This window comes from Arthrobacter sp. 05L421, assembly GCF_056397785.1.
The window spans coordinates 1-57671 of the sequence record NZ_JBFTOC010000012.1 but is presented as its reverse complement, the minus strand read 5'-3'; the positions used below and the strand labels follow the sequence as shown (position 1 = coordinate 57671).

Annotated in this window: 47 protein-coding genes and 1 pseudogene (1 of these 48 running past the window's edge); 34 read left to right on the top strand and 14 right to left on the bottom strand. The window is 67.3% G+C overall.

Annotated elements, in window-relative coordinates; translation table 11 throughout:
- From AC1DKQ_RS14585 to glyA, 4 genes are all read right to left on the bottom strand, one after another.
- Positions 1–848, bottom strand: partial view of an ABC transporter permease gene (locus AC1DKQ_RS14585; RefSeq protein WP_476919385.1) — the 5' portion only. The gene continues 25 nt to the left of window position 1, outside the view; only the first 848 of its 873 coding nucleotides appear in the window; it begins with the start codon at positions 846–848; the stop codon falls past the left edge of the window.
- A gap of 10 nt (positions 849–858) precedes the next feature.
- Positions 859–1806, bottom strand: a complete 948-nt coding sequence (locus AC1DKQ_RS14580; protein ID WP_476883791.1) for an ABC transporter ATP-binding protein — start codon at positions 1804–1806, stop codon at positions 859–861.
- A 196-nt stretch (positions 1807–2002) separates the two neighbouring features.
- Positions 2003–2926 (bottom strand): bifunctional methylenetetrahydrofolate dehydrogenase/methenyltetrahydrofolate cyclohydrolase, encoded by a 924-nt coding sequence (locus tag AC1DKQ_RS14575; protein ID WP_476883792.1) that lies wholly within the window; start codon positions 2924–2926, stop codon positions 2003–2005.
- Between the two features lie 3 nt (positions 2927–2929).
- The gene (gene glyA / locus AC1DKQ_RS14570) at positions 2930–4228 is read right to left on the bottom strand and encodes a serine hydroxymethyltransferase (RefSeq protein ID WP_476919384.1); all 1299 of its coding nucleotides are present in this window, start codon (positions 4226–4228) and stop codon (positions 2930–2932) included.
- 325 nt (positions 4229–4553) lie between these two features.
- Between glyA and purU the strand changes: the two genes are divergently transcribed.
- The 3 genes from purU (at position 4554) to AC1DKQ_RS14555 (ending at position 6462) form a co-directional block, all read left to right on the top strand.
- Positions 4554–5414: a formyltetrahydrofolate deformylase gene (gene purU, locus AC1DKQ_RS14565; RefSeq protein WP_476883794.1), complete on the top strand. Its 861-nt coding sequence runs from the start codon at positions 4554–4556 to the stop codon at positions 5412–5414.
- A 21-nt stretch (positions 5415–5435) separates the two neighbouring features.
- Complete coding sequence (locus tag AC1DKQ_RS14560) at positions 5436–5849, top strand: class I SAM-dependent methyltransferase (RefSeq protein ID WP_476919383.1); 414 nt, start codon at positions 5436–5438, stop codon at positions 5847–5849.
- A 91-nt stretch (positions 5850–5940) separates the two neighbouring features.
- Entirely contained in the window at positions 5941–6462 is a 522-nt protein-coding gene (locus AC1DKQ_RS14555; RefSeq protein ID WP_476883796.1) for a gamma carbonic anhydrase family protein, read from the top strand.
- Between the two features lie 52 nt (positions 6463–6514).
- Here AC1DKQ_RS14555 and AC1DKQ_RS14550 read toward each other — a convergent pair whose 3' ends face one another.
- On the bottom strand, positions 6515–8212 hold the full coding sequence (locus tag AC1DKQ_RS14550) for a flavin monoamine oxidase family protein (RefSeq protein WP_476919382.1): 1698 nt from the start codon (positions 8210–8212) through the stop codon (positions 6515–6517).
- Positions 8209–9741, bottom strand: a complete 1533-nt coding sequence (locus AC1DKQ_RS14545) for an amino acid permease (protein ID WP_476919381.1) — start codon at positions 9739–9741, stop codon at positions 8209–8211. Before AC1DKQ_RS14545 ends, AC1DKQ_RS14550 begins: the two co-directional genes overlap by 4 nt.
- 111 nt (positions 9742–9852) lie before the next feature.
- On the opposite strand from AC1DKQ_RS14545, the gene AC1DKQ_RS14540 reads away from it, so the two are divergent.
- Positions 9853–11646, top strand: coding sequence for a PucR family transcriptional regulator (locus tag AC1DKQ_RS14540; protein WP_476919380.1), 1794 nt, complete (start codon positions 9853–9855; stop codon positions 11644–11646).
- Here the strand turns inward: AC1DKQ_RS14540 and AC1DKQ_RS14535 are convergent.
- Positions 11625–12440 carry a nitrilase-related carbon-nitrogen hydrolase gene (locus AC1DKQ_RS14535; RefSeq protein ID WP_476919379.1) on the bottom strand — a complete coding sequence of 272 codons (816 nt, stop codon included), beginning with the start codon at positions 12438–12440 and terminating at the stop codon, positions 11625–11627. The two genes, AC1DKQ_RS14540 and AC1DKQ_RS14535, sit on opposite strands and share 22 nt — an antisense overlap.
- A 244-nt stretch (positions 12441–12684) precedes the next feature.
- On the opposite strand from AC1DKQ_RS14535, the gene AC1DKQ_RS14530 reads away from it, so the two are divergent.
- From AC1DKQ_RS14530 to AC1DKQ_RS14480, 11 genes and pseudogenes are all read left to right on the top strand, one after another.
- Positions 12685–13875 carry an ROK family transcriptional regulator gene (locus tag AC1DKQ_RS14530; protein WP_476883800.1) on the top strand — a complete coding sequence of 397 codons (1191 nt, stop codon included), beginning with the start codon at positions 12685–12687 and terminating at the stop codon, positions 13873–13875.
- A 130-nt stretch (positions 13876–14005) separates the two neighbouring features.
- Positions 14006–15562, top strand: coding sequence for a multiple monosaccharide ABC transporter ATP-binding protein (mmsA, locus tag AC1DKQ_RS14525; RefSeq protein ID WP_476883801.1), 1557 nt, complete (start codon positions 14006–14008; stop codon positions 15560–15562).
- 54 nt (positions 15563–15616) lie between these two features.
- Positions 15617–16885 (top strand): multiple monosaccharide ABC transporter permease, encoded by a 1269-nt coding sequence (gene mmsB / locus AC1DKQ_RS14520; RefSeq protein ID WP_476883802.1) that lies wholly within the window; start codon positions 15617–15619, stop codon positions 16883–16885.
- A gap of 65 nt (positions 16886–16950) precedes the next feature.
- A complete protein-coding gene (locus AC1DKQ_RS14515; protein WP_476883803.1) occupies positions 16951–18054 on the top strand; it encodes a substrate-binding domain-containing protein in 1104 nt (367 codons plus the stop codon).
- A 315-nt stretch (positions 18055–18369) separates the two neighbouring features.
- Positions 18370–19817, top strand: a pseudogene (locus AC1DKQ_RS14510) (ABC transporter permease).
- Positions 19818–19819: 2 nt separating this feature from the next.
- Positions 19820–20527 (top strand): ABC transporter ATP-binding protein, encoded by a 708-nt coding sequence (locus AC1DKQ_RS14505; RefSeq protein ID WP_476883805.1) that lies wholly within the window; start codon positions 19820–19822, stop codon positions 20525–20527.
- 248 nt (positions 20528–20775) lie between these two features.
- On the top strand, positions 20776–21846 hold the full coding sequence (locus tag AC1DKQ_RS14500; protein ID WP_476919378.1) for a Gfo/Idh/MocA family protein: 1071 nt from the start codon (positions 20776–20778) through the stop codon (positions 21844–21846).
- Positions 21847–21986: 140 nt separating this feature from the next.
- Positions 21987–23348: a hypothetical protein gene (locus tag AC1DKQ_RS14495; RefSeq protein WP_476919377.1), complete on the top strand. Its 1362-nt coding sequence runs from the start codon at positions 21987–21989 to the stop codon at positions 23346–23348.
- A 597-nt stretch (positions 23349–23945) separates the two neighbouring features.
- Positions 23946–25202: a serine/threonine-protein kinase gene (locus tag AC1DKQ_RS14490; RefSeq protein ID WP_476919441.1), complete on the top strand. Its 1257-nt coding sequence runs from the start codon at positions 23946–23948 to the stop codon at positions 25200–25202.
- A 47-nt stretch (positions 25203–25249) separates the two neighbouring features.
- On the top strand, positions 25250–25747 hold the full coding sequence (locus tag AC1DKQ_RS14485; protein ID WP_476919376.1) for a mucin-associated surface protein: 498 nt from the start codon (positions 25250–25252) through the stop codon (positions 25745–25747).
- 212 nt (positions 25748–25959) lie between these two features.
- Positions 25960–26544 carry an SRPBCC family protein gene (locus AC1DKQ_RS14480; RefSeq protein WP_476919375.1) on the top strand — a complete coding sequence of 195 codons (585 nt, stop codon included), beginning with the start codon at positions 25960–25962 and terminating at the stop codon, positions 26542–26544.
- A gap of 173 nt (positions 26545–26717) precedes the next feature.
- Here the strand turns inward: AC1DKQ_RS14480 and AC1DKQ_RS14475 are convergent, their stop codons facing one another.
- Complete coding sequence (locus AC1DKQ_RS14475; protein WP_476919374.1) at positions 26718–28940, bottom strand: NADP-dependent isocitrate dehydrogenase; 2223 nt, start codon at positions 28938–28940, stop codon at positions 26718–26720.
- Between the two features lie 245 nt (positions 28941–29185).
- Between AC1DKQ_RS14475 and AC1DKQ_RS14470 the strand changes: the two genes are divergently transcribed.
- Positions 29186–30190 carry a trypsin-like serine peptidase gene (locus AC1DKQ_RS14470; RefSeq protein WP_476919373.1) on the top strand — a complete coding sequence of 335 codons (1005 nt, stop codon included), beginning with the start codon at positions 29186–29188 and terminating at the stop codon, positions 30188–30190.
- A gap of 1112 nt (positions 30191–31302) precedes the next feature.
- Here AC1DKQ_RS14470 and purH read toward each other — a convergent pair.
- A complete protein-coding gene (gene purH, locus AC1DKQ_RS14465; RefSeq protein ID WP_476919372.1) occupies positions 31303–32988 on the bottom strand; it encodes a bifunctional phosphoribosylaminoimidazolecarboxamide formyltransferase/IMP cyclohydrolase in 1686 nt (561 codons plus the stop codon).
- Between the two features lie 149 nt (positions 32989–33137).
- Between purH and AC1DKQ_RS14460 the strand changes: the two genes are divergently transcribed.
- Both AC1DKQ_RS14460 and AC1DKQ_RS14455 read left to right on the top strand, forming a co-directional pair.
- Complete coding sequence (locus tag AC1DKQ_RS14460; protein ID WP_476919371.1) at positions 33138–34490, top strand: MFS transporter; 1353 nt, start codon at positions 33138–33140, stop codon at positions 34488–34490.
- Between the two features lie 12 nt (positions 34491–34502).
- Positions 34503–35174: a hypothetical protein gene (locus AC1DKQ_RS14455; RefSeq protein WP_476919370.1), complete on the top strand. Its 672-nt coding sequence runs from the start codon at positions 34503–34505 to the stop codon at positions 35172–35174.
- A 408-nt stretch (positions 35175–35582) separates the two neighbouring features.
- Here the strand turns inward: AC1DKQ_RS14455 and purN are convergent, their stop codons facing one another.
- Positions 35583–36161 (bottom strand): phosphoribosylglycinamide formyltransferase, encoded by a 579-nt coding sequence (gene purN, locus AC1DKQ_RS14450; protein WP_476919369.1) that lies wholly within the window; start codon positions 36159–36161, stop codon positions 35583–35585.
- A 39-nt stretch (positions 36162–36200) separates the two neighbouring features.
- Here purN and AC1DKQ_RS14445 point away from each other — a divergent pair, with 39 nt between their 5' ends.
- Positions 36201–36632, top strand: a complete 432-nt coding sequence (locus AC1DKQ_RS14445) for a hypothetical protein (protein WP_476919368.1) — start codon at positions 36201–36203, stop codon at positions 36630–36632.
- 58 nt (positions 36633–36690) lie between these two features.
- Here AC1DKQ_RS14445 and AC1DKQ_RS14440 read toward each other — a convergent pair whose 3' ends face one another.
- On the bottom strand, positions 36691–38010 hold the full coding sequence (locus AC1DKQ_RS14440; protein WP_476919367.1) for a cell division protein PerM: 1320 nt from the start codon (positions 38008–38010) through the stop codon (positions 36691–36693).
- Positions 38011–38230: 220 nt separating this feature from the next.
- Between AC1DKQ_RS14440 and AC1DKQ_RS14435 the strand changes: the two genes are divergently transcribed.
- Positions 38231–38650, top strand: a complete 420-nt coding sequence (locus AC1DKQ_RS14435) for a DUF4383 domain-containing protein (protein WP_476919366.1) — start codon at positions 38231–38233, stop codon at positions 38648–38650.
- Positions 38651–38896: 246 nt separating this feature from the next.
- Here the strand turns inward: AC1DKQ_RS14435 and AC1DKQ_RS14430 are convergent, their stop codons facing one another.
- On the bottom strand, positions 38897–39352 hold the full coding sequence (locus AC1DKQ_RS14430; RefSeq protein WP_476919365.1) for a cytidine/deoxycytidylate deaminase family protein: 456 nt from the start codon (positions 39350–39352) through the stop codon (positions 38897–38899).
- A gap of 144 nt (positions 39353–39496) precedes the next feature.
- A complete protein-coding gene (locus AC1DKQ_RS14425) occupies positions 39497–40801 on the bottom strand; it encodes an MFS transporter (RefSeq protein ID WP_476883819.1) in 1305 nt (434 codons plus the stop codon).
- Between the two features lie 692 nt (positions 40802–41493).
- Here AC1DKQ_RS14425 and AC1DKQ_RS14420 point away from each other — a divergent pair.
- From AC1DKQ_RS14420 to AC1DKQ_RS14375, 10 genes are all read left to right on the top strand, one after another.
- Positions 41494–42102, top strand: coding sequence for a helix-turn-helix domain-containing protein (locus AC1DKQ_RS14420; protein ID WP_476883820.1), 609 nt, complete (start codon positions 41494–41496; stop codon positions 42100–42102).
- A gap of 215 nt (positions 42103–42317) precedes the next feature.
- Positions 42318–43700, top strand: a complete 1383-nt coding sequence (locus AC1DKQ_RS14415) for an FAD-dependent oxidoreductase (RefSeq protein WP_476883821.1) — start codon at positions 42318–42320, stop codon at positions 43698–43700.
- On the top strand, positions 43697–44968 hold the full coding sequence (locus tag AC1DKQ_RS14410) for a CaiB/BaiF CoA transferase family protein (RefSeq protein WP_476919364.1): 1272 nt from the start codon (positions 43697–43699) through the stop codon (positions 44966–44968). Before AC1DKQ_RS14415 ends, AC1DKQ_RS14410 begins: the two co-directional genes overlap by 4 nt.
- Positions 44965–45783: an enoyl-CoA hydratase-related protein gene (locus AC1DKQ_RS14405; RefSeq protein WP_476919363.1), complete on the top strand. Its 819-nt coding sequence runs from the start codon at positions 44965–44967 to the stop codon at positions 45781–45783. Before AC1DKQ_RS14410 ends, AC1DKQ_RS14405 begins: the two co-directional genes overlap by 4 nt.
- A 74-nt stretch (positions 45784–45857) precedes the next feature.
- Positions 45858–46790, top strand: coding sequence for a dihydrodipicolinate synthase family protein (locus AC1DKQ_RS14400; RefSeq protein WP_476919362.1), 933 nt, complete (start codon positions 45858–45860; stop codon positions 46788–46790).
- Positions 46790–47578: an SDR family oxidoreductase gene (locus AC1DKQ_RS14395; protein ID WP_476883825.1), complete on the top strand. Its 789-nt coding sequence runs from the start codon at positions 46790–46792 to the stop codon at positions 47576–47578. The genes AC1DKQ_RS14400 and AC1DKQ_RS14395 overlap by 1 nt, the downstream gene beginning before the upstream one ends.
- Before the next feature lie 56 nt (positions 47579–47634).
- Complete coding sequence (locus AC1DKQ_RS14390; RefSeq protein WP_476883826.1) at positions 47635–49128, top strand: aldehyde dehydrogenase family protein; 1494 nt, start codon at positions 47635–47637, stop codon at positions 49126–49128.
- Positions 49129–49134: 6 nt separating this feature from the next.
- On the top strand, positions 49135–49464 hold the full coding sequence (gene fdxA / locus AC1DKQ_RS14385) for a ferredoxin (RefSeq protein ID WP_476883827.1): 330 nt from the start codon (positions 49135–49137) through the stop codon (positions 49462–49464).
- A gap of 124 nt (positions 49465–49588) precedes the next feature.
- Positions 49589–50800, top strand: a complete 1212-nt coding sequence (locus AC1DKQ_RS14380) for a serine hydrolase domain-containing protein (protein WP_476883828.1) — start codon at positions 49589–49591, stop codon at positions 50798–50800.
- A 41-nt stretch (positions 50801–50841) separates the two neighbouring features.
- Complete coding sequence (locus AC1DKQ_RS14375; RefSeq protein ID WP_476883829.1) at positions 50842–51828, top strand: HNH endonuclease; 987 nt, start codon at positions 50842–50844, stop codon at positions 51826–51828.
- A 16-nt stretch (positions 51829–51844) separates the two neighbouring features.
- On the opposite strand, the gene AC1DKQ_RS14370 is transcribed toward AC1DKQ_RS14375, so the two are convergent.
- A complete protein-coding gene (locus tag AC1DKQ_RS14370) occupies positions 51845–53332 on the bottom strand; it encodes a phenylacetate--CoA ligase family protein (RefSeq protein WP_476919361.1) in 1488 nt (495 codons plus the stop codon).
- Positions 53333–53635: 303 nt separating this feature from the next.
- Here AC1DKQ_RS14370 and AC1DKQ_RS14365 point away from each other — a divergent pair, with 303 nt between their 5' ends.
- From AC1DKQ_RS14365 to AC1DKQ_RS14350, 4 genes are all read left to right on the top strand, one after another.
- Positions 53636–55072 carry a flotillin family protein gene (locus AC1DKQ_RS14365; RefSeq protein WP_476883831.1) on the top strand — a complete coding sequence of 479 codons (1437 nt, stop codon included), beginning with the start codon at positions 53636–53638 and terminating at the stop codon, positions 55070–55072.
- Between the two features lie 67 nt (positions 55073–55139).
- Positions 55140–55379: a hypothetical protein gene (locus AC1DKQ_RS14360; RefSeq protein ID WP_476919360.1), complete on the top strand. Its 240-nt coding sequence runs from the start codon at positions 55140–55142 to the stop codon at positions 55377–55379.
- Positions 55380–55784: 405 nt separating this feature from the next.
- Entirely contained in the window at positions 55785–56957 is a 1173-nt protein-coding gene (locus tag AC1DKQ_RS14355) for a glycosyltransferase family 4 protein (protein ID WP_476919359.1), read from the top strand.
- A 155-nt stretch (positions 56958–57112) separates the two neighbouring features.
- Positions 57113–57493: a nuclear transport factor 2 family protein gene (locus AC1DKQ_RS14350; protein WP_377988472.1), complete on the top strand. Its 381-nt coding sequence runs from the start codon at positions 57113–57115 to the stop codon at positions 57491–57493.
- Positions 57494–57671: the final 178 nt, after the last annotated feature.

The window sequence follows — 57671 nt, the reverse complement described above, 5'->3', positions numbered from 1 at the left end:
TGGCGTTTGGTCAGGACCCAGCCGGCAGCCGCCAGGACCAACAGGAAGACGAGGTGGACGATGGTGAGCCACGGCTCTTCCTCATACCCGTAGCTGACCACCCGGCCAAGTTCCGTTCCGTGCCAGATCGGTGAGATCCAGCCGATCCAGCGGACGCCGAGCGGGAGCGTGTCCAGCGGGAAGAACGTTCCAGAGAACAGAAACAGCGGCATGACGATAAACCGCATGACCATGGCGAACTGGCCACGGTCCTCCTTGATGGTGGCGGCGTAGGCCATGAGCGGCAGGCCGAAGGACAGGCCGGCGAGCGTGGCGACCAGGATCGATACCCAGCCCCATTCCCCGGGTGCGGCGCCGAACAGAGCGACGACGGCGAAGTAGATGGCCGACTGCAGCAGGAACCGCAGGGTCACAGCGATGATGTGGCCGCCGGCGATCTGTTCCGGGGTCAAGGGCGAGGCGTGGGGGCCGTAGTAGACGCGCCGCCATTTGAAACCGTCCATGACGGGAAAAGTGAACTCGTTGGCGGCCGTCATGACGGCCGCGGAGATCAGCAGGGCCGGCGCGATGAACGTCAGGTAGCTGACCCCGCCGAACACGCCGGCACCGTTGGCCTGGACCAGCGTGGCCAGGCCAACGCCCATCGCGAACAGGTAGGCCACGGGCTGGCCCACGCCATACATGACGATGGTCCAGCCGTAGCCCTTCATGACGCGCAGTACCTGCTCGGCGTAGAAGAAGGCGCCCCAGCGGCGGGCGCGGGCGGCCGAGACTTCCGGCGAGTGCGCGCGCAAGGCCGGTGCCGCCGTCGTACCCGCCTGTACTGTCAGCGGCTCGCTCTTAGTCAACTCCGCTTTCTTAATCAACGAGGCTCCTGCCGGTCAGGCGCAGGAAGACGTCTTCGAGCGAGGAACGCCGGACCAGCGAGGTGACGGGCCGCAGGCCGCGGGCGGTGACCTGCTCCAGGGCGGCCTCGCCGTCGTGGGCGTAGATGAGCACCCGGTCCGGCAGGGTCTCGAGGCGTTCGCCGATGCCTTCGAGCTCCGCGCCGACGCTTGCATTGCGCTCCGAGCCGAAGCGCAGTTCCAGGACCTCCCGGGTGGAGTATTCCCGGATCAGGCTGGCCGGCGATCCTTCGGCCATGATCTTGCCTTTGTCCACCACGATCAGGCGGTCGCACAGTTGCTCCGCCTCGTCCATGTAGTGCGTCGTGAGGATCAGGGTGACGCCCTGTTCCTTGAGCCGGAACAGCCGGTCCCAGAGGATGTGCCGCGCCTGCGGGTCCAGACCCGTCGTCGGCTCGTCCAGCAGCAGGATCCGGGGCTCGTTGATGAGCGAGCGGGCGATCGTCAGGCGGCGCTTCATGCCGCCGGAGAGGGCGTCCACTTTGGACTTGGCCTTGTCGGTGAGCTGGGCGAATTCAAGCAGCTCGTCGGCCTTGGGTTTGAGGTAGCTCATGGGCAGGCCGAAGTAGCGCCCGTATACCAGCAGGTTGTCCCGGACCTTCAGTTCCTCGTCCAGGTTGTCCTGCTGCGGGACCACGCCCAGGTGGGCGCGGACTTCCGGCCCGTGCTGTTCGGGGTCCAGGCCCATGATGTTCAGACTGCCGGACGTGCGCTGCGAAACCCCGCCGATCATCTTCATCGTGGTGGACTTGCCGGCGCCGTTGGGGCCCAGCAGGCCGAAGGCTTCCCCGGCGGGAACACGGAAGGTGATGCCGTCGACGGCGGTGACGTCGCCGTAGCGTTTGGTGAGGTTTTCGGCGGTGATGACGTACTGCGGAGCGGCGTCGGAGGGGCTGGTCACGGGCGATTCTTTAGCGGCAAGTTCGGACACCCGCACTACGGTAGTGGATCCCCGCAAACTATGAAAGAGTCTTTTCGTAAAAACGCCGGACGTATCCGATCCGTTATGCCCGGCGGCAAAGAAACGTGCCGAACCCTGCGGTGGTTGAGCCTGCATACAAGGCTCAACCACCGCGCGGGACACTTTATTCGGCCCCTCAGGCGACTCCGGAGTCGCCGCCCTCTGCCAAGTGGCGTTCAGCGGTTTCCACCACGTTGGCGAGGAGCATGGCGCGGGTCATGGGGCCCACTCCCCCGGGGTTCGGCGAGAGCCAGGCGGCGACGTCGGCCGCGGCGGGGTCAACGTCTCCGGTGACCACGGCCTTGCCGCTGCCGTCGTCCACCCGGCTGACCCCGACGTCGAGCACGATCGCGCCGGGCTTCAGGTCCCCGGCCTTGATCATGTGCGGCTGCCCGGCGGCGGCGATCACGACGTCGGCCTGCCGCAGTTCTGCCGGCAGGTCCACCGTTCCGGTGTGCGCCAGGATGACCGTGGCGTTGACGTCCTTGCGGGTCAGCAGCAGCCCCACCGGGCGGCCGATGGTGACGCCGCGGCCCACCACGAGGACGCGCTTGCCCTTGAGGTCGATCCCGTGCCGGGTCAGCAGTTCCACGCAGCCCTTGGGCGTGCAGGGCAGCGGGGACTTCATGGGTCCGCTGACGTTGGCCACCAGCCGGCCCAGGTTCATCGGGTGCAGGCCGTCGGCGTCCTTCTCAGGGTCCATGGCCTCCAGGATGACGTCCTGGTCGATGTGCTTGGGCAGGGGCAGTTGGACGATGTAGCCGGTGCACTCCGGGTTCTCGTTGAGTTCCCGGACCACGGCCAGCAGTTCTTCCTGTGTTGACTCTTCCGGCAGGTCGCGGCGGATGGACGTGATGCCCACCTCGGCGCAGTCCTTGTGCTTGCCGCCGACGTACCAGGTACTGCCGGGATCGGAGCCCACCAGGATGGTGCCCAGTCCGGGAGTGATGCCCTTGGCCTTGAGTGCGGCCACGCGCCCGGTCAGCTCGGCCTTGATGGCGGCGGCGGTAGCCTTGCCGTCAAGGATCTGCGCTGTTCTTGCAGTCTTAGCAGAAGTCATGGCCTACCACTGCTCGTGCTGCGGGTACAGCGGGAAGTCGACGGCGAGCTTGTCCACGCGGGCCTGCAGGGCCTCGATTTCCGTGGCGGCTCCGGACTTGAGCGCCGTGGCGATGATGTCCGCGACCTCGGTGAACTCCCCGGCGCCGAAGCCGCGGGTGGCCAGGGCCGGGGTGCCGATGCGCAGGCCGGAGGTGACCATCGGCGGGCGGGGGTCGAACGGTACCGCGTTGCGGTTCACGGTGATGCCCACCGAGTGCAAGAGGTCCTCGGCCTGCTGGCCGTCCAGCTGGGAGTTGCGCAGGTCCACCAGGACCAGGTGCACGTCGGTGCCGCCGGTCAGGACCGAGACGCCGGCCTCGGCGACGTCGGCCTGGCCGAGGCGCTCGGCGATGATTTTGGCACCTTCAAGCACGCGTTCCTGGCGCTCCTTGAATTCCTCGGTGCCGGCGATCTTGAAGGCCACGGCCTTCGCGGCGATCACGTGCATGAGCGGGCCTCCCTGCTGGCCGGGGAACACCGCGGAATTAAGCTTCTTGGCCCATTCCTGCTTGGCCAGGATCACGCCGGAGCGCGGGCCGGACAGCGTCTTGTGCACCGTGGAGGTGACGACGTCGGAGTACGGGACCGGGCTCGGGTGCAGTCCGGCGGCGACGAGGCCGGCAAAGTGCGCCATGTCGGTCCAGAGCAGGGCGCCGACCTCGTCGGCGATCGAGCGGAACGCCTCGAAATCGAGGTGCCGCGGGTAGGCGGACCAGCCGGCGATGATCACCTGGGGTTTTTCGGCGATGGCCTGCTCGCGCAGCTTGTCCATGTCGATCCGGAAGTCGCCTTCCTCGACCTGGTAGGCGGCCACGTTGTAGAGCTTGCCGGAGAAGTTCAGCTTCATGCCGTGGGTGAGGTGCCCGCCGTGGGCCAGGGAGAGGCCCAGGATCTTGTCGCCCGGGGTGATCATGGCGGCGAGTGCGGCGGCGTTGGCCTGCGCACCGGAGTGCGGCTGCACGTTGGCGTATTCGGCGCCGAAGAGTTCCTTGACCCGGTCGATCGCCAGCTGCTCGGCGACGTCGACATATTCGCAGCCGCCATAGTAGCGGCGTCCCGGGTAGCCCTCGGCGTACTTGTTGGTCAGGACGGAGCCCTGCGCTTCCATCACGGCGCGCGGAGCGAAGTTCTCGGAAGCGATCATTTCCAGGGTGCCGCGCTGGCGGCCCAGTTCCTGGGCCAGTACGGCGGCGATTTCCGGATCGAGTTCGGCCAGCGGCTGGTTGCTCACGGCGGCTGAGGTGGCGGTAGTAGTAGTCACGAGGAACTCCTGGTAGGCAACGGGTACGGCTATTGGTCAGGCTACCGGCTGGCCCGTTGCACCGCCTATGATTACGCGCTCCTTGCCAGCAGAACTGGCAGCGGACCGCGACAGCGGCAGTTGACACCCCGCGCGGGCGCCAGCAACGGTACGGCAGCGGTGATTGCTGCCGACCGGTAAGACATGACCCTCGGCCCAGGCGTACGATCCGTGGTCTTCGTGAGTGCCGCTCCCTGATGGTTAGCCATCCAACGCCAGTTGCGACGGGTTAACACTACCAAAACCCTTTCAGAACTGCCCCTGAAGCGCAGGTAGGCTGGTCCTCGTGACTGACGTAAACCTGACTGCCTCCTACATCCTGACCCTGTCCTGCCCGGACCGGCCCGGCATCGTGCACGCCGTCGCCGGAGCCCTGCTGGTGGCGGGCTGCAATATTACAGACTCCCAGCAGTACGGCAGCCAGGGCACCGGCACGTTCTTCATGCGGGTGGAGGCGACGACGGCGGCCGCCCAGGCGGAGCTGCAGGCGGCGCTCGAGCCCGTGGCGCAGGCCTTCGGGATGCAGTGGAGCCTCAACCCCGCCGGCCGGAAGGTCCGCACCCTGCTGATGGCGAGCACCTCGGCACACTGCCTGAACGATCTGCTGTTCCTGCAGCGCTCCGGCACCCTGCCGATCGAGATTCCGGCCATCGTGTCCAACCACCGCGACCTCGAGGGGTTGGCGGAGTTCTACGGCATCCCGTTCCACCACATCCCGGTCACCCCGGACACCAAGATCCAGGCCGAAGACGCCCTCCGCGTGCTGATGAAGGAGCACGACATCGAACTCACAGTCCTGGCCCGGTATATGCAGATCATCTCTGACGAGCTCTGCAACGACCTCACGGGCAAGGCCATCAACATCCACCACTCGTTCCTGCCCTCCTTCAAGGGGGCCAAGCCCTACCACCAGGCGCACGCCCGCGGGGTGAAGCTCATCGGCGCCACGGCGCACTACGTCACGGCCGCCCTGGATGAGGGACCGATCATCGAGCAGGAAGTGATCCGGGTGGACCACCGGCGCACCGCCGAGCAGTTCGTCCAGATGGGCCGCGACGTGGAGGGCCGTACCCTTGCCCAGGCCGTGCAGTGGCATGCTGAACACCGCGTCCTGCTCGACGGCAACCGGACGGTTGTCTTTAACTGAAACCGGTTCTTCACTAGAGCTATGGACTCCACCCGCAGGGACCGGCTCGAATCGTTCGTGGCGATGCTGAAGAACGAGGGCCGGCACGCAGTACTGGGGCTGGATTGCGGACAGGGCGCCGACGGGCTGCACTTTGTGCAGTCCGGCATCCATTTCATCGGCGTCGACCGGTCCGAGGAAAACATCCACATAGCCCGGGCTCACGGGCTGGAGGCCTCCGTGGCGGGCCCGGCATCGCTGCCGTTCGCCGACGCCGCGTTTTCCTCGGTGTGGGCGATGGACGCACTGTCAGGCCTGCCCCCCGAGGATTGGGACGACGTCGTCCGCGAACTTGGCCGGGTGGCCGAACCCGGCGCGCCAATCGCCGTCGTATTCCCCGTCCCCGACCCGCGCAGCCGCGGCGAGGGCTTCACGGTCCTCCGCTCCCCCGCCTGACCCAACTAGCTCGCAGCAGGGGCCGTTTTGGGCGCTCAAAACGGCCCCTGCTGCGAGCTAGTTGGGCCGGGAGGTGTCCTAGGCTGGGGGCATGGCTCCCCTCTACGCATTCGCCGGCACCGCCCCGGCCGTCCATGACTCCGCCTTCATCGCGCCCACGGCATCCGTGATCGGCAATGCCACCCTGGCCGAGAACTCGAGCGCCTTCTACGGCGTTTCCGTCCGCGCCGACACCGCCGCCATCAGTGTGGGCGCCGGCAGCAATCTGCAGGACAACGTGGTGCTGCACGCGGACCCCGGCTTCCCCTGCACGGTCGGCGCGCGGGTCAGCGTGGGCCACAGCGCCGTGGTCCACGGCTGCACGGTTGAGGATGACTGCCTGATCGGCATGAGCGCAACCATCCTCAACGGAGCCGTGATCGGCGCCGGATCCCTCATCGCCGCCGGTGCTGTGGTGCTGGAAGGCACTGTCATCCCGCCCCGCTCCCTCGTCGCCGGAGTTCCGGCCAAGGTCCGGCGCGAGCTCAGCGACGAGGAGTTCGCGGGCGTCCAGCACAACGCCGCCCACTACCAGGAACTGGCGCGCGCGCACCGCGAACTCCACAACGCCTGAGGAGCGCCCGCAAGAGCGCGACTGGCTCCTCCGGACTGACCGTTCGCGCCGCTCAGTCCAGGGCGATCGGACCCAGCTCGGCCAGCAGTTCGCCCGGTCCGGGGTTCCCGGTCAGGGTCCGGCCGCCGAGGTGGTTGACCACACCCCAGACCGCGTTCAGGCCGGTGGTGACGGCGCCTTCGGCCCAGCCCGCGGTGAAGGAGACGTCGTCCCCGGCGAGGAAGATCCCGCGCTGTTCGGCCGGCAGCCCGTCCTGCTTGAAGTGGGTGAAGAGCCGCTGCTGGTACCGGTAATGTCCTGGCAGGTTGGCCTTGAAGGCGCCCATGAAGTTGGGGTCGGCCTCCCAGGAGACCGTGATCGGCTGGCCCACGATGTGGCTGGCAATGTCGACGCCGGGGTAGATCTGCTCCAGCGAGTGCAGCATGAGTTCCGCCCGCTCGTCCGCGTCGAGTGACAGCCACTTCAGCGCGTCGTCGTTCCAGGTATAGGACAGCAGGATCACGGCCGGCTGGTCCGGACCGTTGTCCAGCAGGTACGTGGCCCGGTTCAGTCTGTCGGTCAGCGTCATGGACAGGACCTCGCGGCCGGTTTCCGGGTCGATGTCCTTCCAGAACGGCCGGTCCACCATGACGAAGGTCTTGGAGGACTGCATGTAGTGGGAGCGTTCGATCGCCGTCCACAGTTCCGCGGGGAACAGGGATTCGTCGGTGTGGATCCGCGTCGAGAGCAGCCACGACTGGCACGTGGTCACCACCGCCGGGTACGCGGATTCCCGTCCCCAGCGTTCGCGGATCCGGAAGTCGCCGCTGCCGTCTCGGGCGATGCGTTCCACCGCGCCCCGCGGGGCACCGGCGTGCAGGGATGCCAGGGACGTGCCGTCCGGCCAGTGGGCCATGCCCGACGGCGCATGCTCCCACAGCGCCTCCGGGAGCCGCTGCGCGCCGCCGGCGATGAGCCGGTGCTGGTCATCGGCGTCGGTGTAGACAACCCGGAGGATTTCAAGGATGGAGTTGGGGAAGTCAGTGTCCCAGCCGCCGGTGCCGAAGCCCACCTGCCCAAACGCCTCGCGATGGGCGAAGCCGGCTGCCTTGAAGGAGTCGCTGCCGGCGATGAAGCCGTAGAAGGTCTGCTCGTCCAGCTCCGGGAGCAGAGCGTTCCATAGTTCCTTGATCCGGCTGGTGTCCCGGGCCCGGATCGCTTCCTGCATTTCGGCGAACCGGGCGCCGTCGTTCACGGCCGCCTTCCACGCGTCCGCCACCTCGAGGAAGAACGGCGGAAGATCCGCGGCCGTCTCGGCGTAGTGCTTCTGGCCGGCGAGCTCGATCACCGTGCTGGAGGTGGCAGCCGCCAGCGGATTGGGGAACTCCTGGGTCTGAAGCCCGAGCAGGTCCACATAGTGGTAGAAGGCCTTGCCGGAGACTGGGAACCGCATGCCGCCGAGGTCGGCCACGATGCCCGGCGCGGACGGGAAGCTGGCGGTCCTCAGCCGGCCGCCGATCCTGTCGGCTTCATAGACCACCGGCCGCAGGCCCAGCTTCATGAGTTCATAGGCGGTGACCAGCCCGGACAGGCCGGCACCGACGACGGCGACCTCCGTCCCGTACAGTTCGGGCGGCACCGAGCCCAGGCCGTCGGGGTGGGCGAGGTAGTGGTCGTAGCTGAACGGGAAATCCGGATTCAGCATGGTGATGGGCGCCTCGGCCGGGATGGAAGCCGGTTTGGGGGCCGGCAGTTCGGTGGCGGTGGTCATGAGGTCTCTGCCTTCAGTTCCTGGGTGGTGTTGGCGGGTTGGTGGGTTGAAAGTTCACGGTATTCCTCGTGGCTCAGGGCCGCCACCCTGGAGTTCTTCCGTCCGTAGCCGAAGTACGCGGCCAGGCCCACGAGCATCCAGACACCGAAGACCGCCCAGGTCTCGGCGCCGAGGTTGGCCATGAGGTAGGCGCACATGAGGGCACCGAGAATCGGTGTCAGCGGGAAGAGCGGGACGCGGAAGCTGCGCGTGAGCTCGGGCCGGGTCCGCCGCAGGTGGATGACCGCCACGTTGACCAGGGCAAACGCGAACAGCGTGCCGATGCTGGTGGCGTCCGCGAGGGCGCCCAGCGGCACCAGGCCGGCAGTCAGTGCGACGGCGGTGCCCACGATCAGGGTTCCGGCAACCGGTGTGCCGGTGCGCGCCGAAACCCGGCCGAACACCCTGGGAACCAAGCCGTCGCGCGACATCGAGAGCAGGATCCGGGTCTGCCCGTAGAGGACGGTCAGCACGATGCTGGCGATGGCGAGCACGGCGCCGACGGCGAACACCAGGCCAACCCACGGCTGGCCGGTGATTTCCTCGAGGATTTTCACGAGGGCAGCCTCGGTGCCGTCGAACCAGCCCCACGGGCGGGCGCCGATGGCTGCGACGGCCACGAGGACATAGATGCTGGTGACGATCAGCATGGAGAGCAGGATGGCCCGCGGGAGGTCGCGCTTGGGGTTGCGGGCTTCCTCGCCGGCCGTGGAGGCGGCGTCGAAGCCGATGTAGGAGAAGAAAACCCGGGAGGCAGCGGCCGAGACGCCAGCGGCGCCCATCGGCATGAGGGGTTCAAAGTGTCCGCCGTTGAAGGCGGTGAAGGCCACTGCGCAGAAGAACAGCAGGATGCCGATCTTGACCAGGACGATCGCCGTGTTGATCCAGGCGCTCTCCTTGGCACCGCGGACCAGCAGCACCATGGCCAGGACCACAATGACGATTGCCGGCACATTCAGCAACCCGCCGGCTCCCGGCGGCTGGGACATGGCGTCCGGAAGGGCCAGGCCAAAGACAGCCAGGGCCTCGTTGACGTACTGGCCCGCGCCGACCGCGACGGCGGCCACGGAGACGGCGTATTCCAGCACCAGGCACCAGCCGCAGATCCAGGCCATGCCCTCGCCCATGGTGGCGTAGGTGTAGGAGTAGCTGGACCCGGCGGCCGGGACCAGTCCGGCCATCTCCGCATAGGACACGGCAGAGAGCAATGCAGCGAGCCCGGCAATGGCAAAGGAGATCCAGATGGCCGGGCCCGCGAGTGGCACCGATTCGCCCAGGACCACCAGGATGCCGGTGCCGAGCGTGGCGCCGACGCTGATCATGGTCAGCTGGAGCACACCGAAGCTGCGGACCAGCCGCGTGCCGCCGTGCCCGTCTTCGGCCTCGCTGACCAGCTGCCCGATCGGCTTGCGGCGCATCAGCTGGGCGGCGAGCCCGGGACGGCCGGCGGCGGCCCGCGGGCGTTCCCCGATCAGAGTTGGCACAGTCATCGTTGACGTCCTTAGCTTCAGTAATGGTCGGTTTCCCCTGACCACCCTAGGCGTGTGAGCCACCTCTCACGGTTGTGCAAAATGACCTGTATTCTTCAGTCATGAGACTTAATGCACCGTCAGACCGTCGGCCAGCCGGGCTGGACAGGGGCAGCAGCCGTGGTTGCTGAGGACTCCGAGCGGTTTGGCTTCGTCACGCTGGCGCAGTTCCTGCGCCAGCTGCCGGAGCTCGGCGTCCTGCACGACGGCGGCAACGGGGATGAGCGCCTGCGCTGGGTAGAGCCAAGCGAGCTGGACGACCCGACTCCGTACCTGCTCGACGGCGAGTTCCTGCTCACCGCCGGGCTGCCGTTCGCGGGGGACGGGGGCGGCGAGGAATCGGTGGATGCCTACGTGCGGCGCCTGGTCGAGGCCCGGGTCGGCGCCCTCGGATTTGGCCTGGAACCGTACTTCGAGGCCGTGCCGGATACCGTGGTCCGGGCCTGCCGCCGGCACGACCTCACCTTGGTGTCCATTCCGGGGTCCATCCCGTTTGCCGCGCTGGGTCTCGAATTCTCCCGGCTCCTTGAGTCAGACAACGCAAAGACCTTTCGCCAGCTGGCCGATACCAACCGGCAGCTCATGCGGGCGGTCTTGTCGGCACGCCCGGAGCACGAGCTCCTCGCGGCCCTGGTCCAGCGCGTCCCGGTCTGGGCCGTGTTAGTCGGGGCCGACGGGCGGGCGCGGGCCCGGGGTGCGGGCAACTCCCCCGGCCCGCACGCCGCAGGCGGCATTGCCGGCGCCGTGCCAGGAGTTGATTCCGCCGCCTTGCAGCCGTTGCTTGCCCGGCTGCTCGCCGGCAGCGGACCCCGGGTGGAGATGGATTCATTCGACGCCGCCGGCTCATTGCTGGTCTTCGGATATCCGCTGCGCAGCACCCGGGACGCCAACCTCGGCGCGCTTGTCCTGGGCACGGACGCCCCGCTAACCCCGGCCCAGAACAGCGTGGTCTCCACCGCCGTCGGGCTGCTGGAACTGCTGGTGCGGCAGCGCACAAGCGGTTCCCTGGCCCCCAGCCAGCTTGCCACGGCGCTGCTGTTGCATCCGGAAAGTGTGGCCTCGGGAACGGCACGGCAGGTCAACGGCCTGAAGGACCTGCTGGCCCAAAGCATTTCCTCCACCCGGTCCGGGCAGCTGCGGGTGGTGCAGGGCGTCCGGGTGGACGCCGCCGCGGGCAGCGACCGGACGGCCGCCGGACCGCGCCACGCGGGCGAGGGCCCGGTGCGGGAGCTGCTGGAATGGCGCAGGCTGTTCGACACCAAACTCGTGGAGCACACCGACTACGGCTTTGCCGCCATCACCCGGCTGAAGGTTGACGACGCCCTGCTCGCCGAGGTGGAGCGGCTCGGCTGGCGCCTTGTGATCGGCAGCGGCAGCGAATTCGCGGGCCTGGCGGACGCCTACCAACTCGCGTCCTCGCTGCGCAACCGGGTCCTGACCAGCCGCCGGAGCGTCCGGGCGGATGAGGTCACCTGGTCGGTGACGGGCCTGCTGGGCTCCGAGGCCGGCACCATGCTGGCGGACCGTCTGCTGGCCCCCGTGCTCGCGCTCGAGCCGGAGCGCCGCGACGCACTGCTGGGCATTCTGCGGGCCTGGCTTGGTGAAAACGGCAGCTGGGACGCCACGGCGAAGTCCACGGGGCTGCATCGCAACAGCGTCCGCCGGCAGATCGGCGTCATCGCCGAACTGCTGGACCTGGATCTCAATCAGGCCCAGGCCCGCGCGGAGCTGTGGATTGCCCTCCAGTACATCGCCCACCAGGACCAGCGCGGGTCCGGGTTGCCCGACGCCGCGGCCGCCGTCGCTGCAGCTGCCGCCTCACCCGCCCGCGGTCATCCCGCCGGTCAGATGCCCCAGGAACGGTAAATGTCGGGGCGGCGGTCGCGCAGATAGGCCACGGCGTCGTCTTCATCTTCTGCCCTGCCCGCGGCGGCGCTCACAGCGCCTCCCAGCTCGGCAAACAGCAGTTCCGTCCCGGGGCCGGCCGCGGCAAGGACCGTGCCGTCCGCGCCCGCCACGATGCTGCCGCCGCGGAAGTCGCAGCCCGCCTCCTCGCCGGTGTGGTTGGCGTACGCCACCGTCATCTGGTTCTCCAGCGCCCTGGCCCGGACCAGCACCTGCGGCACGGCCTCGAATCCGCCGGACAGTGCCGTCGGCACCAGCAGCAGCTCGGCGCCGCGCACGGCGGCGGCCCGCGCGGACTCGGGAAACTCGATGTCGTAGCAAATGGCCAGGGCCGTTTTAAGTCCATGAAAATCCACCACCCCGGGGGCTGCGGCGGCCGGGGCAAACGCTGCGCGCTCCTCGGGCCCGAAGAGGTGCACCTTGTCATAGCTGAGGAGCTCGTCGCCGGATTCGTCAACCAGAGTGGCGGAGATGTGCCATTCTCCCGCGGGCGTCACGGCGGGGAGACTGTAAACCAAGGCGATGCTGTTGCGCCGGGCAATGCCCGCCAGCTCCTCCCGGAGCCCCGGCAGCATGCCGGGATCGAAGGACGCCCGCAGCCTGCGCGGCGCATAGCCCACGGGAAAAAGTTCCGGCGTGAGCAGCAGCTGCGCGCCAGCGGCGGACGCCGCGCGCGCCGCCTCCTGCACCGCCGCACAGTTCGCCTTCATGTCCAGCACGGCAGCGTTCGCCTGCAACAGGGCCAGCAGCATCATTACCACCTCAGGATTTCCGGGCACGTCGGCAGCACCGCTGCGGACTCTCGTATTCAGCGTAGCCGCGGCCCGGGAAACCGCATTTGGTGCATTTCCGCCCGCGTGGCCGACCAACAGGGCGGAACGTCCCACCGGTGAAGGGAGGGAGGGAGGACGGCGAGCCCGGTCCCCGGAATCTCCACGATGCCGTTATCAATGCGTTAACTTCTTGACTACAAGCTGCTGATGCGTCACGCTTCATAGCATGCCCTCACCAACGCGCTCAACGAGGAGCCGAACCAAGAACCCCGGATCGCAGTCCGCCCTCCGGCATCTGAACCAGCAGCGGATCATCGAATGCCTCCTCGCGGGCCCTTCCACGCAGGCTGAACTGGCCCGCCAGACCGGCCTGTCGACGGCCACCGTCTCCAACATCGTCAAGATCATGCAGGACGCCGGGCTGGCCTCCACTGAACCCATCACCAGCTCCGGCCGGCGCGCCCTGAACGTCCGGCTCAACAGCAACGGAGCCGTCGCCGTCGGGATCGACTTCGGCCGCCGCCACCTGCGCGTCGTGCTGGCCTCGCTCAGCTACCACGTCATCGCCGAACAGTCGGTGCTGCTGCCCCTCGGCCACCACGCCGAGGAGGGCATCCAGGCAGCCGTCGGCGTGCTGGACCGGCTGCTCGCGGACAGCGGCGTGGAGCGCAGCGCCCTGGTGGGTGCCGGCGTCGGAATTCCCGGCCCCATCGACCGCCGCACCGGCACCGTCGCGCAGGGCGCGATCCTGCCCGAATGGGTGGGGATCAATATCCTCAAACGCCTCGAAGAAGCGCTGGAACTGCCGGTCTTCGTGGACAACGACGCCAACCTGGGGGCCCTGTCCGAGGTCACTTGGGGGCCGCACAGCGGCATCAGCAACCTGATGTTCCTCAAGATCGGCTCGGGCATCGGCGCGGGGCTGATCCTCAACGGAATCCCCTATTACGGCAACGTCGGCATCACTGGGGAAATCGGCCATGCCACCATCCACGAGCACGGGCTGATCTGCCGCTGCGGGAACCGCGGCTGCCTGGAAACCATCGCCTCCACCACCACCATGATCGAGCTCCTCGGCCGCGGCGAGGACCGGCCGCTCGCACCCGGCGACATCGTGCGCAAAGCCTTGGAACGGGACTCCGCGACACTCCGCGTGGTGGACGACGCCGGGCTCGCCGTCGGACGCGCCCTGGGCAACGTGGCGAACCTGATCAACCCGGAAGTGATCGTGGTGGGTGGGCCGCTGGCAGGACTCGGCGATCTCCTTTTGGACCCGATCCGGCGCGGCCTGATTCGCCATGCGGTGCCGGTTGTCGGCGAGACAACCACCCTCACAATGTCGTCCCTGGGCGACCGGGCCGAGGCCCTCGGGGCCACGGCTTTGGTCTTCCAGCACGCCGGAATCCGGCGAAACTAACCATTTCGTTATCCGCTCGTTGCGTTAAAGACTTGACGACAAGGGCGTGATCCAGTTTACTTTTCCATCAGACGGCCCTGCGGTTTGCAGGGGCGGACAACGAAGTCATGCATTGGAGGCGTAAGGGCACATGACGTCCCTCAACACGCACAGTGATCCGCTAATCCTCGAGATGCGCTCCATCACCAAGGAATTCCCCGGCGTTAAAGCTTTGGCCGATGTGAGCCTGCGGGTGAAGGCCGGCGAGATCCACGCCATCTGCGGTGAGAACGGCGCCGGGAAGTCGACCCTGATGAAGGTGCTCTCTGGGGTCTACCCCTTCGGCACCTACACGGGCGACATCGTGTACCAAAACGAGGTCCAGGAGTTCAAGGACATCCGGGCCAGCGAACACGCCGGAATCGTGATCATCCACCAGGAACTCGCGCTCATCCCCGAGCTGTCGATCATGGAGAACATCTTCCTCGGCAACGAGCCCACCAAGCGCGGCGTGATCGACTGGGCCGAGGCCCGGCTGCGGTCCACCGAACTGCTGGCACGGGTGGGGCTGCGCGAGGACCCGGACACCCCCATCAAGGAGATCGGCGTCGGCAAGCAGCAGCTCGTCGAGATCGCCAAGGCCCTGAACAAGTCGGTGAAGCTCCTGATCCTGGACGAGCCCACGGCGGCGCTGAATGAGTCCGACTCCCAGCACCTGCTGGACCTCATGCTGGGCCTGAAGGGCCGCGGCATCACCTCGATCATCATTTCGCACAAGCTCAACGAGATCGAACAGATCGCGGATGAGATCACGATCATCCGTGACGGCAAGTCGATCGAGACCCTGAACGTCGTGGCCGACGGCGTCGACGAGGACCGCATCATCAAGGGCATGGTGGGCCGGACGCTCGAATCCCGGTTCCCGGACCACGAGCCGAAGATCGGCGACGTCCTCTTCGAGGTGAAGAACTGGAACGTCGGGCACCCGGCGATCCAGGACCGCCTGGTGTGCAAGAACTCCAGCTTCTTCGTCCGCCGCGGCGAGATCGTCGGGTTCGCGGGTTTGATGGGGGCCGGGCGCACCGAGCTGGCCCGGTCCGTGTTCGGCCGCTCCTACGGCCGCTTCATCTCCGGCCATGTCTACAAGGACGGCAAGGAGCTGCAGCTCAAGAGCGTGCGGCAGGCGATCGACGCCGGGCTGGGCTACGTCACGGAGGACCGCAAGTCCTTGGGCCTGAACCTGCTCGACGACATCAAGGCCACCACGGTCTCGGCGAACCTGCGCAAGATCAGCAAGCGCTTCGTGGTGGACGCGAACAAGGAATACGCCGTCGCGGAGGAATACCGGAAGTCGCTGCGGACCAAGACGCCCTCCGTGGAGGAAGGCGTCGCGAAGCTCTCCGGCGGCAACCAGCAGAAGGTCGTGCTGGCGAAGTGGATGTTCACCGACCCGGACGTGCTGATCCTGGACGAGCCCACCCGCGGGATCGACGTCGGGGCCAAGTACGAGATCTACGGCATCATCCAGAAGCTGGCCAACGAGGGCAAGGCCGTGATCGTCATTTCCTCGGAACTGCCCGAGCTGCTGGGCCTCTCGGACCGGATCTACACGATTTTCGAAGGCGCCATCACCGGCGTGCTGGACAAGGACCAAGCCAGCCAGGAAAACCTCATGAAACTCATGACATCCGCCCGCAAAACCGCCTGACCCTTTGGGACCAACCAGAACAATCCGAACACCCCGGACACAAGGACTGAAACAATGAACGCGCTCAAGAAGCTCTTTGGCGGCAACACCCGCCAATTCGGCATGATCTTCGCCCTGGTTGCGCTGATCGTGTTCTTCGAGATTTTCACGGAGGGCCGCACGCTCACGTCGGGCAACGTCATCAACCTCTTCAACGGCAACTCCTACATCCTGATCCTCGCCATCGGCATGGTGCTGGTCATCATCGCCGGCCACATCGATCTCTCCGTCGGCTCCGTCGCGGCCTTCGTGGGCGTCTGCGTGGCCCTCTTCATCCGCGACTGGGGACTGCCCTGGTACATCGGCGTCCTGATGGGGCTGGGGCTTGGCGTCCTGATCGGAATGTGGCAGGGATTCTGGGTGGCCTACGTCGGCATTCCGGCGTTCATCGTGACACTGTCGGGCATGCTGATCTTCCGCGGCGCCAACCAGTTTGTCGGCAAGTCGAACACCATCCCGGTCCCGACGGATTTCCAGTACATCGGCTCCGGCTACCTGCCTGAATTCGGCCCGAATACCGGCTACAACAATCCCACCATGCTCATTGGCCTGATCGCCGTCGCGTACATGATCTTCAGCGAGATCCGGTCCCGCCGCAACGCCAAGAAGCTCGGCGCCGAGGTCTCCGAAACCTGGGTCATGATCCTCAAACTTGTACTGGTCAGCGGCGCCATCCTCTACGCCACCTACCTCTTCGCCACCGGCCGGCCGGGCACGTCCTTCCCGGTGCCGGGCCTGATCCTCGCCGTCCTGATCCTCGTGTACGGCTTCATCTCCTCCAGGACCGTCATCGGCCGCCACATCTACGCGGTCGGCGGCAACCGGCACGCCGCCGAGCTCTCCGGCGTCCAGTCCAAGAAGGTCAACTTCCTGGTCATGATGAACATGTCCTTCCTGGCCGGCCTCGCCGGGATGATCTTCGTCGGCCGCTCCACCGCCTCCGGCCCGTTTGACGGCGTCGGCTGGGAACTGGACGCCATCGCGGCTGTCTTCATCGGCGGCGCCGCAGTCACCGGCGGCGTGGGCACCGTGATCGGCTCGATCATTGGTGGCCTCGTCATGGCCGTGCTGAACAACGGCCTCCAGCTGCTCGGCGTCGGCGCCGACCTCACCCAGATCATCAAGGGCCTGGTCCTGCTGATCGCCGTGGCGTTCGACGTCTACAACAAGTCCCAGGGCAAGAGGTCCGTGGTGGGCATGCTCATGAAGAACTTCGGCCGCAGCAGCGAGATCAAGGCCGACGAGACCACGTCCACCAAAGAGGTCATCTCCAAGGGAGCCTGAGAGGCTCCCCTGGTCCACGTTTCCCCGATTTCTCCGCACACCACCAAAAGAAAGTGAACCAAGCAATGCGAATGATTGGTAAAGCAGGAAAGGCAGCAGCAATCGCTGCTATTGCGGCACTGGCGCTGACAGCCTGCGGCCGTTCCGACACCGGGACTACCGGCGGCTCGAGCTCCGGAGGCGAAGCATTCCCGAAGGGCTCCGCGATCGGCGTCGCACTCCCCCAGAAGACCTCCGAAAACTGGGTCCTGGCGGAGCAGCTGTTCAACGACGGTCTCACCAAGGCCGGCTACAAGCCGGACGTGCAGTTCGCCAACGGCGGCGTTTCGGAGCAGCAGAACCAGATCAGCGCCATGATCACCAAGGGTGACAAGGTCATCATCGTCGGTGCCATCGACGGTGCACAGCTGGGCACCCAGCTCAAGCAGGCCAAGGACGCCGGCGCCACGATCATCGCCTACGACCGTCTGCTCCTGAACACCCCGGACGTGGACTACTACGTGGCCTACGACAACTTCAAGGTCGGTGAACTCCAGGGCAAGGCGCTGCTGGACGGCATGAAGGGCAAGAAGCCGTCAGGCCCCTACAACATCGAGCTTTTTGCAGGATCCCCTGATGACGCCAACGCGAAGGTCTTCTTCGACGGCGCCATGAGCGTCCTGAAGCCGAAGATCGACGACGGTACCCTGAAGGTCCTCTCCGGCCAGACGACCTTCGAACAGGCCGTCACCCAGGGCTGGAAGGCCGAGAACGCCCAGAAGCGCATGGACACCCTGCTCGCCGGAACCTACGGCAGCGCACCGCTCGACGGCGTGCTGTCCCCGAACGACACGCTGGCCCGCGCGATCATCACCTCCGTCAAGGCCGCCGGCAAGCCGATCCCGATCGTCACAGGCCAGGACTCCGAGGTTGAGTCCGTCAAGTCCATCATGGCGGGCGAGCAGTACTCCACCATCAACAAGGACACCCGCGCGCTCGTTGAGCACTCGATCGTCATGGTCAACGACATCCAGGCAGGCAAGAAGCCGGAGATCAACGACGACAAGTCCTACAACAACGGCAACAAGGTTGTTCCGGCGTACCTGCTGGAGCCGGTCATCGTGACCAAGGACAACGTCCACACTGCCTACGTCAACGACCCGGTACTCGGACCGATCACCAAGCAGTAGTTCCCGCCCCGGCACGCGCCAGTCGCGCGCCAGGCAACAGAGCCCCGGCTCCCCCGCAAGGGAGGGCCGGGGCTCTTGCGTTGCCGGGGCCCCTGCGTTGGCCGGGGCTTCTGCGTTGGCCGGGACGCGCTGGCTCGCTCCTCGGCGGTGGCGCTGCCTGCCGCAATCCGCTTCACAGCGGACACATAGCTTCACAGCGGACACATAGCTTCACAGCGAGGTTCGCACAGCGGGCCGTACCAGTGTGGGACCAGCGCCGGGCATCGGGTCCGGCAAGAGGCACCCAAGAGACACCCAAGAAAAACTAGGAGTACCGTGAGCGTTCTTGCCCGGAGTGTAGGCAACGCCTTTCGAAACAAGGTCAGGACGGCGGCCGTGGTGGCCGTCCTGGCCGTAGCCATCGGACTTGCCCTGGCCATGCTCGTGGCCAACCAGGCCGTCACCGGCAAGGTGGCCGAGCTGAACGCCTCCGTGGGCACGGTCCTGACCGTGAACCCGGCCGGCGGCCAGGGCTTCGAGGGCGGCGGCGAGCCGCTGACCGCGGCACAGGCCGCCACAGCGGCGGCCGTCCCCAACGTCAGCAGCGTGGTGGGCACCAAGGCACTGCGCCTGCGCAACGCCGTTGAGATTGCCGCCGAGGCGGCGTCCGGACGGACAGGCCAAGGCGGCCCTGGCGGGCAGTCGGCCACGACCGTCACCACGAGCCTCAAGGCCGCCGTCGACGCCGGCACGCTCGGCAACCGTAACCAAGCCAGTACCGGCACCACCGGAAGCACCGCATCCGGAACCGGCACTACCGCGGCCGCCCCCGCCTTCTCGCTGCCCATCACCGCAACGGGCATTGGCGCCGAAGTGGATCCACCGGAAAGGCCCTGCAGTTGACGCAGGGCACCGGCCTGGGCACCTACACCGCCGCGTCCACCGGCGCCCTGCTGGGCACCACGCTGGCGGAGAAGAACGGCCTCAAAGTGGGCTCGACCTTCACCATCCAGGACGAGACCTTCACCGTGCACGGCCTGTTCGACGCCGGCACCGCCTTCGGCAACAATGCCCTCTATGTGACGCTTCCGACCGCCCAGACCCTCGCCGCGCTGCCGGGCGAACTCTCCACCATGATCGTCACGGTCAACAGCATGGAAAACGTCGATTCGGCCAAGACCGCCCTGCAGGCGGCACTCGGCTCCGGCAAGGCCGACGTCACCCAGGGCCAGCGGAACCTTGCGACCGCCGTCAGCTCGCTGGACAGCGTCAAGAATATTTCCTTCATCGCCTTCGTTGCTGCCCTTGGCACGGCCGGCCTGATCATCCTCCTGATCATGGTCATGCTGGTCCGCGAACGCCGCCGCGAGATCGGCGTGCTGAAGGCCATCGGTGCCCCTAACCGCACCATCGGCCTGCAGTTTGTGCTGGAGGCCCTCGTGCTGGTGGCCCTGGGCAGCGTGGTGGGCGCCGCCGTCGCCTCCCTCGCGAGCGGCGGCATTGCCAGCGCCCTTATCAGCTCAAGCAGCTCCAGCACCATCAGAAGCGCGGCGACGGGCCAGCGCGGCGGCGCTGGCGGCTTTCCGGGCGGCGGCTTCCCCGGCGGCCAGGGCGGACCGTTCGGCGGGGCCAGCCAGCTGCTGACCTCCGTGACGGCGAGCGCCTCTCCCGGCGTCATTGCCGCGGGCATCGCCGCGGTGTTCGGCGTCGCCATCCTCGGCGCCCTCGTCCCCGCCCTGCTCACCGCCCGCATCCGTCCCATCGAAGTCCTCCGAGGAGAGTAGCCATGATCGAAGTCAAGAACCTGGTCCGCACGTTCAAGTCCGGCGACCGGACCATCAAGCCGGTAAACGATGTCAGCTTCGAGCTCGAACAGGGCACGCTGGCCTCGATCGTGGGCAAGAGCGGCAGCGGCAAGAGCACCCTGCTCTCCTTGCTCGGTGCGTTGGACAAGCCGACCAGCGGCGATGTGGTGGTCAACGGCGTGAGCCTGGCCAGCATGCCGGACGGGAAGCTGACCAACTACCGGCGCCGGGACATCGGATTCGTGTTCCAGCAGTTCAACCTGATTCCGAATCTCTCGGCCGTGGACAACGTGATGCTGCCAATGGAATTTGCCGGGATGCGCAAGGCTGCCCGGGCCGAGCGGGCCCGGCAGCTGCTCGAACAGGTCCAGCTCGATCCGGACAAGCACGTCCGGCGCATCAACCGGCTCTCCGGCGGCGAGCAGCAGCGCGTGGCGATTGCCCGGGCGCTGGCGAACGAACCCAAGCTGATCCTGGCCGATGAGCCCACCGGCAACCTGGACGAACAAACCGGCGAGCACATCATCGAACTGCTCAGCACGCTCAGCCGGGACCACAACACCACCATCCTGGTGGTCACCCACGATCGCGCCCTGGCCAACAAAACGGACCGGCGCTTCCGGCTCCAGCAGGGCCGGCTCACGGAGGAACCGGCCCGGACCCGTGCGACGGCGGCCCTCACCAGCTAAGCCTGCCCTTCGTCGCTGCGCGGCGTCGCTGCGGCGCCGAAGTGGTGTCGGAGCTGCGGACGACCGAACTGCGGCGGAAGTCAGGACTGCGGGCGGGCCTTGGGGGCCCGCCCGCAGTTCCGGCGTCGACACGTCTGACCCGAACCTCCTGAATTGAACCTCCGGCGCTGAACAGCCGGCGCTGAAGCTCCGGCGTGCCACGGCCGACCACACCGCGGCCCGTCCGCCCCGGGTGAGAAGATGGCACCATGTCTGACCTCATCGCGAAACCGTGGCTGTTCAGCCAGCCGGACCAGGATCCCCGCACAGCCACCGGCGCCCGGCTGCGCTGGGGCATCGTCGCCACCGGCGGGATCGCCGCTGCGGTCACCCGCGACCTGGAACTTCTGGCGGATGCGGAACTGTTCGCTGTCAGCTCCCGCACCCAGGCGGCGGCGGACGCGTTCGCAGCCGACTACGGCTTTGTGCGCTCCTACGGTGATCGGGACGGCGTGAGCGGTTACGCCCGCCTGCTCGCCGACGACGGCGTCGACGTCGTCTACGTCGCCACGCCACACGCCCACCACCACAAGATCGCCCTTGCCGCCCTGAACGCCGGCAAGCATGTGCTGTGCGAGAAGGCCCTCACCGTCAACGCACGGGAAGCCGCCGAGCTGATTGCAGTGGCTCGGGCAAACGGCCTGTTCCTGATGGAGGCGGTGTGGAGCAGGTTCCTGCCCAGCATGCAGCGGGCGTTCGAGATCGCTGCCTCGGGCGAGATCGGCGCGGTCAAGTGGGTGGGCGCGGATCTCGGCTTTCCGGCACCGTACTCGCCCGCCTCCCGGCTCTGGGCGCCCAAGGATGGCGGCGGCGCCCTGCTGGATCTGACGGTCTACCCGCTGCTCTGGGCACTTGGCACCCTGGGGTTTCCGCAAACTGTCAGCGCCACAGGTTGGCTCAATGATGAAGGCGTGGACGCGCAGAATGCCTTGACGCTTGGCTACCACCACGGCGCGCAGGCCCAGCTGACGTCCTCGTTGCTGGCGCACGGGCCGCGCACAGCCACCGTCGCCGGCAGCCAGGGCTTCCTCCAGACGTCCGGTTCCATCAACAACCCCAAGGAACTGCAGGTCAGGATCGGCTTCGACGATCCCCGGACCGAGCTGTTTGCGGTGGTCGGGCGGGGCTACACGTACGAACTGCGGGAGGTCACGCGGTGCATCCAGCATGGACTCACCGAGAGTCCGGTCATGCCACTGGAGGACTCCCTGAACACCATGAGGCTTTTCGACGGTGTGCGCGCGCAACTCGGGGTGACCTACCCGAACGACGTCCACTGAACACGTCCCGCGGACACCTTCGCGAGCGCATTCCGAGGGTCTCGGTATGCCTACAGTTTCCGTTCCGCTCTGGACTCTCCCGTTGGGGCCGACTTACCCTGTAGGCAATCGTCCAGTCTTCGGGGAGCGGGGGTGCGCGCATGGATCCAGCAGCAGCGTCCTCCCGCGCGGGCCGCACCCTGCGTCGCATGCTCCCCATGCGCCCCTTGCGCCGCATGCTCTTTGTCGCCGTCGCCGGTGCCGCATGGCTGACCCTTTCCGGCACGGCCGCACAAGCGGATGACGCGTGCACGTTAGCCGGGACGGCCGACGCCGCCGGCGACAGAGCGGCGGCCGCCGAGTGCAGGAACGCCGACGGCCTCCCCGTTCCCTCCCTCGACGGCCTGGCCTCCGTGGATATCGCTCCGGCCCCGCCGGGCACATGGTCCGCTGGTGCTGTTCCGGGCCCACGACCGGATGTCTCGGACGTTGCTCCCGCCGACGCTTACCATCCCGCGCAGGCTGACCCGGGCTCGGCGGCTCCGGTTCCGGATTCCCCACCGTCCGCCACGGTGCCCGCGGCACCCGGCCCGACTCCAGCGGCGGTCGACCCGGCGCTCCCCGATCCGGCAGTGACCCCGCCAGTGGTGGACCCCGACGTCCCTGGTGTGGATCCTTCCGTCCCGGACCCTGTTGTTGTCCCACCGGTCGTTGTCCCACCGGCCGTGGACCCCGCGGCACCGGATCCCGGCGTTGTTCCGCCGGTTGTAGACCCCACGGTTCCGGTTCCTGATCCAGCCGCCCCGCTGCCCGGTGTCCCCGCGGCCGTGCCGCCAGGCGGTGTCGTTCCGGGCGGTGACGTTCCAGGCGGTGTCGTTCCGGGCGGTGGCCCCGCGGCCGTGCCGCCGGGCGGTGTCGTTCCGGGCGGTGTCGTTCCGGGCGGTGTCCCAGCGGGGACGCCAGTGGGGACGCCGGCAGCCATCGACGGCGCATCGACGTCGGCTGGCGCTTCCGCCGGTACCGGAAAAGCAGGTACCGGAAAAGCAGGCACCGCCCACTCATCCGCACCGCGGCAGCCGTCGCCCGATTCCACCGGTCCCGATGCGGCCCGTCCCCTCGAGGCATACCAGTCCCAGATTGCACCAGTAGCCTATGGCTCCTGGCTGATGCCTGAACCTCGGGCAGCGGCAGCGGCACCTGTCCGGCTGGGCGCGGCCCCTTCGGCTGACCGCCCTGCCGGGACTGGCGCCCAGCCGGCTCCCTCCGGGAACCCGGGCCCGAGCCCGAGCCCGAGCCCGAGCCCGTGGCATGGCGGCACGGGCCTGCCAGCCCCGGAAGCACTCCCGCCTGCGCCGGGCTCGGGGTCCGGGAACGGGAACTCCCCCAACGGGCCAGGCGGAACGGCTGCGTGGATGCCCAGCCTGTTCTTCTACCTGCCCACGATCGGGGCCGACCCCATCGGCGGTCCGCTCCAGCACGAGTACGCAGCCGTTTGCGCTGATCCCGGTTCTTCTCCTGACTAGTCGGGCCGTCTCTGCCTCCACAGAGCACGGCCCGTCGGGCTGCCTTGGCCGCCCGCTAACAGTCACCCAGGAGAATTCCCAATGGACTCGACCGTCCACCGCCCGGTTCCCGGTACCCCAATTCCCGCCAGCCTGACCCTGTCAGCGCCACCATCGCTCACGTGCTCCGCCTCAGGGCCACCACCGTCCATACCCTCCAAATCCATGCCCTCCCCATCAGCGCCTTGGCTGACCGGAGAAGTGCGGGCAAGAGTAGGGCGGGCCCGGGGACGACGCGCTCCCGCGTATCCTGAGCATTCCGGTCCGCAGCCGCGCCCCGGCTGCAAACCCCGGCCGCCCTAACGCAGGCCTCTGCTCCCGTCGAGTCGCGTAACCGCCGGAGCGAGGTCGTTGGGTCCGCTGGGGGACCCAACGGCCTGCTCTGGCTCCGGCGGAAGGGCGCCGGCGGGTGAACGGCCGGCCTGGCAATGCCGTTCATTGCCGGGTCAGGTGCGTCTGCCCCACCGAGCGGATCTGCCGAACGAACAGAAGCGGATACTAATTGCCCTTATCATTCTTTAGGAGCGCCGCCAGTGCGCATACGGAAGGTATGGGGACATTGTGGACAGTTCGCCCAACAGCGTCACGGCCGAGCCCTTGGGCGGCCGCTATCAGCTGGGGGAAGTGATTGGCCGGGGCGGCATGGCTTCGGTCTACACCGCCAAGGACCTGAACCTTGGCCGGGACGTTGCCCTGAAACTCTTCGCACCTCAATCGGCCGATCCTGACGAGCTTCGCCGGCAGGAAGCAGAGATCCAACTGCTGGCGACCCTGAACCATCCAAGCCTGGTGACGCTGTTCGACGCCGGGACGGACACCCGGATTCCCGAGGAGCCCCGGCCCTTCCTGACCATGGAGCTTGTGGACGGCCAGGATCTGCGGACCCGGATTCGTCACAGCCCCCTGCCCCTTGACGAGTTGGCCGTGGTGGGCGCCGGGATCGCCGACGCCCTCGCCTACGTCCATGGCCTCGGCATCGTTCACCGGGACATCAAGCCCGCCAACATCCTCCTGGTGCCGGTCCGGCCGGGAGAGCCGTTTCGGCCCAAGCTGACGGACTTCGGCATCGCCCGAATCATCGACGGGACCCGGCTTACAGCCACGGGAACCATGGTGGGGACCGCCGCCTATCTCAGCCCGGAACAGGCCCGCGGCGCCGACCTCGGTCCGGCGAGTGACATCTACTCCCTGGGCCTGGTCCTGCTCGAATGCCTCAAGGGCGAAGTGGAGTACCCGGGCAGTGCCGTTGAATCCGCCGTGGCCCGCTTGCACCGGGCGCCGGTCATTCCGGACGCCGTGCCCGGGGAGTGGGCCCGCCTTATCCAGGCCATGACAGTCCTCGAACCCTCGGACCGCCCCTCGGCCGCCGAACTTGAGGCAGCCTTCCGGACGGCCCTCGTTTCCCCGGGTTCCCTGCCGGGGCCCGTCAGTGCGGAAACCACACGGATACTCCCAGCCCCGCCCGCAAGGCGGCCCCGCCGGCCCCGGCCCCGGCCCGAAGGCGCAGCTGCAGCTGCAGCTGCAGCGGGGACACGCCCCCTGAACTGGCTGGACCCGGAGGCTTTGCCGCCCCGGCCGCGCCACCGTCCCTCGCATAACCGCCCGCCGCTAAACCGCGCTGCCGCATGGTTCCTCCGGGCCCGGCTCCGCACTCGCGTGGCCCTGCTGCTCGCCGTGCTGGCAATTCTTGCTGTCGGGGCAACAGTGGCGCTCGCCCTGTCCGCCCCTCCTGCCCCCGACGTCGTCCCCTACCCCACCGTCACGGGGCCGCTCGGCGATCATCTGAAGGATCTGCAGAAGGGCGTGGAACCGTGAGCCCTTCGCGAACAGCCGGGCACCACCGCAGCCGTCCCAGGCATCGGATGCCTGCAGCTCTCCTCGCAGGACTGCTGGCAGCCGGGGCGCTGGCCGGGTGCGGTCCTGCCCCCGAGCTGGGCCGCGGCGCGGCCAGCCAACTGCAAACCCAGGTCCTGGCCGTCAGCCAGGCTGCGGCCGCCAATGATCGCGCCGGTGCCCTGAAGCACCTCGACGAACTGCTGACCCGCTTGGATGCCGCCGCCGCGAGCGGCGAGGTGTCGTTCAGACGGCACCAGAGCATCAAGTCGTCGATCGACGCCGTCCGGGCAGACCTGGTCGCGCAGCAGGCGGCGGCCGAGGCAGCCCGAAAGGCGGCGGAAACAGCTGCGGCTAAACAAGCTGCCGCGGCTCAAGCGGCCGCGAAGGCTGCCCCGGCCGCCGTCGCCCCTGCCCCGGCCGCCGTCGCCCCTGCGCCGGCCCGGGCGCCAGCCGCCAACGGTAGCGGGAGCGCGAAGGGCAAGCCGAAAGACAAACCGAAGGAGAAAGGGAAGGGCAAGGGGTGAGGCAGGAGTTACACGCTGCCTCACCGGTGTCAGGACACTTGGGTCGGCAACGCGTCGGCACGGCCGCAGACCGACCGTGACGCTTCCGCCGCCGCCATCCTCAGCCTGCTTACTATTTCGGCGGAAGCCCGCTAGCGTGGAGGAACGGCTTTATGCCGGTCAACGACAAGAATCGCGGACTGCCGTCCGCCAATCGAAGGAGTGACGCCTTCATGGCAACTGTTCAGGAATCCATCGAAGTCAATGTTCCGCTGAGCCAGGCCTACAACCAGTGGACGCAGTTCGAGGAATTTCCGCACTTCATGAGCGGCGTGGAATCCGTTAGTCAGCTGGACGACACCACTGTCCATTTCAAGACCAGCATCGGTGGCGTCCGGCGTGAGTACGACGCGCGGATCACTACGCAGGAACCGGACCAGCGCGTGTCGTGGGAAAGCATTGATGAACCACGGAACGCTGGCACCGTCTGGTTCGATGCCCTCGGCGACGCCGAAACGAAAGTGAACGTCGAGCTGACCTGGGAGCCGGACTCGGCTGCGGAAAAAATCGGCGCGGCCATAGGCCTTGATTCCCGTCAGGTTGCTGTCGACCTGAAGAAATTCAAGCAGTTTATCGAAGAGCGCGGCGCCGAGACGGGCGGATGGCGCGGACGCGTGGACCCCGTCGCGCCCGGTGCCACTACTGCCGTACCGCTCCAGGAAGAAGTGGACTACGGCACGGAACCTGCCTTCCAGCGCGTGGACGCCGATCCAGACCTTGCCTCCGAGCCGCCCTTCGGCCAGGAACAGCAGCGCTGACCGGGTCACACTGACCTGGCTGGTCTGCGCAGATCAGCCTGGTATGCGCTGACCCACCTGGTTTGCATTTAGCGGACTGGCAGCAAAACGCCCCGCCTCCCTTTCGGGAGACGGGGCGTTTCACGTGGCGATCAACCGGGCGATGCCGGACTGCTGCCGGCCCGCTGCGGGGACTACTTGGTCAGCGTCGCAAGCACTTCGCTGAACGTCGCAGACGGGCGCATGACCGCTGAGGCCTTGGCCGCGTCCGGACGGTAGTACCCACCGATGTCCACCGCGGAGCCCTGCACGGCCAGGAGTTCGCCGGTGATGGTGTCTTCGTTTGAGTTCAGCGCGTCCGAAACGGCGGCAAAAGCCGCGGCGAGCTCGGCGTCGTCGTTCTGGCGGGCCAGTTCCTGGGCCCAGAACTTGGCCAGGTAGAAGTGGCTGCCGCGGTTGTCGAGCTCGCCGGCCTTGCGCTTCGGGGACTTGTCCTCCAGCAGGAACGTGCCGGTGGCGCGGTCCAGGGTGTCGGCCAGGACCTGGGCGCGGGCGTTGCCGGTGCTGGTGGCGAGGTGCTCGAAGCTGACCGCCAGCGCGAGGAATTCACCCAGGCTGTCCCAGCGCAGGTGGTTTTCCTTGAGCAGCTGCTGGACGTGCTTCGGGGCGGAGCCACCGGCGCCGGTCTCGAACAGGCCGCCGCCGTTGATCAGCGGCACCACGGAAAGCATCTTGGCGCTGGTGCCCAGTTCCAGGATCGGGAAGAGGTCCGTGAGGTAGTCGCGGAGCACGTTGCCGGTCACCGAGATGGTGTCCTCGCCCTTGCGGAGGCGTTCCACCGTGAAGGCGGTGGCCTTGTCCGGGGACATGATGGCGATTTCCAGGCCCTCGGTGTCGTGGTCCTTAAGGTATTCCTCCACCTTGGCGATCATCCGGGCGTCGTGCGCGCGGCCCTTGTCCAGCCAGAAGACGGCGGGCGTGGCGGAGGCGCGGGCACGGGTGACGGCCAGCTTGACCCAGTCACGGATCGGCACGTCCTTGGTCTGGCAGGCGCGCCAGATGTCGCCCGGGGCGACCTGGTGCTCGATCAGCACGGTGCCGGCGTCGTCGACGATCTGGACGGTGCCAGCTGACTGGATCTCGAACGTCTTGTCGTGGCTGCCGTATTCCTCGGCGGCCTGGGCCATGAGGCCGACGTTCGGGACGGTGCCCATGGTGGTGGGATCGAAGGCGCCGTGGGCGCGGCAGTCGTCGACGACCACCTGGTAGATGCCGGCGTAGCTGCTGTCCGGGAGGACGGCGAGGGTGTCGGCTTCCTTGCCGTCGCGGCCCCACATGTGGCCGGAGCTGCGGATCATGGCCGGCATTGAGGCGTCGACGATCACGTCGGAGGGCACATGCAGGTTGGTGATGCCCTTGTCGGAGTCGACCATGGCGAGTTCGGGACCGTCGTTGAGGCCCTTTTCGATGGCTGCCTGGACGTCGCCGCGGATCTCCTCCGGGAGGTCCTCGAGGCCGTTGAGGATGGAAGCCAGGCCGTTGTTGGGGCTCAGGCCGGCGGCGGCGATCTGCTCGCCGTAGGTGGCGAAGAGGTCAGCGAAGTAGGCCTTGACGACGTGGCCGAAGATGATCGGGTCCGAAACCTTCATCATGGTGGCCTTCAGGTGGGCGGAGAACAGCACGCCCTCATCCTTGGCCCGGACCACCTGGGCGGCCAGGAAAGCGTCCAGGGCCGCCGCGCGCATCACCGTGCCGTCGATGACCTCGCCGGCCAGGACCGGGAAGGCACGCTTGAGGACCTTGACCGTACCGTCTTCCTTGACGAGCTGGATCTTGATGTTGGTGTCCGCATCGATCACCACAGACTTCTCGTTGGAGCGGAAGTCATCGGCCTCCATGTGGGCCACGTTGGTCTTGGAGTCCGGGGTCCACGCACCCATGCTGTGCGGGTTCTGGCGGGCGTAGTTCTTGACCGACAGCGGGGCACGGCGGTCCGAGTTGCCTTCGCGCAGGACCGGGTTCACGGCGGAGCCCTTGATCTTGTCGTAGCGGGACCGGATGTCCGTTTCCTCATCAGAGGAGGGGTTGTCCGGGTAGTCCGGCAGGGCGTAGCCGTGGCCCTGGAGCTCGGCGACTGCGGCCTTCAGCTGCGGCACGGAGGCACTGATGTTGGGCAGCTTGATGATGTTGGCTTCGGGCGTCTTGGCAAGGGCACCAAGCTCGGCCAGGGCGTCGCTGAGGCGCTGCTCTTCGGTGAGGTAGTCGCCGAACGCGGCGATGATGCGGCCGGCCAGCGAGATGTCGCGGGTCTCCACTTCCACACCGGCCGTCGAGGCGAACGCCTCAATGATCGGCAAGAACGAATAGGTGGCCAGCATCGGCGCTTCGTCGGTGTGGGTATAGATAATCTTTGCCATTGCTCGGGCGTCTCCCTGAAGGTCTGGGTATTTCCGGAATCTTGTGTTATCTCAACACCCCTAACTTACCCGAGGTGCCCCCGTTGGTGCCTACCGGCGTCGTGCGCGGGCGGATGCGTGACACCTCAACGCCGCTTAACAAGAATTGACAAGCTACTTTACAGATTAGTCAATTTGCCGTAGTTTCGTTCCATCCAGCGGCCGCCAACCAGCGGCCGCCCCGCATTTCCACCGGTTAGGACACCATGAGAACACCCAAGACTCTGGCCACCAACCTGCTGACACTGTCGGCCGCCGCACTGCTGGCCCTGAGTGCCGCGGGGGCGGCCACCGCCTCCCCCGCGCCGGCCAAGGCACCGGTTTCCGCCTCCGATGTCGCAAGCCACACCGTCACCGAAACAGGGACGGCCGGCTACTGGACCGCGGAACGCATGCGCAACGCCGTTCCCGGCGACGTCCTGGCGGACAAGGCCATGAAACGCAATGGCAAGGCCACGGCTAAGCCCGCGGCGGCACTGCTGGAGGGTGCCGCCCCGAGCACGGTCGAAGCCGCTGCACCGAAGCGGCAGTCCCAGACGCTCCAGACCAAGGCGAATGCGAGCGAGACCCCCGTCCCGCACATCGGCAAGGTCTTCTTCACCCTCGGCGGGACCAACTACGTCTGCTCCGGCAACTCTGTCTCCTCCGCCAACAAGAGCACGGTCACCACGGCCGGACACTGCGTGAATGAGGGCCCGGGCGCCTTCGCCACCAAGTTCACGTTCGTCCCGGCGTACCTCAACGGCGCGGCCCCGTACGGCATGTGGACGGCCAAGGCCCTCTACGCCCCCACCCAGTGGAGCTCCGGGGGCGACATGACCTACGACACCGGCTTCGCCGTCATGTCCACGCTCAACGGCCAGTACCTGAGCGACGTCGTCGGCGGCTCCGGGCTGCAGTTCAACGCCGCCCGCGGCCTGAGCTACAAGTCATTCGGCTACCCCGCCGCGGCGCCCTTCAACGGGGAATCCCTCAAGAGCTGCTCCGGCACCGCCTCCAACGATCCCTACAACCCGCAGTTCAACACCCAGGGGATCGCCTGCAACATGACCGGTGGTTCCTCGGGCGGTCCGTGGTTCATCGGCACCAGCGCCTCCGGCTACCAGAACTCCATCAACAGCTACGGCTACGGCACCAACTCCACCAAGATGTACGGCCCGTACTGGGGCACAGTCATCCAGCATGCGTACACCACCGCGGCCGCCTCCTAGCCTGAGGGCACTGGCCCCGTACACGCGGGGCCAGTGCACCCAGGGCGTTGTTAACCAGCCCTGGTTGTTTAACCTTGTTACTCCAGCCTCGTTACCCAACCCTTATTACCCCAGCCTCGTTACCCAACCCTTATTACCCCAGCCTCGTTACCCAACCCTTATTACCCCAGCGTGGGGTTATTGCGGCCCCTCTTCAGCAGTGGGGAGGACGCGGTGGCCCCGCGCTGGCATCAATAGGCGACGGCGGATCACCGCTGGACATGCCCTCCCCACCCGCCAGGGCCCGGACATATACCCCCTATGTCCGGGCCTTGGCGTGAAAAATGAGCATGTGCCGGGCCTGTCCACGACCCTCCGCGATGAATGAGCATGTCCCGCGGCAAGAAAGAGCATGTCCCTGGCAAGAAAGAGCATGTCCCCAAGTTGGCCCTGCCAGGACCAGAGCCCACGGGACATGCTCTCCACACGCTGCGAGGCCAGGACATATCCCCCATATGCCCACTCCTTACCGCTCCTTACCGCAATAAATGAGCACGTCCCGCGGAAAGAATGAGCACGTCCCGCGGAAAGAATGAGCACGTCCCGCGGAAAGAATGAGCATGTCCCGCGGAGCTGTTTAGGAGCTTCGGCAAGAATAAGCATGCTCCCCGGTTAGCCCTGCCCGGGTCAGAGCTCACGGGGCATGCTCTCCGCACATCCCGAGGCCTGGACATATCCCCCATGCCGACCCCTTGCCGCGAAAATTGAGCATGTCCCGCGGAGCTGCCTCCACGCGCTCATGCTCTCCGCGATGAACGAGCATGCCCCTGGCAAGAATGAGCATGTCCCCTCGTTGGCCCTGCCCGGGTCAGAGCCCACGGGACATTCCCTACGCAGACCCCGAGGCCTGGACATATCCCCCATATGCCCACTCCATGCCGCGAAAATTGAGCATGTCCCGCGGCATGAATGGGCATATCCCGTGGTCCGGCCACCACCCCACTCTTAGGCACAAAAATGGACATGCCCTCCGGATAAGGGAGGGCATGTCCATTCTTTGTGGGGCTTCCTGGTGCCCCGGCGGGTCCAGTCAGACCTCGGTGCACCGAACCAAAGGCCTAGTGAAGAAAGGCCTAGTGGAAGAAGTGGCGGGCTCCCGTGAAGTACATGGTGATGCCGGCGGCGTTGGCCGCGGCGATGACTTCCTCGTCCCGAACGGATCCGCCGGGCTGGACCACGGCGCGGACGCCGGCATCGATCAGGATCTGGAGTCCGTCGGCGAACGGGAAGAACGCGTCGGAGGCCGCCACCGCGCCGCGTGCGCGCTCCGGCGAACCGCTGGCGTCGGCGTTGGAGGCCCCGCCTGCGCCGTCGACATCGGACGCCACGGTGACGCCGAGGGTGTTGGCGCGCTCGACAGCAAGCTTGCAGGAATCGAGCCGGTTGACCTGTCCCATGCCGATGCCGACGGCGGCACCGTTGTCCGCGAGCAGGATGGCGTTGGACTTCGCTGCGCGGCAGGCGGTCCAGGCGAACGCGAGGTCGGCCAGGGTGGCGGCGTCGGCGGCGTCGCCCGCGGCGAGGGTCCAGTTCGCGGGGGTGTCGCCGTCGGCGTCGACCTTGTCCGTGGCCTGGACCAGCATGCCGCCGGAGACCTGGCGGAACTCGGTCGGGTAGCGGCCGTATCCGTCGGGGAGGGCCAGGAGGCGGATGTTCTTCTTCTTGGACAGGATCTCCACGGCCTCGGCGTCGAAGCCCGGCGCGATGACGACCTCCGTGAAGATGCCGGCGACGGTGCGCGCCATGCCGGCGGTGACCGTGCGGTTCGCGGCGATGACGCCGCCGAACGCGGACACGGGATCGCAGGCGTGGGCCTTGGCGTGAGCGTCGGCGATGGGGTCAGCCGCGGACGCGGAAGCCACGGCCACGCCGCAGGGGTTGGCGTGCTTGATGATGGCGACGGCGGGCTCGGCGAAGTCGAAGGCGGCGCGCAGGGCGGCGTCGGCGTCGACGAAGTTGTTGTAGCTCATGGCCTTGCCGTGCAGCTGGTCGGCCTGCGCAATCCCGGCCGGGGCGGCCTTGTCAACATACAGTGCGGCCTGCTGGTGCGGGTTTTCGCCGTAGCGGAGCACCTCGGAGCGTTCCAGGGCCAGGCCGGCGTAGGCGGGCCAGTCGATCACGCCGTCGCCGTCCTCGTCGCGGAACTGGCTGGCGGTCCACGTGGCCACGGCGGTGTCATAGGCCGCGGTGTGCGCGAACGCCTTGGCGGCGAGCCGGCGCCGGGTCTTCAGGTCAAAGCCGCCCGAGGCGGCCGCCTCCACCACGGCACCGTAGGATGACGGGTCCACAACGATGGCGACGGCGGCGTGGTTCTTCGCGGCGGAGCGCACCATCGCGGGGCCACCGATGTCGATCTGCTCGACGACGTCGTCCGGCGCGGCACCGGACTTCACGGTCTCCACGAAGGGGTAGAGGTTGACGACGACGAGGTCGAACGGCTCGATCTCCATGTCCGCCAGCGTCTGCATGTGGGCCGGGACGCGGCGGTCCGCGAGGATGCCGCCGTGCACGCGCGGGTGCAGGGTCTTGACCCGGCCGTCCAGCATTTCCGGGGAGCCGGTGACTTCCTCGACTTCCTGCACGGGGATGCCCGCGGCTGCGATCTTCTTGGCCGTGGAGCCCGTGGAGACGATCTTGACGCCGGCGGCGTGCAGGCCCTGAGCGAGCTCCTCCAGACCGGTCTTGTCGTAGACCGAAATCAGTGCCCGGCGGATGGGCACTCGGTCGATGGATACACGGTCAAGCTGCGTGAAGCTCACAAAAGTCTCCGTCTTATATCGCGGCGGGGGCCGCGGGTGGTGGGGATGCGGCCAGTTTATCGCGTCCCGGTGCCGGGCCCTTCCGCGCGCCGGAGTGTGAAGCACGTGGGCCGCGGCCGGGCCACGTAGAGTTTTCACAGGAGGCCAAGATGAACACGTACACCACTGTGCCCAGCGGCGAACAGGTGGTCCAGGAGCTGCCGTGGCGGTGGAAGGTCCAAGGCCGGATCTTCCTGATCGGCGGACTGGGCTTCATGTTCGATGCCTGGGACGTCACGCTCAACGGCATCCTCATACCGTTGCTGTCCAAACACTGGTCGCTGAGCCCGGGCGATGCCGCCTGGATCGGCACGGCGAACCTGATTGGCATGGCCCTGGGCGCCTTTGTCTGGGGCACCATCGCGGACACCATCGGCCGCAAGAAGGCCTTCACTTCCACCCTGCTGATCTTTTCGATCTTCACCGTGTTCGGGGCGTTCTCCCCCGATTTTCTGTGGTTCGTCGCGTTCCGGTTCCTGGCCGGGTTCGGCCTGGGCGGCTGCATCCCGGTGGACTATGCGCTGGTGGGCGAGTTCACCCCGCGCAAACAGCGCGGCCGGGTGCTCACGGCGATGGACGGCTGGTGGCCGATCGGCGCGGCCCTTTGCGGTTTCGTCTCCGCCGGGCTGGTTGCGGCCTTCGCGGACTGGCGGCTGACCATGCTGGTCATGGTGCTCCCGGCGCTGCTGGTGTTCTGGATCCGCCGCAGCGTGCCGGAATCCCCGTTGTTCCTGATCCGCAAGGGCCGCCGCGAGGAAGCCGCGAAGGTGATCGACAGCCTGGTCGAGGCCACCGGCGCCGAGGCCCGGGTCTACAGCCTGCCCGCACCGCAGGACGCGCCCCGCCTCTCGGCCGGCAGCGCATGGACACAGTTGCGAGCACTCTGGCAGTTCAACTGGAAAATCACGACGGCGGCGTGGGCCCTCTTCTTCAGCATCCTGCTGGTCTACTACCTGTCGCTGACGTGGATGCCGCGGATCCTGATCGGCGCCGGCTTCGAGGAGTACAAGGCCTTCCTGACCACGGCGTCGATGGCCGCCGTCGGGCTCCTCGGCGTGGTGGTGGCCGCCCTGCTGGTGGAGCGGGTGGGCCGCAAGTGGATCCTGGCGATCACCGGCCCGCTGTCCGCGCTGACGCTGGTGATTGTGGCGATCGTGGTGGACATCCCCACGGCCGCGGTGTTCTGGCTCCTGGTGTTCGGCTTCGTGGTGCAGGTGGCCATCCCGGTGCTCTACGCGTACGTCTCCGAGCTGTACCCCACCGAGCTGCGCGGCTCCGGCTTCGGCTGGGCCTCGACGTTCTCCCGGCTCGGCGCCGGGTTCGGCCCGCTGATCTTCGCGGCCTTCCTGTGGCCGGAACTGGGCCTCGCGACGTCATTCGCGCTGGCCGGCGGACTGGTGCTGATCTCCGTGCTGTGGATGGCGTTCTTCGCCCCAGAAACCAAGCAGCGCCGGCTCGACTAACGTCCCCACTCCTTGCCCCTCAACCCAGCCTCGGCTGGCGAGTGCCGCGCGGACCTTGGAGACTGCGGCTCGCGCGTCGTTCTCCATGTGCCGCTTCGAGATCCGGACCAGGATCCAGCCAGCGCCGCTGAAGTCCTCTTCCCTGGCGATGTCACGGATGACCTGGGCCGGTTCGGAGTGCCCGTCACCTTCGTACTCCACGGCAACCCGGTGCTCCGGATAGGCAAGATCGGGTTGACGCACGACGCCGGAACGCAGCACTGTGGCCACGTTCAGTACCGGTTCCGGCAGTCCCGCACGGCACAGCGCAAGCCGGAGCCGCGTCTCGGGCGCCGAATCTGCACCGATCCGGGCCTGTTCCAGCGCGAGCCGCGCCTTCCGGATGCCGGGCGTACCCTTGTGCCGGTCCAGCAACTCGGTGAGTTCCCCAAGACTGGCATACGCCTCCGTACGGCTTTCAACGCCTGGCGCGGGTGGCGCAATAAGTGGTCCGCCACCACGGTCAGCTCATCGATGCTCATCTTCCGGGCGCAGTCCAACCAGGTCCTGGTCCTCGTGGTGACAAACACGCCGTCGACCGTCGTGATCTCGTCGGCGAAGAATTGCCCGACGTGGCCAATCACGCCCCTGCGCCGCGGTATTGCCATCGTGTCCGGACGGGAAATGTGGATGCCCGGGGTATGAGAGCCCGGGAGGAAGCCCGGAAACTCCCAGATCAGGAAGGCGGTCGCGTGGGAGACCGCAGAGAATCGCGTAATAAGGGCGAGGGGCCGGGCGTGGAGCTTCAGTTCAACAGAGTGTTCTGATGGCAACCGGACCCCGCGGCTCGGGATGTACAGGGATCGATGCTTGAGCCTGCGCCGGCTGACTCCGGCGTCGGCTGCCTCCGAGACGGTAAAGGGCGCCGAGCGGAGCGGCGCCGGGAGTGGCCGGGGTGTCTTCATCGACCTATCGTCGCAAGGCCGAGGACTTCGTCGGGGAGTTATCCACAGACCGTGACCCGTCTAGCCAACTAGCTAGCAGCAGGGGCCGTTTTGGGCGCTCAAAACGGCCCCTGCTGCGAGTCAGTTGGGTGCGCGGCAGTCGGGCAGGTCAGGCAGGGGCGTGCCGGGCTGCGGCCAGGGATGCCAGGGTGGAGACCAGGAGCCGGCGCTCCACGACCTTGATGCGCTCGTGCAGGGATTCCTCGCTCTCGCCGTCCCCGATCGCCACGGCTTCCTGCGCGATGATGGGGCCGGTGTCCACCCCGGCGTCGGCCCAGTGCACAGTGCAGCCGGTGACCTTCACGCCGTAGGCCAGCGCGTCGCGGACACCGTGGGCGCCGGGGAAGGACGGCAGCAGCGCCGGATGCGTGTTGAGGTATTTGCCGCCAAACGCGTCGATGAAGTCCGCGCTGACAATCCGCATGAAGCCTGAGGACACCACCACATCCGGGGCGAAGCCGGCAACGGCCTCGGTCAGCGCCGTGTTCCAGGCCGCCCGGTCCGGGTACGCCTTGAAGTCCACCACGAACGTGGGGATGCCGGCGGCGGCTGAGCGCTCCACCCCGAAAGTCCCCGGCCGGTCGGCGCCGACGGCGGCGATCTCGACGTCGAGCGCGCCGGACTTAGCGGCATCGATAACTGCCTGGAGGTTGGAGCCGGTGCCGGAAACGAGGACAACTATGCGCATGGTCCTAGCTTATGGGGCCGCTCGCGTAGGCTGGAAAACATGAATTCCCCCACGGACTCCGGCAAACCCCAGCCGGGCCCGCATCCGCACGCCCCGGCGGTCCAAGAATCCACGCGGCTGACCCACACCCTGTTCCGGCTGTTCATCGTCGCGGTCCTGGGCTCCTTCTTCGTCTTCCAACTCGACGTGAGCTACCTGTGGCTGACGGCCCTGCTCACGGCGGCCGCGATTGTGCTGGGCATCGTGGTGCTGATCCGGGCGGCGAAGTACAAGGAATCGCGGCTGGTCCTGTTCGGCACGATTTCCGGGCTGGTGGTCTCGGCGGTGATGCTGCTGGTGATCCTGGCCTCGACCCTGTTCTTCAACCAGATCCGCGACTACCAGCAGTGCGTCCGCCACGCCTTGACGCAGCAGGCAACCTCGGAATGCCGGACGCAGCTGGAGAACTCCATGCCCACGCAGCTGCGCTAGCCGTCCTGCCAAACGGTTCCCCTGGCAGCTGGCCTCGCAGCGCGTCAGGGAGAGACTGTCAGCGGCTGTTGACCGTCTCCAGGTCTGCCTCGCGCAGCTTCTGCTGGCGTTCCAGCCAGGGTCCGGCCGCGTAGCCGATCACGACGCCGATCCCCACCTCCGCGGCCACGAACAGTGCCATGCTGAGCGGGTCGGGCCCGATCTCCGTCAGCCGCCCGATGCCGGCCGAGCCGCGGGCCAGCCAGGCGAGTCCCGCCGCGAGCAGCCCCGCCACGGAGCCGATCACCGCGCCCAGCACCAGGGTGGAGGCCGCGGCGGTAAACCAGCGGGCCCGGATCTTGATGGACAGCCATTCGTCGAAGTGGTTTTCGCCTTCGCGCAGGAACCACCAGCCGGCCAGCGCCCCGGCCAGCGCCGGCACCACCAGGGCCACGAAACCGAAGTCGAGCGAGCCGGACGGCAGCGCGGCGAACACCGGAACGGACGGCAGCGGGCCGACGGCGGTCCCGAGCGGCCCGGCCAGCGAGCCGACGCCGAGGGCGAACCCCGAGCCGGAGATCCACGCCAGGGCAAACACGACGAGGTTGGGCAGGAAGCCGAGCTGCACAATGGTGAGCACGCCGCCGCCCATGGCACCGGCGTCGAGCCCTTCATAGACGGCCACCACGAGGTTCCAGTGAATAAAGAGGTCGACGGCGAGCAGCGCCGCCGACATCGCCAGGCTCGCCATCAGCGCCACCGAGCCGGCTTTGATGGCCGAGCCCAGGTAGGAGCCGGCCCAGCGGGAGTGCTGGCTGGTGCGGGACAGCCAGGCCACGGCGTCGACGCCGATCAGCCGGCTCCACGAGCCTGCCTCGCGGCGCGCGCCCACCACCATGCCGAGCCCGAACGGGATGAGGGGAATGAACGCGGCGGCCCAGAGACTGATGCCGACGTCGGCCGCACGGCAGACGAAGCCCGTGGTGATCCCGAACGCCGCGTACATCAGCCAGGACCCGAGCAGCGCCTGCCAGAGCTGGTCCGTGTAGGAGGCACGGGCCAGACGCCGTCCGGCACGCCAGGCGAGCAGAAACGGGATGAGGGTCAGACCCAGCGGGATGAGCGAGAGCGTGCCGGATTCCGGGTACGCGGCGGACCCTGCGCCGGGAGTGTCCAGCAGCAGGGGGACGCCGTGGATCAGCAGCCAGGCCTGGCCGGCCAGGCGGGCCAGGACGTCGAATCCGCTGTGCTGGAATCCGGCCGTGGCCCAGACCATGACGATCGGCGCCACCACCACCAAGGCGGAAATGACGGCGGCCTGGGCGGACTCGAGGGCACCCTGCAGCCCCAGGGGCATGGGAAGGCCACGTTGTCCGGTCTGATCAGCGCGCAGTTTCATCGAGATCCATGGTGCCATGGGCCCGGCATCCGGCCGGTTTCCGACAGGCACATTGCCCAGATCCGCGGTATTTGCCGTCCGGGCCTCCCGGCGCTTTTTCCAGACCCGGGTCGTAAAATTGTTAGTGTCCGCAATCAGTGGTTGGAGGCAGAAAATGACTACTGCATCTCCCCATGCGCATGGCGTTCACTTCGGTCGGACAGATGTACAGAACGTTGGCATGGGTGTGGGTATCGTCCTGATCGTCGTGGGCATCTTGGGGTTCATCCCCGGCATCACTACGAACTACAGCGAACTGAGGTTCTTCGGGCCTGATTCCAAGGCCCTGTTCCTGGGCCTGTTCCAGGTGTCGATGTTGCTGAACATCGTTCAGCTCGCGATCGGCGCCACCGGCCTGACCATGTCCCGGACTGCCATGGGCGCCCGGAATTTCCTCATGGGCTCCGGTCTGCTGTACATCGTCCTTAGCATTTACGGTTTCATCGTCGGCGTGAATTCGGCGGCCAACTTCCTGTCGCTGAACACCATGGACAATTGGGCCTTCATGGTAATGGGCATAGTAATGGCCGGCGCAGGCTGGCTGATGACGAGGCACCTTGAAGAAGACGTAGAGACCCGGTCATCAACCCCCGGGACATAGGGAGCCGCGAATGAGTAACGTTTCATAGTATTCAGAAAATTCGTACTACCTGCTGGTGCAGTGGTTTAGCGGAAACGCGGCGGCTGCACCAGCTTCCTGTGTGCCCGGTTTCTGCTTGGGCACGGCGTCCGGACAACGACGGCGGCGGCAAGGTTTCCGCGTACGACATGCGCCCAACTGACTGGCAGCAGGGGCCGTCCTGAGGGTTCAAAACGGCCCCTGCTGCGAGCCAGTTGGGCTGACGTGCTAGGTGGTGCTGTCCTCCACGCGGGGCGGAAGGGTGTCCCACTCCGTTTCCGTGGCGCGCATCCAGGGAAATGGCAGCAGTTCCTTGATCCGGACCTTCCCCACTTCGCCCTCGGCATCGACCAGGACGGAGGTTTCGGTTCCGTAGGAACGCAGCAGTTCCCGGCAGAGGCCACACGGGTTCGTGACCTGGGGTTGTCCCTGCCCGTCCATGCTGACGGCCACCACGGAGTGGATTGATGCCTCCTGCGCCATGCGGGCATTGGCGAGGGCGCTGGATTCGGCGCACACATTGATGCGCTTTGCGCCAATGTGCAGTCCGAGGTAGATGGCCCCGGACCCACCGCGCATGGCCGCGGCCACCCGGTGGTTCTCGCTGTGGTGGGCAGTCAGCAACAGCCCACGCGCTGCCTCGTAAAGCTCCACGTCTGACGCGCTGAGGTCAAAGGAGATCACTTTTGCCTCCGCGCCTCTTCCGTCCGGGCGACTCGCGTCCATTGGGGGTTCCCACTTTCCGTTCAAACTGTCCTGACGTTGTTACCGGCGCGTTCTTACCGGCAGGCCGGCAGGTTCTTACTGAAACGTTCTTACCTGCAGTGATTACCTGCCGATGAAGATGCCGTTCTTCTGCCGGGCCAGCAGGTAGAAAACAATGCTGAGCGCCGAGAGCACGGCCACGTAGACCGGGAAGATCCAGGATGCGTTCAGGGACTGCAGCCACACCAGGAGGTAGGAGGCCGTGCCGCCGAAGAGCGCCACGCCCAGGCCGTATCCGAGCGCAGTTCCGGCGCCGCGGCAATTCTTCGGCATGAGGGAACTGCTGACCACGTTGTACAGGGTCATGTTCAGGACCAGCACCACCGAGCCGCCGAGGAGCACGGCAGCGAAGCCGGCGATGCCGGGCTTGACGTACATCAGCATCAGGAAGACCGACGGGATGGACAGCGCACGGGTGATCAGGAACCACTTCGAAATCGACTTGCCATCGGCAACCTTGCTGATGATGAGGCTTCCGACCACCAGCACGACGCCCAGCACGGTGGTCAGTGCAAAGACAGCGGTCGCGTCTTCTTTGAAGCCGGTGCGGGCAGCCGTCGGGAGGCCGGTGTTCCACGCGTAGTTGTAGGCCTGCGCCGCTCCGACGACGAACGTGATGGCCAGCACGCTGAGCCAGTGCTTGCGCACCCCGCCCCAGACCATCTTCGTGGAGTTGTCCGCCAGCTCCTCGGGCTTCATGGTTTCCGGAAGGGTCCGGCGAAGGTAGACCACCACAAAGCCGAAGGCCGCGCCGACGACGAACGGCACACGCCAGCCCCAGTCGGCCATGACGGCTGCGCCGAGCATCAGGGATGACAGCCAGCTGACAAGTGAGGCGAGCAGGATGCCCGCGTTGACGTAGAAGGAGATGATGCCGGCGACAAAGCCTTCGCGGCCCTCGGGGACGAGTTCGACCGCGTGGGCGGTGGACAGCGGGGCTTCAACACCCGTGGAGATGCCCTGGATGATGCGGCAGACCAGGAGAATGACGCCGGCGGCGGCACCGATCTGGTCGTAAGTGGGGCAGAGGGCAATGATCAGGGTGGTGCCGGCCATCATCATGATGGACCAAAGCATGACCCGGCGCCGTCCGATCCGGTCGGCCAGGGTACCGAGCAGGATTCCGCCCAGCGGACGGAATGCGAAGCCGACGGCGAAGACTGCCAGCGCGCTCAGCGTTGCCGCGACGGGGTCCTGCGACGGGAAGAACTTTGGCCCGATGAAAGCCGACAGAAGGCCAAAGACCATCCAGTCGTACCATTCCAGGGTGTTTCCCAGTCCGAGGCCCAGCAGCCCGCGGCGTACTTCCGGCGAGAGCCGGGACTTCCGGCCGCTCTCTAGGTCAATCTTGACGGCAGTGTCAGTCATGATACTTTTCCTTCCCCCTCGCCTTCGGGGCGCGGGAGGGTACGGATCACCGGCGGACGCCCTGTTGGGGCCGGCAGTGATCGAAACTATCGTTTGGCTTGGTCCGCAGGGCGGGACCGGTTCACCACATGGGAGGTGAGTTAGCCCAGATAGCTACGCGTGCCTCTTCGTAGCGATTGAATGCAACGGGCCATCCAGCTCGGAAACAGGGGACGGATCGCTAAGGAACGCGCCTCGAGTTTACCGGGCAACATCAGGTCTGCGGATGGCTTGGCAGATACCACTGCATCAGTACAAGGGAACGACCACGAACGCGGGCCGGGCGCACCTTCCGCCAGAAGGTGGCTGCGCCCCCATCCCTGTTCGCTAAGCTTCGAACCCTTAGTGGTGCGGCTCACACAACTATATTGAAGATCTTCACAGAGTCAATGGTTCTATGGAAAAAACGGCCTCACCTCGCACGATGCCGCCAAGCCGAAGGGAGGCGCATCGAGAGCCCGGCCCGGACGGAACGTGAAACCCGCGCAATTCCGGCCCGAACGGGGCGCGAGGCGGCCTCAAGCCGCGCCTGGCCTCAACCCGGACAGCCCGGATCAAATGTGGAAACCGTAAAGTAATTTACGAAAACCATTGATTCGCTAAAAGTTTTCACTATAGTTATGTGTGTTAGCTCACCAAGAGAAAGTCGGACCATGGCTACCGAAAGCGTCACGGGATCTTCCCCAGCCGGCACAAGCGTCCTCCTTGCCACCGTAGGCAACAAGGTACGCAACATGCGCAAAGACAAAGGAATGACCCTTGCCAAGCTCTCGGAAATCACCGGCCTCAGCCCGGCGATCGTAAGCCAGATCGAACGCGGCCTGGCCAATCCGTCCTTCACCACCTTGGCACAGTTGGCCCACGGCCTGGACATCCCCGTAGGGAAGTTCTTCCTCGGGCAGGAAGAAACCAAGTCCCCCGTGGTCCGCAAGGGCGAGCGGAGAAACCTCAAAGGCGTCACCAAGAAGTCCGTGGGTGAAGCGGTCTACGAGCTGCTCACCCCGGACCTCAACGGTGCGCTGGAGGCCCAATGGATCGTGAGTCCGCCAGGCCACGACACCAGTGCCACCCCTTTCCGGCACAGCGGCGAGGAATTCGGCATCATTCTCTCCGGCCGGAAAGACATCTTCCTGGACGGCGAGTGCTACACCCTGGAGGAAGGCGATTCGATCACCTTCTCTTCGGAAACGCCTCACTGGTACAAAAACAGCTACGAAGAGGTCTGCGTAGCGATCTGGGTTAACGCACCTCACGCGTGGTGATCGGCCGGCTCTAGCCGCCGTCGCCGTCCGGTCCGGATACGTCCCCCGGAACCTTTTCCATACCCTGCAGCCAGGTCCGCAACGGGCCGCGCTGCGTCATACCCTCCGCCGGGTCGATTTCGCGGTCAACGCCGCCGCGATCCCCTCCTGAGCACCGTCTTCTACGTCACCGGCCGCCCTCCCAACGGCACTTCGCCGGAATAGTTAGGATCCCCATGAACCCGTCTACAGCCACGTCGTCGCTGGAACTCAGCACCACCACAGCGGACCTCACCGCTCCCGTCATCTCCCGCTCCGACGTCCTCGTGGTGGGCGGTGGCCCCGCAGGTGTGGCCGCCGCCGTCACCGCGGCCCGCTCGGGTACCTCAGTCACGCTGCTGGAACGCTACTCCTCCCTCGGCGGCCTCGCCTCCGGCGGCATGGTGCTCGTCCTGGATGACATGATCAACGGCCAGGAAATCACCGTCACGGGCATCGTCTCCGAGTACGTCGAGCGCCTCCAGAAGCTGGGCCTGGCGATCGTCCCCCCGGCCGGTGACCGCAAGACCTCCGAGGAACTGTGGAACAAGTGGGGCCGCTACGGCACCTTCGACTTCCACTCGCACACCACCCCGAAGCCGGTCTGCTACGCCGCCGCCTTCGACCCCGACGGCTGGAAGCGCGTCTCCAACGACCTCGTCCGCGAGGCCGGCGTCAACCTCCGCCTGCACTCCTGGTTCTCCCGCCCCATCGTGGACAACGGCGTCATGAAGGGCGTCATCTGCGAGACCAAGTCCGGCCCGCAGGCCTTCATGGCCGACATCGTCATCGACACCACGGGCGACATCGACGTCGCCTCCCGGGCCGGCGCCAGCTACGTCAAGGACAGCTACCTCACCACGCTGGTCTTCCGCCTCGGCAACGTCGACACCAACGCCGCGGAAGCCTTCGAACAGGCCAACCCGAAGGAAGCCCGCGCCATCAACCGCAAGATCAAGCGCCTCCTCGGCGGCGCCTGGGAACTGTGGTGGCTCAAGACCCCCATCGACGGCGTGGTCTGGTGCAACGCACCGCACATGACCGGGTTCGACGGCGTCGACCCGGCGGACATGACCGCCGCCGAGTTCGCCGCACGGGACCGCATCACCGAGGCCGTGGACTACGTGCGCGCCAACCTGCCCGGCTTCGAGAACTGCTACATGCTCGATGTCGCGTCCCAGATGGGCGTCCGCCAGACCCGGCTGCTGGAAGGCGAATACGTCATGACCAAGGACGACGTCACTTCCCGCCGCCACTTCGCCGACACCGTGGCCCGCGGCCGCGACTACTACTACCCGTTCCGCTCGCTGCTGCCCAAGGAAGTGGACCAGCTGCTGGTCGCCGGCCGGCACTACTCCGCCACACCCGAGGCGCAGAAGATGTCCCGCGAGATCCCGCCCTGCATGGCGATGGGCCAGGCCGTCGGCGTCGCCGCCGCACTCGCCATCGAAAACGGCACCCTGGTCCGCAACGTCTCCGCGCTGGACATCCAGCAGGGCATGCGCCGGCACGGCGCAGACCCGGGCGACGTCCCGTCGTCGAACGCCACCCTTGACGTGGACGCGGTGGTGGGGGCATGAGCACCGTCATCGACGAACTCTTCACCGGAGACTCAACAGCAGAAGGCACGACGGCGGCCCCCGCCGCCGCGCCCGTTGCTGCCGGCACGCCGCTCCCCCTAGACGGCATCAAGATCGTGGACTTCACCCAGGTGTTCATGGGCCCGTCCTGCACCCAACTGCTGGGCGACTACGGCGCGGACATCATCAAGGTGGAACGCCCGGGCGCCGGGGACATCTCCCGCAACTCGTTCCCGGACAAGGACGGCCAGGACAACCCGATCTTCCTGTCCATCAACCGGAACAAGCGCAGCATCTCCGTGGACACCCGCACCGACGACGGCAAGGCCGTGCTCCGCCGGCTGCTGTCCGACGCGGACGTGGTGGTCAGCAACTTCCGCTCCGGCGTGATGGAGCGGATGGGCTTCGGCTACGAGGACCTCAAGGAGCAGAACCCGGGCATCATCTGGGCCTCCGGCACCGGTTTCGGCCCGGAAGGCCCCTACTCACACAAGGGCGGCCAGGACGCGATCGCCCAGGCCTACTCCGGCGTCATGTGGCGCCGCGAATCGGACGACGTGAAGCCGACTATCTACCCCACCACGCTGTGCGACTACATCACCGGCATGCACCTCATGCAGGGCATCCTGCTGGCGCTGCGCACCCGGGAGGGCTCCGGCGTCGGGCAGAAGGTGGAGGTGACCATGTACGACTCCATGCTCCACCTGCAGATGCAGGAGGCGTGCATGCAGCTCAACCGCGGCTACGAGGTCAACTGGGGAGCCATGCCGCTCAGCGGCGTCTTTGAAACCACCGACGGCGCCGTCTGCATGGTGGGCGGCTTCACCCCGGACCCGCTGGCCAGGATCTCCGAGGCGCTGGGCCTGGACGAGGACCTCACGCTGCGGCCCGAGTTCGCCAACCTGGAGCAGCAGTTCGAGAACAAGCCGGCGCTGCAGGCGATCTTCCGCGAGCGCATCGCCACCAACACCACCGAATACTGGACCGGCCAGCTGGAGGACAAGGGACTGCTCAACGCCCCCGTGCACACCCTGGAGCAGACCCTGGCCGATGCGCAGACGCACGCCAACGGCATGATCGTCGAGGCAGAACACCCCGGCGTCGGCACCGTGAAAATGCTCAACGCGCCCATCCGGCTCTCCGCCACCCCTCCCACCATCCGCCGCGCGGCCCCGCGGCTCGGCGAACACAACGTGGAGGTGCTGCTGGAGAACGGGTTCGACGCCGAGACCATCGAGCGCCTGCAGCAGCTGGGGGTCCTCCGATGACCGCCACAGTAGAGCAGACAGTAGAGCAGACAGTGGACCAGGTCACCCTGACCATCGAGAACCACGTGGCCACGGTGGTGATCGACCGCCAGCACGTGCTCAACGCCGTCGACGGTTCCGCGCAGGCCCGGCTCAACGAAATCTGGGACCAGCTCGAAGCCGATCCCGACGTCCGGGCCGTGGTCATCACGGGCGCCGGAACCCGGGCATTCTGCGTCGGCGCGGACATGTCCGCCTCCGCCGTGGACAAGACCGGCCTCGAGTACTGGGCGGGCCTGGACCCCAACGGCTTCGGTGGGCTCAGCCTGCGCACCACGCTGGACATCCCGGTGATTGCCCGGGTCAACGGCTACGCGCTCGGCGGCGGCATGGAGATCGTGCTCGGCGCGGACATCGTGATCGCCGCGGACACCGCACGCTTCGGGCTGACGGAACCGCGCGTCGGGCGCCTGGCGCTGGACGGCGGCATCCACCAGCTGGTGCGCCGGATCCCGTACACCCAGGCGATGGGCATGCTCGTCACCGGGCGGAAGACCGAGGCCGCAGAGATGCAGTCCATGGGCCTGGTCAATGAGGTGGTCCCCGCGGATGAGCTCGACGCCGCGGTGCAGCGCTGGCTGGACCAGATCCTCGCCTGCGCCCCCACCTCCGTCCGGGCGGTCAAGCAGATGGTCACGCAGACCGCGCACCTGACCGCCACCGAGGCCCGCGGGCTCCGGCTCCCGGCCCTCATGGCGGCGCTGGACAGCGAGGACTCCGCCGAGGGCGTCCGCGCCTTCCAGGAAAAGCGCCCGCCGCTCTGGCCTGGACATTAAAGCGACAGCCGCTAGCCTCCACCGCCCGATATTCAGCCGCTCGAAGAACAACAAGAGCTTAGAAGGAGAAACCTATGCGGGAGTCACTGACACCCGGCGTGTGGGGCGTCGTCGCCACACCCTTCCAGGGCAGCGCCCTGGAAGTCGACACGGACAGCCTGGCCCGACTCGTGGGCTATTACGAGTCGATCGGCGCCACCGGCCTCACGGTCCTGGGCGTGTTCGGCGAGGCCGCGGCCCTCACCGCGGCCGAACGCAGCCTGGTCCTGGAAGTGGTCGTGGAGGAAACGCGCCTGCCCCTCGTGGTGGGAGTGACCTCCCTCTACACCGGCACAGCCGTGGATGAGATCCGTTCCATCCAGGCTGCCACCGGGGACCGCCTGGCTGCCGTCATGGTGCAGGCCAACTCCGCCAACCCCGGCGTGGTCACCGCGCACCTGAACGCCATTCACCACTCCACCGGCGCCAACGTGGTGCTGCAGGACTACCCCCTGGCCAGCGGCGTCAGCATCAGCACCGAGGCACTGATCTCCGTGGTGCAGGCTTGCAGCTTCGTCACCGCGGTCAAGGCCGAGGCCCCGCCCACGTCCGTCGCGATCGCACACCTCACCGCAGCCCTGGACGTCTCCGTGTTCGGCGGCCTCGGTGGCCAGGGACTCCTGGACGAGCTCATGGCCGGCGCCGCCGGGGCGATGACCGGGTTCTCCTACCCGGAAGCTCTCATCGCCTGCGTGCGGGCATGGCAGAAGGACGGTTACGAGGCCGCCCGCGATGCCTTGCTTCCGTACCTTCCGCTGATCAACTTCGAACAGCAGGCCAAAATCGCGCTGGCGGTCCGCAAGGAATGCCTGCACCAGCGCGGACTGATTGCCGACGCCGGCGTCCGGGCCCCGGCCGCGGCCTTCCCGGAGGGTCTCCGGACTGGCTTGCGCACGCATCTGGCCGAGGCCGCCGAGGCCCTTGGCCTGCATCCGGCCGCCGCCCTCAGCACGGCGGGGAGGAACTAATGGATCTCGGAATCAGCGGGAAGACCGCCTTCGTGGCCGCCTCCACCGGCGGGCTCGGCCTCGCCATCGCCCGGGCCCTCGCGGCCGAAGGCGTCCGGGTGGCCATCACCGGCCGCCGCGAGGTGCGCGCCAAGGAGATCGTCGCCGAGCTGACGGACGCCTACGGCCCGGGCGCCGTCGCCATCGAGGCAGACCTGAGCACCGCGGAAGGCGTGGGTGCCGCCGTCGAACAGACAGTGGCGGAACTCGGCCCCATCGACATCCTGGTCCTCAACGGCCCCGGACCGAAGCCCGGCGCGGCCGCCACGCTCGGCGCCGACGACATTGCCGCGGCATTCGAACAACTGGTCAAACCCCACCACGCCCTGGTCTCGCACATCCTTCCGGGCATGCGGGAACGGCGCTGGGGACGGATCCTGGCCGTCGGTTCCAGCGGCGTCGTGGCGCCGCTGCCCAACTTGGCCGTCTCCAACACCGGCCGCGCGGCACTGGCCGCTTACCTCAAGACCCTCGCCGCCGAGGTGGCCCTGGACGCCGTCACGGTCAACATGCTCCTGCCCGGACGCATCGCCACGGACCGGGTCGCGGAACTGGACCAGGCCGCCGCCAAGCGGCGCGGCACCACGCCCGAGGACATCCAGCTCGAATCCCGCAAGACCATCCCCGCCCGCCGCTACGGCGAACCCGAGGAATTCGGCGCCGCCGCGGCGTTTCTCTGCAGCGCCCCGGCCTCCTACATCACCGGCGTGGCACTGCGCTGCGACGGCGGCCTCATCCGCGGGCTCTAACCGCTGGCCCTGGACACTCACCACTCACCCTGCTCCGACTCCCCCGAAGGAACACCATGACTTCCACAGCATCAGACACCTCAACTGACACCGGCACCGGAACCGCCACCGGGCGGGACCTCATCACCGCCCGGCATCTCATCAACGGCGAATGGATCGGCGGGGCGGACACCGAACGGATGAACCCGGCCCGCCCGGGCGAGCTCGCAGCCCTCTCCCCCGGCGGCACCGCAGCCGACGTCGACGCCGCCATCACCGCCGCCAAGTCTGCGCAGCCGGCCTGGGCAGCCCTGCCCGCTCCGGCCCGCGGCGCCATCCTGATGGCCGCCGGAAACCTGCTCCTGGACCGCCAGGCTGCCATCGCCGAGGACCTCGTCCGTGAAGAGGGCAAGACCCTGGCCGAGGCCAAGGGCGAGGTCAAGCGCGCCTCCGACGTGCTCCGCTTCTTCGGTTCCCTCGGCTGGGCCGCCACCGGCGAGGTGCTGCCCAGCGGCCTGCCGGACACCACCATCACCACCCGGCGCGAGCCGCTCGGCGTCGTCGGGCTCATCACGCCGTGGAACTTCCCCATCGCCATCCCCGCCTGGAAGGCCGCCCCGGCGCTGATCAGCGGCAACACCGTGGTCATCAAGCCGGCCGAGCTCACCCCGCTCTCCGCCACGCACCTGGCCCGCGCCTTGCAGGACGCCGGCCTGCCCGCCGGCGTGTTCAACGTGGTCCACGGCAAGGGCCGCGTGGTGGGCGACGCCCTGGCCCGCGATCCCCGGATCGCCGGGCTGTCCTTCACCGGCTCCACCAACGTGGGGCTCGGGCTGCAGGAAATCCTGAACGCCCGCCGCGCCCGGGTCCAGCTGGAAATGGGCGGCAAGAACGGCGTGCTGGTCCTGGACGACGCCGATCCGCGCAAGGCGGCCCAGGTGGTGGCGGCCGGCGCGTTCGGCCTCACCGGCCAGGCCTGCACCGCCACGTCCCGCGTCTACGTCACGCCGGGAATCCGTACTTCGTTCCTTGAGGCCCTCACCGCGGAAGCCGCGCAGTACACCGCCGGTGACGGGCTCGAGGGCGCAAAGATGGGCGCCGTCGTGAGCAGCCAGCAGTTCGAACAGAACCAGGCCGCGGTGCGCACCGCCGTCGAGCGCGGCGCCACGCTGCTGCACGGTGAGCACGACGGCGGCACGGACGCCGGCTTCCTCTTCCCGGCCGCCATCCTCACCGACCTGCCGTTCGACGACGCCGCCGTGACCGAAGAGATCTTCGGACCCGTGGTGGCCGTCCTCGAGGTCCCGGACTATGAAGCCGGGCTCGCCGCGATCAACGATTCCCGCTACGGCCTCACCGCCGGCATCTGCACCGACTCCCTGGCGTTCTCCACGGACTTCGCCGCCCGCGCCCAGGCCGGGGTCATCAAGGTCAACCGCCCGACGGCGGGGCTGGACCTGAATGTGCCGTTCGGCGGCGTCAAGGACTCCTCCACCAACACGTTCCGCGAACAGGGGAAGTCCGCGCTGGACTTCTTCACCTGGGGCAAGACCGTCTACACGGGTGTGTAACCTGCCATGACGTACGTGATCGCCCAGCCCTGCGTGGATGTGAAGGACAAGGCCTGCATCGACGAATGCCCGGTGGACTGCATTTACGAGGGTGAACGCTTGCTTTACATCCACCCGTCCGAGTGTGTGGACTGCGGCGCGTGCGATCCCGTGTGCCCGGTGGAGGCGATCTACTACTCCGACGATGTCCCGGACGAGTGGGCCGATTACGTGCGCGCCAACGTGGAGTTCTTCGAGGAGCTGGGGTCGCCGCAAGGCGCCTCAGCCCTCGGGAACCTGCACCGCGACCACCCGATGGTGGCGGACGCGCCCGTGACGGCCGGCGCCGTAGGCTGAGCCTATGACTTATGGCTCTAGTCGGCTGCCGCCTGTCTGAGGAGCATCACAAGGGTCAGGACGGTGCCCGGCCAGGGGCGTCCTCCTACGCCGACTACAAACCCGACCTGCAAGAAGGACCATCATGACGGTGGCCTGGACTCGAGCATCGTTCCGCCGGCTCACAGCCGCGATCCTTGCCGTCGCTCTGACTGCGGCCCTGGGCGGGTGCAGTCCCGGACCGCACCCGCCGGTGCAGCCGGTCTCGCCCGATCCCGGCTACCGGACCATGCTCGACGAGTTCAGCAGGAGAATGCTCGGCGACGGCGCCCCTGCCGTGCTCATCCAGCTCCGCGTGGGCGGCGACGTGTGGTCCGCGGCCTACGGTGTTCGAAACCTGGCCAGCCCATCCCGGGCCGAGATCACGGACCCTGTGCACGTCGGCGGCATCACCAAGTCCATGGTGGCGGTCTGCGTGCTCAAACTGGCAGAGGAAGGCAAGCTGGAGCTCGACGCGCCGGTCAGCAGGTATCTGCCGGATTTCAACAAGGTGATGCACCCGCCGGGACCTGTCACCGTCCGCCAGCTGCTGCAGCACCGCTCTGGCATGCCCTCCGTGGACGGGCCGTTGTTCGATCCGGCCACGGTGCGGCAAGCCCTGACCACCAAGGTGAGCCTGGCGGACCTGCTGGCCATGGCGGGACGGATCTCGTGGCAGGCGAAGCTGGCCCAAGGATTTGAGTACTCCAACTCGAACTACATTGCCCTGGCGCTGATCGTCGAGCACCTGAGCGGCCGGCGGATCGGCGAGGTGATCAGCACCGACATCATCCAGCCGCTGGGCCTGAGCGAAACTTTGATGACCGCGGCCGGGCCTCCGCCGTCGTCGATGGTCCACGGCTACATCGCGCTGGGCCGCAACCAACTCGACGTCACCTATCCGGCCGCGCAGATCGACAACGCCGCCGGCGGCATGGTGTCCTCCGTGGCGGATGTGAATACGTTCTACCGCGCACTGCTGCAGAACCGGCTGCTCAAGCCGGACACGATCACGCAAATGGAGAGCCCGCTCTACGCCAGGTATGGACTCGGGGTGGTCCGCTGGAACGACCTCTGCACGAACGATTTCTACTACGGCCATCCCGGCGACGTGCCCGGCTACGGCACCATCGCCATGACCAGCGCGGACGGAACCCGGCAGCTCACCATGGCCGTGGCCTATCCCCCGGAACCGCTCCAGCCCGGTGGCACCCGCATCCTGCACCAGATGGAATCCGTCGCGGAGGACACCCTCAACGCCACGTGCCAGACCGGGCCGACAGGGCCGCTCAACAACGCGGCAGGAAGTCCGGGGTAACGGCCGCGGCCGGTCGCTGCAGACACTGCGACAATGGGCAGATGACAGCCATCATCCTCGTCTGGAACCCGGACGAATGGAACGATTGGACCTATCCGGCAGTGCTGGAGGAGGTCGCCGAATCCGGCCGGTTCCTGGCCAGCTGGGAGGTCGGTCTGGCGGGCGCCGCCGCCTCCGGCGCGGTGGGCGGTCTGGCGGATGCCGACAACGTGGCTGACGCCGCCGTCTCCGGCGCGGTCGGCAGCCTCTCGGACGCCGACAACCTGGCTGACGCCGCCGTCTCCGGCGCGGACGCGTGGCTGGTGCTCCAGGGCCGCCACGGGCGCGGCCTGATCGGCCACGGTGTCATCGTCTCGGAGCGGCCGGCTCCCCGCCTCCAGGCACCGGACACCGCGAGCGCCGCAACGGCCGGGTCCCTGCTCTGCATCCGTGTGGCCTTCGACGGCCTCCTGCCCGCCGGGGACCAGATCCAGCCCGCGGTCCTCCAAGAGACTGTGCCCGGCATCGACTGGGAAGCGCTGCCCGGCCCAGCACTTGCCATCGAACCGTCCCTCGAGCCCCTCCTGCGCAGACTCTGGCGAGAGTTTGGCCCGCCACCAGGGGCCGACCCCACCCAGCCCGTGCCCGGCACCGTCCCCGCCGCGGCCGTCATCCGGGTCGAGGTGAACCGGTACGAGCACAGTGCGGACGCGTGCCGGGCCTGCATCGCCCATCACGGGACCAGCTGCGCGGTGTGCGGGTTCTCCTTTGAAATCGCGTACGGGGACATCGGCAAGGACTTCATCCCGGTCCACCACCTGGTCCCGGTGTCCCAACTGGGCGGCAGCTACGAACTTGATCCCGTCACGGACCTCGTGCCGCTCTGCGCCAACTGCCATGCCATGGCACACCTCGGGGTGACCACGCCGCGCACGGTCGCGGAGCTGCGCCGGGCCATGGCCTCCGCCGGCTACCTGACCGGGCAGGCCCTGACCCAGAGAGAGCTCCAGGCCCAGCAGGACGCCCGGCGGATCCTCAACCAGCAGTAGACGGCAGTGAACGCTCTCAGGCGGACCACACCTGCCGGAACTTGCCGCTGCCGTCCGGCCGGGGCGGCTCCCCGGCAAACCGGACTTCGACGCCGTCTGCGCCCTGGGCCGCGAAGAACGCACCCAGGCGCTTCCCCACCGCCGCCTGCACGTCAGCCGGCACGGCATCCGGCCCGAACTCGAGCCGCACGGTGAGCGACCGCGGCCCGGTGCGGATCGCCTGGAACCGGCGGACGCCGGCAGTCTCCTCGATCACCGTGCCCAGCGCCAAAGGCAGCACCGTGACTACTTTTCCGTCCAACGCTGACTGCTGGTCGAGAACACCACCGTCCGGCCTTGCCCCGTCCGGCCCTGTCTTTCGGTCTAGCACTGCCCCGTCCAACGCTTCCCTGTCCAGCGCCGCCCCGGCGGCGAAGCTCAGCACGTCCCCGCTGCGGCCTTCCACCCGCAGCGTCGGAAAGGGACTCCCGCAGGTGCACGGGCCGGCATCCAGCTGCACCCGGTCGCCGAGGTTGTAGCGGATCAGTGGCTGGACCCGGTTGGCCAAGTTGGTGACCAGCACCGTGTGTGAGAGTTCCCCGGCCGGGACTGGCCGGAAGGCGTCGTCCACCGGCTCCACAATGTTCCAGTCAGCATTGACATGCAGCAGCCCCTGCCGGCAGCGGCTGGTCAGGGCGAGCGCCTCCGAAGCAAGGTACCGCACGGTGACGCGGCAGCCGAGGGCGGCCTCGATGTCTGCCCCGGCAGGGGCTGCCAGGCCCTCCCCGGACGCGACCGCAAGGACGGGACGGATGTTGAGGCGTCCCGATTTCTGTTCGCTGGCCAGTTGCAGGAAGGCGCTCGGATAGCCGTAGAGCACGGTCGGCTGGAAGTCGTTGAGGTCCGCCACGAGGTCCGGGAGCGGCCGGAGCACGGAGAACACGCGGACCCGGCGGCCGATGCGGGCGCTGCGCCGGCGCGCGGCTTCGGTCAGCACGACGCCGGCAAAGTGGTCCCCGTCCGCGATCAGTGCCGCGGCCCGCAGCCCCCGCCGGAGGAAAGCCCGGGCCTCCGCAGCCGTCATCAGGGTCCGCCGTTCACGGATCGGGCCGAGGAGGTTCGCCACCTGCAGCGAGGTCCGGTCGTGGACCAGGACCGCGGGTTCCCCGGTGGACCCCGACGTCGTCATCACGAGGTACTGCCCGCGGTAGAGGCCGCCGATGCGTGAGGCGTCGCCGACGAGGTATTTCTTCAGTCCGGCGAGGGTGATGTGGGGGTCGGTCATCCAGTCATCGAAGTTCTCCATGAGCTCACGTTTGCCCACCGGAGGCAGCTCCCCCAGATTCGCCGCCAGATCGGTGACCGTCTCCGGAACGTCCCGGTACAGCCTGCGGTAGTAGGGCGAGGAGGACCGCGCGCATTCAACCAGCGTGCCGAGCCGGTCCCGTTGCCGGCGGGCGATCGCGTCCGGGCTTGCCCGGCCGGCCCGCCAGATGTCCCACGCGATCCCGGTCATCCGTGTCATCCCGAGAGGAGAGCCGCGCATCACCCATCACCCCTTCACGGCGCCGGCCCTCGAGACGCACCCTCTCCCACGCTGGCACGGCTTCGGCTGGCCCAACAGGGGCTTTAGGCACCGGATGGACCTGCGCGAATGCCCGGACACCGCCGAATTGCTGGACTAACTGGCAGGTAGCACCACAGACTGTGTACAACAGCTGGCTGGGCGGCGTGAGAATTCCTGCCACCGGGCCGGCCGGGGACTACCAGCAGCATCGTTTGGGGCTTTGCCTAACACCTTTTTCCACCGCCGTGAAAGGACCTGGTTATGCCGGACTTGTCATTTTTGTATCCGCTCATTTCGATCATTCTGGGGGCGGTCGCCGTCGTCGGCGTCATCTGGGTGGCGACAAAACTGATGTGGAAGGTGGCGGAGCCGAACGAGGCCCTCATCATCTCCGGGCTGACGCGCGGCACCCTGGATACCCGGGAGGGGATGGATTTCAAGATCGTCACGGGCAAGGGGGCCCTGGTGCTCCCCGGCCTGCAAACAGTGCGGCCGCTGTCCCTGACGCTGAATGAAACCGAGCTCAAGGTCTCCTGCGTGACCTCCCAGGGCATCCAGGTGATTGTCGACGGCGTGGTCATCTACAAGATCGGGGATGCCCCGCCGTTTATTGCCAACGCCGCGCGGCGGTTCCTGGGCCAGCAACCGAAGATGGAAAGCCAGGTGTACAACGTCTTCGAAGGCCACCTGCGCTCGATCATCGGCAGCATGACGGTCGAGGAAATCATTCGCGAGCGCGACAAGCTGGCCTCCCAGGTCCGCAGCGCCAGCGGCGTCGAAATGGAGAAGCTGGGCCTGGTGGTCGACTCGCTGCAGATCAAGGACCTCCAGGACCCCACGGGCTACATCCAGAACATCGCCAAGCCGCACATCGCCATGGTCAAGATGGAGGCCCGCATCGCGGAGGCCACCCGGAACCGCGAGGCCGCGGAAAAGGAAGCGGAGGCCGAGGCCTTGATTGCCGACGCCCGGAGCGTGTCCGCGATCCGGCAGTCCGTGGCGCAGGCCAATGCCGAGCGCGCCAAGGCGAACGCGGCCCAGGCCGGCCCGCTGGCGGATGCGACGGCGCGTCAGCAGGTGGTAGTCCAGGAAACCGAGGTGGCAAAGCTGGAGGCCGACCGGGAGGAACAGAAGCTGCAGACCACCGTCCGCAAGCCCGCGGACGCGAGGGCCTATGCCAAGCGCACCGATGCCGAGGGCCAGAAGTCCGCGGACATCAGCGCGGCCGAGGCATTGGCACGGCGCACCGAGCTCGAGGCCCAGGCCAACGCCCGGCGGACCGAGGTGCAGGCGCAGGCGAACGCGACGGCGGCGGCTGCGGCGGCCGGTGCCACCAAGGTCACCGGCGAGGCCGAGGCTGCCGCTACGAAGGCCCGCGGCGATGCCGCCGCCTCCGCCATCAAGGCCAAGGCACTGGCCGAGGCGGAAGGCATCAAGGCCCGTGCCGAAGCCCTCGGAACCAACCAGGACGCCGTCATCTCCCAGCAGCTGGCTGAGAACATGCCGGCGATCGTTGCGGCGGCCGCCGAGCCGTTTGGACATGTCGGCCAGATGACCGTCCTCAACGGCGGCGAAGGGGTCAACCAGATGATCGGCGGGATTTTGGCACAGGTGGGCGACTACCTCCCGGCACTCTCCGGCGCGCTCAAGAACAGCCGGGAGGCCGCCAAACGGGATATCAAGGCTCCGGGGGCGTAGCGGTCGCTATGCGGGGGCAAATCACCGGGATTCTGAGGCGTAGGGGAATCGATGTACGGGGATTGTGATGCACAAGGATGTTGACCGGAGCTTGACCGGAAAGATTGGGCGGGTCACGGGTCGGATCGGCCCGGGCACAATCGGCGAGGTCATGCTGCCCGTCCGCGGTGGCACCAGCGCGTTCCATGCTCACCCGTTCGACAAGAGCAGCGTCTTCGCCGTGGGCGAGCAGGTCCTGGTGATCTATTTTGAACCGCCGCAGACCGTGTTTGTGGACGAGCTTCCGGATGTCCTCAAGGCCGAATGACACTCTGGACGCCGGGAGGCGGCGGGCGTATTCTGAAGTTCCGTAGCCTCTGGAGGTATTTCTGATGGAAGGCAATAAGCGTCTGCGTGGCTGCCCGGCTGTGAGGGTATTAATGGTTTCTGCCACCCGTACTCTCTTCCCGGTCGGCAACTGGCCCGATCCGCTATAGCTCGTCTTTCGTCATGCCGTCCGGCACCGCTGCTTCGTTCGGGTTTGCGCCGTGAACGCATGGCCGCAATCAGCTGCGCCCGTTGGCGGTTTCCGACAGTGCGCACCCTGCCCCCTCCGCGCACCGTCTTCCTCTGGATAGCTCCGTCCTGACCGCGCCTACCTGTTAACCCACTCTTCCCCCGCCGGCCACGCCCGCTCCCCCGCACCGCAAACCGCCCCCCGCACCGTGGAGGGGTGAGGATCGCAATCGTCGCCGAATCATTCCTGCCGCTCATGAACGGGGTTACCCACTCCATCCTGCGCGTGCTGGAGCATCTGCAGGAGCGCGGGGACGAGGTGCTGGTGATCGCGCCGTCCACGCAGGCCACGGAGGTCCCGGACGAGGTCTATGGCGCCCACGTCCACCGGCTTCCCTCGGTCCCGCTGGCCGGCTATGCGAACGTCCGCGTGGCGATGGGCGGTGTGTATCGGGTCAAGCGCATCCTTGCCGACTACGCGCCCGACGTCGTTCACCTCGCGTCCCCGTTCGTGCTCGGCTGGCGGGCAGCGCAGGCCGCCCGCCAGCTCGGCATCCCCACGGTGGCGATCTACCAGACCGAGGTGCCCGGCTACGCGGGCCGCTACGGGGTCCCGTTCCTCGAAAACTGGGCCTGGAACCGGGTGGACCAGATCCACCTGCTGGCCTCGCGCACCCTGGTCCCCTCCACCTTCGCGTTCAACCAGCTCCGCGGCCGCGGCATTCCGCGCGTGGACATGTGGCGGCGCGGCGTGGACACCCAGCGGTTCAACCCCGCGAAGCGCGACGCCGGCTGGCGGGCTACCGTGGCCCCCGGCGGCGAGCGCCTCATCGGCTACGTCGGCCGGCTGGCGGCCGAGAAGCAGGTGCAGGATCTGGCGGCGCTGGCGGATGTGCCCGGGACCCGGCTGGTGATCGTCGGTGACGGGCCGCAGCGGGCCGCTCTGGAAGCTGCCCTGCCGCAGGCGGTCTTCACCGGGTTCCTCGGCGGTGATGACCTCGCCCGTGCCGTGGCTTCCTTCGATCTCTTCGTCCATCCCGGCGAATTCGAGACCTTCTGCCAGACCATCCAGGAGGCCATGGCGTCCGGTGTGCCAGTGGTGGCCACAGGCCGTGGCGGCCCGCTGGACCTGGTGGAGAATTCGCGGACGGGCTGGCTGTACGAACCCGGCGACCTCGCCGCGCTCCGCGCCCGGGTGACGGACCTGATGGGCGACGACGCCAAACGCCGCGCGTTCGCCGCCGCCGCACACGCCTCGGTCCAAGGCCGGACTTGGTCCGTCCTCGGGGCCGAACTCGTGGGCCACTACGAGGCCGTGATCCGCGAGCCCGCGGTTTCCCGCTCCCCCCTCGTTGCCCTATCGCTTAGAGCGGCCAAACCCGGGTTTTAAGCACCAAAGTGATAGTGCAACGGGGGGGACTTAGGGCACTGGCCGCCAACGGCTGATCCTCCGACCATGAAGACGACATACAGGGGCCGCATCCGCCCCTCCAGACACGAGCCCAATGCAGAAGCAGACGCTCCCCCAGAAATCAGGTCAAGACTGTGGATGAAACGAATGCGAACGAGAAGGTAGTCAACCGGCTGATCGCTTGTATCAATGACCGTCAGGTTGCGGTCATGGACGAGTTGTTTCATGACGACGCGGTCATGCACTGGCCACAATCCGGAGAACTCGTGCGCGGTGCCGAGAATCGGAGGGGAATCTACAACGCCTTCCCACAACTGCCAACCATCACCCCGCGCCGGCTGACCAGTGGCGGGGACCTGGTCGTCGCCGAGGCGTTGTTGGATTACGGCGGCCCACAGTACGAAACGGTGTTCATCTTTGAATTTCGCGAGGGCAAAATCGCCAAGGAGACAGCCTACTGGAGCGAGGCATTCGACGCACCACAGTGGCGTGCCCAATGGGTTGAAAAAATCTAGACAGAACCGGGTCAGGTCAGACGTCGCTAGGGACTGCCCCCGGTTTTGTTGACTCCTTGACCTAGCGAGCTTGTGCTCGTGGAAGGATGTTGACCATGCCCACGGCTTATGGGGCGGAGTTCCGCCAGGATGTTATTGATGTGGCCCGCAAGGGCGAAGCGCCGCTGGCGCAGATTGC

What these genes read in the sequence shown, in the direction of transcription:
- AC1DKQ_RS14485 (WP_476919376.1), top strand. Translation starts at nt 25,250, where the DNA reads ATGCCTGCAGCTCTCCTCGCAGGACTGCTGGCAGCCGGGGCGCTGGCC.
- AC1DKQ_RS14550 (WP_476919382.1), bottom strand. Translation starts at nt 8,212, where the DNA reads ATGACCACCGCCACCGAACTGCCGGCCCCCAAACCGGCTTCCATCCCG.
- AC1DKQ_RS14540 (WP_476919380.1), top strand. Translation starts at nt 9,853, where the DNA reads ATGCACCGTCAGACCGTCGGCCAGCCGGGCTGGACAGGGGCAGCAGCC.
- AC1DKQ_RS14575 (WP_476883792.1), bottom strand. Translation starts at nt 2,926, where the DNA reads ATGACTTCTGCTAAGACTGCAAGAACAGCGCAGATCCTTGACGGCAAG.
- AC1DKQ_RS14555 (WP_476883796.1), top strand. Translation starts at nt 5,941, where the DNA reads ATGGCTCCCCTCTACGCATTCGCCGGCACCGCCCCGGCCGTCCATGAC.
- AC1DKQ_RS14445 (WP_476919368.1), top strand. Translation starts at nt 36,201, where the DNA reads ATGAATTCCCCCACGGACTCCGGCAAACCCCAGCCGGGCCCGCATCCG.
- purN (WP_476919369.1), bottom strand. Translation starts at nt 36,161, where the DNA reads ATGCGCATAGTTGTCCTCGTTTCCGGCACCGGCTCCAACCTCCAGGCA.
- AC1DKQ_RS14440 (WP_476919367.1), bottom strand. Translation starts at nt 38,010, where the DNA reads ATGAAACTGCGCGCTGATCAGACCGGACAACGTGGCCTTCCCATGCCC.
- fdxA (WP_476883827.1), top strand. Translation starts at nt 49,135, where the DNA reads ATGACGTACGTGATCGCCCAGCCCTGCGTGGATGTGAAGGACAAGGCC.
- AC1DKQ_RS14495 (WP_476919377.1), top strand. Translation starts at nt 21,987, where the DNA reads ATGGATCCAGCAGCAGCGTCCTCCCGCGCGGGCCGCACCCTGCGTCGC.
- AC1DKQ_RS14425 (WP_476883819.1), bottom strand. Translation starts at nt 40,801, where the DNA reads ATGACTGACACTGCCGTCAAGATTGACCTAGAGAGCGGCCGGAAGTCC.
- AC1DKQ_RS14360 (WP_476919360.1), top strand. Translation starts at nt 55,140, where the DNA reads ATGCACAAGGATGTTGACCGGAGCTTGACCGGAAAGATTGGGCGGGTC.
- AC1DKQ_RS14460 (WP_476919371.1), top strand. Translation starts at nt 33,138, where the DNA reads ATGAACACGTACACCACTGTGCCCAGCGGCGAACAGGTGGTCCAGGAG.
- AC1DKQ_RS14395 (WP_476883825.1), top strand. Translation starts at nt 46,790, where the DNA reads ATGGATCTCGGAATCAGCGGGAAGACCGCCTTCGTGGCCGCCTCCACC.
- AC1DKQ_RS14470 (WP_476919373.1), top strand. Translation starts at nt 29,186, where the DNA reads ATGAGAACACCCAAGACTCTGGCCACCAACCTGCTGACACTGTCGGCC.
- AC1DKQ_RS14390 (WP_476883826.1), top strand. Translation starts at nt 47,635, where the DNA reads ATGACTTCCACAGCATCAGACACCTCAACTGACACCGGCACCGGAACC.
- AC1DKQ_RS14420 (WP_476883820.1), top strand. Translation starts at nt 41,494, where the DNA reads ATGGCTACCGAAAGCGTCACGGGATCTTCCCCAGCCGGCACAAGCGTC.
- AC1DKQ_RS14405 (WP_476919363.1), top strand. Translation starts at nt 44,965, where the DNA reads ATGACCGCCACAGTAGAGCAGACAGTAGAGCAGACAGTGGACCAGGTC.
- AC1DKQ_RS14380 (WP_476883828.1), top strand. Translation starts at nt 49,589, where the DNA reads ATGACGGTGGCCTGGACTCGAGCATCGTTCCGCCGGCTCACAGCCGCG.
- AC1DKQ_RS14435 (WP_476919366.1), top strand. Translation starts at nt 38,231, where the DNA reads ATGGGTGTGGGTATCGTCCTGATCGTCGTGGGCATCTTGGGGTTCATC.
- AC1DKQ_RS14365 (WP_476883831.1), top strand. Translation starts at nt 53,636, where the DNA reads ATGCCGGACTTGTCATTTTTGTATCCGCTCATTTCGATCATTCTGGGG.
- AC1DKQ_RS14535 (WP_476919379.1), bottom strand. Translation starts at nt 12,440, where the DNA reads ATGATGCTGCTGGCCCTGTTGCAGGCGAACGCTGCCGTGCTGGACATG.
- AC1DKQ_RS14515 (WP_476883803.1), top strand. Translation starts at nt 16,951, where the DNA reads ATGCGAATGATTGGTAAAGCAGGAAAGGCAGCAGCAATCGCTGCTATT.
- AC1DKQ_RS14480 (WP_476919375.1), top strand. Translation starts at nt 25,960, where the DNA reads ATGGCAACTGTTCAGGAATCCATCGAAGTCAATGTTCCGCTGAGCCAG.
- AC1DKQ_RS14500 (WP_476919378.1), top strand. Translation starts at nt 20,776, where the DNA reads ATGTCTGACCTCATCGCGAAACCGTGGCTGTTCAGCCAGCCGGACCAG.
- AC1DKQ_RS14375 (WP_476883829.1), top strand. Translation starts at nt 50,842, where the DNA reads ATGACAGCCATCATCCTCGTCTGGAACCCGGACGAATGGAACGATTGG.
- AC1DKQ_RS14475 (WP_476919374.1), bottom strand. Translation starts at nt 28,940, where the DNA reads ATGGCAAAGATTATCTATACCCACACCGACGAAGCGCCGATGCTGGCC.
- AC1DKQ_RS14560 (WP_476919383.1), top strand. Translation starts at nt 5,436, where the DNA reads ATGGACTCCACCCGCAGGGACCGGCTCGAATCGTTCGTGGCGATGCTG.
- AC1DKQ_RS14505 (WP_476883805.1), top strand. Translation starts at nt 19,820, where the DNA reads ATGATCGAAGTCAAGAACCTGGTCCGCACGTTCAAGTCCGGCGACCGG.
- AC1DKQ_RS14400 (WP_476919362.1), top strand. Translation starts at nt 45,858, where the DNA reads ATGCGGGAGTCACTGACACCCGGCGTGTGGGGCGTCGTCGCCACACCC.
- AC1DKQ_RS14545 (WP_476919381.1), bottom strand. Translation starts at nt 9,741, where the DNA reads ATGACTGTGCCAACTCTGATCGGGGAACGCCCGCGGGCCGCCGCCGGC.
- AC1DKQ_RS14415 (WP_476883821.1), top strand. Translation starts at nt 42,318, where the DNA reads ATGAACCCGTCTACAGCCACGTCGTCGCTGGAACTCAGCACCACCACA.
- mmsB (WP_476883802.1), top strand. Translation starts at nt 15,617, where the DNA reads ATGAACGCGCTCAAGAAGCTCTTTGGCGGCAACACCCGCCAATTCGGC.
- AC1DKQ_RS14370 (WP_476919361.1), bottom strand. Translation starts at nt 53,332, where the DNA reads ATGACACGGATGACCGGGATCGCGTGGGACATCTGGCGGGCCGGCCGG.
- mmsA (WP_476883801.1), top strand. Translation starts at nt 14,006, where the DNA reads ATGACGTCCCTCAACACGCACAGTGATCCGCTAATCCTCGAGATGCGC.
- AC1DKQ_RS14530 (WP_476883800.1), top strand. Translation starts at nt 12,685, where the DNA reads ATGCCCTCACCAACGCGCTCAACGAGGAGCCGAACCAAGAACCCCGGA.
- AC1DKQ_RS14410 (WP_476919364.1), top strand. Translation starts at nt 43,697, where the DNA reads ATGAGCACCGTCATCGACGAACTCTTCACCGGAGACTCAACAGCAGAA.